Origin of the sequence: Rodentibacter sp. JRC1, assembly GCF_020521555.1 — a bacterium.
Classification (GTDB): Bacteria; Pseudomonadota; Gammaproteobacteria; order Enterobacterales; family Pasteurellaceae; genus Rodentibacter; species Rodentibacter abscessus.
On sequence record NZ_BPWA01000001.1, the window covers coordinates 1,095,759 to 1,153,429 of the forward strand.

Genomic DNA, 57,671 nt, shown 5'->3' on the forward strand with positions numbered 1-57,671 from the left:
CGCTGAGGAATAAATGATGAGTACAAAAAGTAATAAAATCGGTGTGGTACAACTTACCATTCTCACTATGGTTAATATGATGGGTTCAGGCATAATCATGTTGCCGACAAAATTAGCGGAAATCGGTACAATTTCTATCGTATCTTGGCTGGTTACAGCTGTCGGTTCTACTGCACTTGCCTACGCTTTCGCACAATGCGGTATGTTTAGCAAAAAATCCGGCGGAATGGGCGGCTATGCCGAATATTCTTTCGGTAAAGCCGGTAATTTTATGGCCAACTACACCTACGGTGTTTCTTTGGTGATTGCCAATACGGCGATTGCAATTTCTGCCGTAGGTTACGGTTCCGAATTGTTCGGTGCAACGCTTTCTCCTTTATCCATCGCATTATGGACCATCTTTACATTATGGCTTGCTACCGTCCTTAACTTTGGTGGCGCAAGAATTACAGGGAATATAAGCTCATTCACGATTTGGGGCGTTATTATTCCGGTTGTAGGGATTTGTATCGTGGGTTGGTATTGGTTTGACGGCTCACTCTATATTAACTCTTGGAATCCCCATAATGTACCGACCTTTGAAGCGATCAGCGTCTCTATTTCTATGACTTTATGGGCGTTCTTAGGATTAGAATCCGCTTGTGCCAATTCCGATGCCGTTGAAAACCCGGAGAAAAACGTACCCATTGCCGTATTGGGCGGAACAATCGGGGCTGCGGTAATTTATATCGTATCAACCAACGTCATTGCAGGTATCGTACCAAATACGGATCTTGCACAATCTACCGCACCGTTTGGTTTGGCTTTTGCCCATATGTTTAATGAAACTGTCGGTAAAATCATAATGGGATTAATGGTAATGTCTTGCTTCGGCTCTTTATTAGGCTGGCAATTTACCATTGCACAAGTGTTCAAATCTTCCGCAGAAGAAGGCTACTTCCCGGCATTCTTCAAAAAAGTGACAAGCAAAGATGCACCGATTATTGGTATGATAACTATTACAGCGATTCAAACCTTGCTATCCTTAACGACAATCAGTCCATCGCTAAATAAACAATTTAACATATTGGTCGATTTAGCTGTTGTGACCAATGTTATTCCATACCTACTTTCAATGGCAGCTTTAGCTGTTCTACTAAAAGCAGAACAAGTTCCAGCCAAAAAATACAAAACAACCGTATTCGTTGCATTTATCGGCTCAATGTACAGTGTGTATGCACTTTATGCTGCCGGTGAACAGGCTATGTTATACGGATCAATCGCCACCTTTATCGGTTGGACATTGTATGGGTTTGTTTCCTATAAGTTTGATCTTCGCAAATCCATTAAAGAATAATTTCTGTTTGCCCACATTGTTGTGGGCTTTTTTTGTTGTGGTAAAAGTATCTCAAGTGAATTCACTTGACGTAAAATGCATCACTTTTTTCCTATAAAAACCTGTACTTTAATCTGTTGGTTCGGTTGTCCAACTTTTTAGGAAGCAGCCCAAAGTGCGGTCAATTTTCACTACGTTTTTTCAACTTACTTTTTCATCCATTTGTCATAGATTTTTTGGTATTCGCCGTTTTCTTTGATGGTTTTCAATCCTTGATTTAAGCGTTCTTGTAGTGCTTTATTCGATTTATGCAGTGCTATGCCGACTCCGCTGCCGAAGTATTTTTCATTCATCACTTTTTCACCGATAAATTCAATGTTCGGTTCTTTTGCAATAAGATCTGCCAATAATGCGGTATCGCTTAGCACAATATCAATCCGACCGTTTCGTAAATCTAAAATGGCATCTTGCAAATTCACATAAGATTTCGGGGTGTATTGGGGTGTTTCGGTCACCGTATATTGCTGGAACGTTGAGCCGTTTTGCACTCCAATATTTTTCGCCGTCGCTAAATTTCCCTTACCTTTTAATGCAATGTAGCTTGCGGAGCTATCATAATAAGGCTGACTAAATAAAACCTGTTTTTCCCGTGCCGGCGTAATATCAATAGCCGACATTACCGCATCAAAACGTTTTGCTTTTAAGCTTGGAATTAAGGCATCAAAAGGCTGTGTTTTGAAATGGCAAGTCGCCTGAATTTCCTTACAAATTGCTTGTGCAATATCAATATCAAATCCTACAAGCTCGCCTTTTTCGGTTGTCGCCTCAAACGGTGGGTAGCTTGGTTCAGTACCAAAAGTTAATTCTTCGGCATTCGCAACTGCTCCTATGCCCATTAAAATACTGAGTAAAAGTTGTTTTTTCATCGTATATTCTCCTGTATTTGCATATTTAGTCTTTAATTTGCATACATATTATTTATTTTTGAATTTATATGCAATATTTATTCATAAATATTCTCTCCGTTATATCATAGTAAAGATGAACAATACACTTCAATTGATCGTTTCATTTAGAAATTTTGTGATCATTATCCCAAATTTAAAAATTCGTGATTGTTTTTCGGCGGTCATCTCTATTATGCTTTAAAGTAATCGAAACGTTTCGATAATATAAAAAAGAGATTTAGAATGAAAAAAACAACCTTATTAAATGCTCAACTTTCCTATTGTATTGCTACGTTGGGGCATACAGAAAGTTTAACTGTTTGTGATGCGGGGTTGCCAATTCCAGTCAATATGGAACGGATAGATCTCGCTCTCACTGCGGGTATCCCAAGCTTTCTCCAAACCTTAGATGGCGTTATCAGTGAAATGTTTGTGGAACGAGCCATCATTGCAGAAGAAATTAAAGAAAAAAATCCTGAAATTTTGACCGCTCTTTTGGCAAAACTTCGCAATCTTGAAGCGAGCCAAGGCAATCCTATTCAAGTGGAATTTGTACCACACGAAACCTTCAAACAATATTCTCAACAGAGCAAAGCTATTGTGCGTAGCGGTGAATGTTCACCTTATGCCAATGTGATTTTATATTCGGGTGTGCCGTTTTAATTAAAGGTGAAAAATATGGAAACTCTCCTTAAGATGAGTGGTGTGGATAAATCTTTCCCCGGCGTAAAAGCTTTGAGCAACGCTTGTTTATCCGTCTATGCCGGGCGTGTGATGGCGTTGATGGGTGAAAATGGTGCCGGCAAATCGACCTTGATGAAGGTACTCACGGGGATTTATAGCAAAGATGCCGGCACGATTGAATATCTCGGCAAAGAGGTGGCGTTCAAAGGCCCTAAAAACTCGCAAGAAGCGGGGATTAGTATCATTCACCAAGAATTAAATTTAGTGAGTAATTTGACAATCGCCGAAAACATTTTTTTAGGCCGTGAATTTAAAACGCCGTGGGGTGCAATCAACTGGCAAAAAATGTACCAAGAAGCAGATAAACTCTTAAGCCGTTTAGGTATGACCCACAGTAGCGAAACCTTGTGCGGTAAACTTTCTATCGGTGAACAACAAATGGTAGAGATCGCCAAAGCGTTAAGTTTTGAATCCAGCGTCATCATTATGGATGAGCCGACTGACGCCCTCACCGATAAAGAAACCGAGGCTTTGTTCAAAGTGATTAGAGAACTCAAGGCTGAAAATCGAGGCATTGTGTATATTTCGCACCGTTTGAAGGAGATTTTTCAAATTTGTGATGATGTAACCATTTTGCGTGACGGTCAATTTATCGGTGAACGTGCTGTGTCAAACATCACTGAAGATGATTTAATCGAAATGATGGTAGGTCGCCGTTTAGATGAACAATATCCCTATTTAAAACAACCTAAAGGTGCGTGCGTGTTGGAGGTGGAACAGGTCAGCGGCTGTGGCGTTAATGATGTTTCTTTCAAATTATATGAAGGTGAAATTGTCGGCATATCCGGTTTAATGGGGGCTGGAAGAACAGAACTCGGTAAATTACTTTACGGTGCATTGCCGAAAACAGCAGGTAAAGTGCGGTTAAAAAATCAAGAGATTGAAAATCGCAGCCCACAAGACGGATTGGATAACGGCATTGTCTATATTTCTGAAGATCGCAAAGGTGATGGGCTGATTTTAGGGATGTCGGTTAAAGAAAATATGTCTCTGACCTCCCTCGAACATTTTTCTCAAAAGGGGCATATCCGCCATCAAGCAGAAACAATGGCAGTAGATGATTTTATTTCAATGTTCAATATTAAAACGCCAAGTCGCAATCAACCGGTAGGCTTGCTCTCCGGTGGAAATCAACAAAAAGTTGCGATTGCCCGTGGTTTGATGACTCGTCCAAATGTCTTGATTTTAGATGAACCGACTCGTGGGGTGGATGTAGGGGCCCGTAAAGAAATTTATCAACTTATCAATGAATTTAAAAAAGAGGGTTTGAGTATTTTGATGATTTCCTCTGATATGCCGGAAGTTTTGGGTATGAGTGATCGTATTTTAGTGATGCGAGAAGGCAAAATCAGTGCGGAATTTTCCCGTGACGAAGCGACACAAGAAAAATTATTGGCGGCAGCCATCGGTAAACATAAGTAGGTAAATATGATGAAAACAGATTCTTCCCGTTTCCAAATAGGTCATTTTTTAATTGAACAGCGTTCGTTTATTGCACTGATTATCCTTATTGCTATCGTTTCAATAATAAATCCAGATTTTTTCAGTGTGGATAATCTCTTGAACATTTTACGTCAGACTTCCGTCAATGCCATTATTGCGGTGGGAATGACTTTCGTGATCCTCATTGCAGGAATCGACCTTTCCGTGGGCTCAATTTTGGCACTTACCGGTGCGATTGCCGCCGCTATGGTCAGCCGTGAATTGCCGATTTTATTGGTGATTCCCACCACATTGTTAATGGGTACATTACTAGGTGGAGTGAGTGGTGTGATTGTCGCAAAAGGCAAAGTTCAGGCTTTTATTGCAACCCTTGTTACGATGACATTACTGCGTGGTATAACAATGGTTTACACTGGCGGTCGTCCCATCACAACCGGTTTTTCTGATAATGCGGATACCTTTGCTGCTATAGGTACGGGCTATTTTCTCGGTATGCCTGTGCCAATTTGGATTATGGCTGCCGTATTTACTATTGCTTGGTACATTTTAAAACATACTCCAATCGGTCGTTATATTTATGCTTTAGGCGGTAATGAATCCGCAACGCAGCTTTCAGGGATCAATGTTAATAAAATTAAAGTGTTTGTATTTGCCGTAAGTGGATTCTTATCCGCCCTTGCAGGACTTATTGTAACTTCTCGTCTTTCTTCTGCCCAACCAACAGCCGGCGTATCTTATGAATTGGATGCTATCGCTGCCGTTGTCGTGGGGGGAACCAGTTTGATGGGGGGTAAAGGTCGTGTAATGGGAACGCTTATTGGGGCTCTCATTATCGGTTTCTTAAATAATGCACTGAATTTGTTGGATATCTCATCCTACTATCAAATGATAGCAAAAGCGGTCGTTATTCTGGTTGCCGTGTTAGCCGATAACTATCTTGGTACGAAAAAACCATAACTCACTTAAAGGAGAAAAAATGATGAAAAAATTAACCGCTCTTACTTCCGCCGTATTATTCGGTTTAGCGATTTCCAATACAACCGCCGCCCAAGAGACTATCGCTTTGGCAGTCTCGACTTTAGATAATCCGTTTTTTGTTACATTAAAAGACGGAGCTCAGAAAAAAGCCGATGAACTGGGCTATAAACTCGTGGTATTGGATTCTCAAAACGACCCTGCAAAAGAACTGGCTAACGTTGAAGATTTAACCGTTCGAGGGGCAAAAGTGCTTTTGATTAACCCGACCGATTCCGAAGCGGTAGGAAATGCCGTTGCAATTGCAAACCGCAATAATATTCCGGTCATAACCTTAGATCGTGGTGCGACAAAGGGTAAAGTGGTCAGTCATATTGCCTCCGACAATGTCGCTGGCGGAAAAATGGCAGGCGATTTTATCGCACAAAAATTAGGTGAGGGTGCAAAAGTCATTCAATTGGAAGGCATTGCCGGCACTTCGGCGGCACGTGAACGAGGTGAAGGTTTCAAACAAGCGATTGATGTACACAAATTCAATGTGCTTGCCAGTCAGCCGGCAGATTTTGATCGCACTAAGGGCTTAAATGTTACTGAAAACTTACTCACCAGCAAAGCCGATGTACAAGCGATTTTTGCTCAAAATGATGAAATGGCATTAGGGGCATTACGTGCCATTAAAGCAGCAAACAAAAACGTGATTGTGGTTGGTTTTGATGGCACGGAAGACGGCGTAAAAGCGGTGAAAAGTGGAAAAATGACAGCGACCATAGCACAACAACCGGATTTAATCGGTTCACTTGGTGTTGTTACTGCCGACAAAGTTTTGAAAGGCGAAAAAGTTGAAGCAAAAATTCCTGTCGATTTGAAAGTGATCAGTGAATAGTTTATTTTATATCATACCTAATGGGCGTATTATATGCGCCCTTTATAATATAAGCAGCGTGCAATATACGTTAAAAGTAGGATTTCAATATGGAAAAAAATCTCACCATTCTTGGCAGTATCAATGTTGATCATATTATTTCTGTGCCTTATTTCGCCAAGCCGGGGGAAACCTTAACCGGTGAAAATTATCGTATTGCTTATGGTGGAAAAGGGGCGAATCAAGCGGTAGCCGCCTCACGTTTAGGTGCAAATGTCGCATTTATCGGTTGTATTGGTGGCGATACTATTGGGAAAACAATGAAAAACGCTTTTGCACAGGACGGTATTGATACGACTCACATCGCCACTATCGAACAAGAAATGACAGGCATCGCCTTTATTCAAGTGGCACAATCCGGCGAAAATAGCATTGTGATAGCCCGTGGCGCAAATGCTTATTTGAATGAACAAATCGTAAAACAATGTGAAGCACAAATTGCCCAATCCGATTGCTTACTTATGCAATTGGAAACACCGATTCCTGCCGTAGAACTTGCCGCAAAAATCGCCAAGAAAAATAGCGTGAAAGTCGTCTTAAATCCTGCTCCTGCACAACCTTTATCCGATGATTTATTAAGTCAAATAGACATTATTACGCCAAATGAAACAGAAGCAGAAATTCTTACCGGTATTTGTGTAACAGATGAAAAAAGTGCAGTAAAAGCGGCACAAGTGCTTCATCAAAAAGGCATTGATTGCGTGATGATTACGCTGGGTGCAAAAGGCGTATTCTTCAGCCGAAAAGGCGAACATAAAATAATTTCAGGTTTTTGCGTACAAGCGGTGGATACTACAGCCGCCGGCGACACCTTTAACGGCGGCTTTATTACCGCATTGTTAGAAGAAAAATCTTTTGAAGAGGCGATTCGATTTGCCCAAGCCGCAGCGGCTATTAGCGTAACCCGACAAGGTGCACAACCCTCCATTCCAACCAAACAAGAAACCTTAGATTTTCTGGCAAATGCCTAAAGAGCGGTCAAAAAACGGAATTTTTTATGGCAACGATGAAAGATATCGCACGATTAGCGCAGGTTTCCACCTCCACCGTCTCCCACGTCGTAAACGGCTCACGTTTTGTGAGTGATGAAATTCGTGAAAAAGTGATGCGGGTCGTCGCAGAGCTAAATTATACCCCTTCAGCCGTAGCACGCAGTTTAAAGGTGAGAGAAACAAAAACCATCGGCTTGCTGGTTACTGCAACAAACAATCCGTTTTTTGCGGAAGTGATGGCGGGTGTGGAAAAATATTGCCAACAACATCAATACAATCTGATTATTGCCACAACAGGCGGTGATAACAAACGGCTCCAACAAAATCTACAAACACTCATCCATAAACAGGTGGACGGGTTATTGCTCATGTGTGGCGATAGCCGTTTTAATGCAGAAACAAGTATCACCACATCCATTCCTTTAGTGGTAATGGATTGGTGGTTTACGGAATTAAATGCCGATAAAATTCTTGAAAATTCAGAACTAGGCGGTTATTTAGCAACAAAAGCGTTGATTGATGCCAATCATAAAAAGATTGGCATTATTACCGGTAATTTAAAAAAATCCTTGGCGGTTAATCGTTTGGAAGGTTACAAAAAAGCCTTACTTGAAGCGAATATTCAAGCTAATCCGGCTTGGATTATTGAAAGCCATTTTGATTTTGAAGGGGGCGTTATCGGTATGAAGAAATTACTCGCAACGCCCGACCGCCCGACCGCCGTTTTCTGTTGTAGCGACACTATCGCAGTAGGTGCTTATCAGGTGATTCATCAACAAGGGCTAAAAATTCCGCAAGATATTGCCGTAATCGGTTATGATGATATTGAATTAGCACGCTATCTCTCCCCACCGCTTTCAACAGTCAGTCAGCCAAAAGCCGAACTGGGCAAACTCGCCGTAGAAATTTTATTACAACGTATAAAAGAGCCCTATAGTAATTATCAAACGATTAAACTTAACCCCAGTTTGGTTTTACGGCAATCCATTAATATATAAAAAAGTGCGATTGAAATTAACGATGAAATAGTGCGTTATGCAAAGCTCAACACTCCCTACTCCAATTAAATAACTGCTATATAATAATGAAAATTCACCATTATGTCTTTGTTGCACAAAGTGAAAAGTACATAATACTGTGAAAATTAACCGCACTTACGGGTAGTAAAAGTGTGCTAGAGTGTAACATGCAAATAATCTGATAATTATGATAAGGAAAAACCTATGTCAAACCAACCAATAGAGTATCAGTTCCAAGAAGATTGGTTCAATCATAATGTTCCAAACCTAACGGCAATTATTAATTTTATTAAACCGACTAAAATCTTAGAAGTCGGTTCTTTTGAGGGGCGTTCAACGATCTTTTTTATTGAAAACTGTTTAAAACATCATCCACAACTAGAACTACATTGTATCGATACATGGGAAGGCGCACTTGAGCATATCGGTAAATATAATATGAAAACCGTAGAACAACATTTTGATCATAATATAGCTATTGCATTAAATTGTTTTGGCGGTGTGAATATAGTTAAGCACAAAGGAACATCGCATCAAAAAATGATCGAATTACTGGCGAAGGGATACGAAAACCACTTCGATTTTATTTATATTGATGGTTCTCACGAAGCGCCTGATGTTTTGTTTGATGCATTGCTTGCACATCGTTTAGTGCGTATAGGAGGTGTTATTGCTTTTGATGATTACCTTTGGTCTCCAAAAGCAACTACGGAAGATGATCATTACTTATTAGTAAAACCCGCAGTGGATCATTATGTAAATACTTATCAACAAAAAATTAGAGTTTTACAAAACTTGCCGATTTATCAATTATATATTCAAAAATTAAAAAACTAATTATCAGCAGTTTATTCAAAAAGCTTAGATGATTAATTAATATTTGGGTACTGTATAAATCAATAAACATATTAACATTACAGTACCCAAATTAATTTAGGATAAATGAATTTCTAACTTTTCATAAGCCCGTTTTACTTTATCTAAGGCTTTTTCTACGGAAATATCACGCGCCAACAACACACCCAAACGGCGATGACCGTTTACTTCACCTTTGCCGAATAGACGGAGGTTGGTATGAGGTTCTGCAAGCACTTTTTCAATGCCGCCGAATCGAACATTCTTCGATTTCCCTTCCACCACAATAGCTTTAGAAGCAGACGGGCTGATGAGGGTAATTTCCGGAATAGGTAAACCTAAAATTGCTCGTGCATGTAAGGCAAATTCGGACAATTCTTGGGAAATAAGGGTAACCATACCGGTATCATGCGGGCGCGGCGAAACTTCGTTGAAAATCACTTCATCGCCACAAACGAACATTTCAACCCCGAAAATACCTCTACCGCCTAAGGCACCGGTAATTTTCTCTGCAATAGACTGTGCTTTTTGTAACGCTATATCCGACATTGCTTGTGGCTGCCAAGATTCACGGTAATCACCATCTTCTTGACGGTGTCCGATTGGTGCGAGGAAACTCGTTCCATCAATATGACGAACAGTGAGTAGCGTGATTTCATAATCGAATTTAACAAACCCTTCCACAATCACTCGACCCGCACCGGCACGTCCGCCCTCTTGTGCGTAATCCCAAGCTTTTTGCAAACCCTCTTTCGATTTCAAAATACTCTGACCATGACCGGAAGAAGACATTATCGGTTTTACCACGCAAGGAATTCCGATTTTTTCTACCGCACTTTGGAAATCGACAAAATTATCGACAAATCGGTAAGGCGAAGTAGGTAAACCCAATTCTTCTGAAGCTAAACGCCGAATGCCCTCACGATTCATTGTGAGTCGGGTCGCTTTTGCAGTGGGAACAACATTAAAGCCTGCTTGTTCTAATTCTACCAAAGTGTCGGTAGCAATCGCTTCCACTTCCGGCACGATATAATCCGGTTTTTCTTTTTCAACTAAAGCTTTAAGAGCCTCACTGTCTAACATAGAAATGGTGTAAGCTCTATGCGCCACTTGCTGTGCCGGTGCATTTTCATAGCGATCCACGGCGATAACTTCCACGCCCAGACGTTGTAATTCAATCACAACTTCTTTACCTAATTCGCCTGAACCGAGCAGCATCACTTTTGTCGCATTCGGGGTTAATGCCGTGCCGAGGGTTGTCATATCATCTCCTTATTTTAACAATGATTCATCAAGCGTCAGATCGGCATTCTTATTCACACCGACACCGCGAGCAATGACATTTTCAGCAATATCGTGCGCTTCCTCTAAAGAATGTTCGGTATATGTGCCGCATTGGTAAATATTCAATTCCGGAATTTCCGCTTGATCTTTTACCTTCAAAATATCCTGCATAGAAGCTAACCATGCTTGAGCCACCTGTTGCTCGTCCGGTGTGCCGATCAACGACATATAAAAACCGGTGCGACAACCCATTGGCGAGATATCGATAATTTCCACACTGTCGTTGTTTAAATGATCACGCATAAACCCGGCAAATAAATGCTCAAGGGTATGAATACCTTTCGGTGGCAAAATTTCTTTGTTCGGAATACAAAAACGCAAATCAAAAACAGTGATGTTATCCCCTTTCGGTGTGTTCATCGTTTTGGCAACGCGCACGGCGGGCGCATTCATTTTTGTGTGATCAACTTTAAAGCTATCAAGTAACGGCATAAATTTTTCCTCTTAAATCATTGTGTTATAACTTTTCTTAGGAAATTGTCAATTTCCTGTGAACTTTCCTAAAAGCGCTTTGTCCTATAAAACAAGCAACTTGCAGTTGTTTTAATAAAATTGGTTCCTTAGGTTATTCGCCCTTCACTCGTTGAAGGGCTTTTTTTATCCGTGCATTCTATAATAAGAAAGGCGAGCTGAGAAACAATAACATCACATAACGGATCAATTTCCCAAGAAAAATGAACAAACAACTCGCCATAACATTCAGCCTTAACCAACCCGCAACAGCACAAAATATATCACCGATAACAGGTAACCAGCTCAATAATAACGCCACCGCACCATAGCGTTGAAGTTTTTCCATCACCCACAAAGTGCGGTCATTTTTTCCTTCAAATTTTGGCAACCAACGCCCGATAGCGTAGGTAGTTAAACCGCCCAATCCATTTCCCAATGTGGCGATAAAGACAAGCCAAAAAATCTCTGTGCTAAATACGGAACCAAAAGCCAATTTCGGCATTGCAAGAGAAACGAATACCACTTCCGAATTACCGGGTAAGACCGTTGCGCTAAGGAAAGCACTGGCGAACATCAACCACAATGCGTGGCTTTGTAAAAAAGTCGCCCAAAACTCAAAAGAAAGCCAATCCATTTATAAATCAGGTTGATAAGTGCGAATGTAATGTGTGCGATCTTGTTCGGTAATTTCACGCACAACCCGACAAGGGTTGCCTAATGCCAACACATTTGAGGGCAGATCTTTCGTGACTACCGATCCCGCTCCCACCACCACGTTATCCCCAATGGTTACACCCGGTAAAATCACCACATTGCCGCCAATCCATACATTATTGCCAATCGTGATCGGTTTCGCTTGCTCCCAACCCTCATTACGCAAATCCGTATCAAGAGGATGTCCCACCGTATAAAGGCTTACATTCGGTGCAAACATCACATTATCCCCAATCGTAATGCCACCATTATCCAACATCACACAGTGATAATTCGCAAAGAAATTTTTCCCGACTTTAATATTCACACCGTAATCACAATGGAAAGGTTCGTTAACTGATGTAGTTTCATCAGCCTGACCGAATAATTTCCTGAGCAAGATATTTTGTTTTATATCGTCATTCGGTGAAGTGCGGTTAAATTCAAACAAAATTTCACGCGCACGTCTGCGTAAATCTTTTAGCTCTTTTTTAGCCGGCAAATGCGCTAAACCCGCCATCATTTTTTCATATTCAGTCATTATTTATGCCTTAATAATTTCGCCTGTGCGTACATCAAAAACATCCATTCCGGCACTTAATCCGGCTTGTACGCCAAGATCCGCATCTTCAAATACGATGCAGTTGGTCGGATTGACACCGGTTAATTCTGCACAGCGTAAAAAGGTTTCCGGATCAGGCTTATGGGCTTTCACATCATCAGCACTGACAATCGCATTAAAATAAGCGGCAATATCAAGTTTTGCCATTAACATATCAATCAAATGACGATGTGAACCCGAACCGAGAGCAATGGGCTTTTTCTGATAATAATGACGAACAATCTCAAAAGTCGGCAGCAATTTCGATTCCGTAGGGATAAGTTGATAGGAAAGGGCGCGTTTTGCCTCAATCACATCATTCAGATAATCTTGGGGCATTCCGGCTTTTTGCATTATCGCAGCAGCGATTGTTCGCACTGTCGCACCACCCAATTGATACATAATTTGACTGTCAAAATCGTAGCCGAATTGCTCGCCCACAATACCCCACGCTTTCGCATGAACAGGCATCGTATCAATCAACGTACCGTCCATATCGAAAATCAACCCGTCATAATCGCTAAAAAGCCTGTTATCTATCATTTTTATTCCTTACAAAAGGGATTTGTTACAAATTTGTGATCTCTGCACTGTTTTCTTCACATAAAGTACGTTAGATTATAGTGCCTATTTTAGAGGAACAGGAGTCTAAATGCGACTGCTTAATCAACTTGAGCGTTGGAAATTACGCGGACAGATTAATCAGCCAATTATTGAGATCGTATTTCAATTACGTGATCGTCTTGAACATTACTGGAAAGCGAACGTAAACTCCGCCTTAGTCGATATGTTATTATTTCACATTGCTTGTAGTCTGGGACGTATTGAACGTGGTGGTTGCGCCTCCCCGCTTTATCAGGATATGTTTGAAGAAATCCAAAGTGCGGTCGTTTTTCCGCAAGTTTTAACCATTCACGAAGATTTACTTTCCTTTATGCCTTTCGATATTCCTCAGGCAGAACAAACTTATTTTTTGGCGAATGTGTATTCGTTGTTGTTAGAGCAACCATCAATACAAAAACAAATTCCCTCTCTTATACAAAGAGGGAAAAATAAATCCTAATTAAACACCAACCCCAATTCCAACTCTTTCAATCCGTTACTTTCTTGACGAAGTTCATTCCAAACCAGCGGATTACGATCAAGATACCCCTGCTCAAATTCCAACATCCAATTTGAAGAAGAGCGGTGAATTTTAAGCGTAATTTGTTTGGTTTTCTCCGTAGCTTGGCGTGATTTATTGAGAATCACCGCAAGACGTAATAAACGAATTAATGCCACCACATCTTGTTCATCATAACGGGCAAATTTAATCAAATCACCGCTTTTCAGCACACCGATATGCGAACGAACCAGCAATGTGAGCAAGCGTTGTTGTTCACGATCAAAACCCGGCAATTCCATATTTTGCAAAATATAAGCGGAATGTTTTTGCATATTTTTATGATTGATTACAATACCCACCTCATGCAAACGCGCCGCCCAAAGCAATAAATCTTGCATTTCTTCCGCCATTTCCGGTTTTACCCATTGCGTATATTGATGTATCAATAAATTTGCACTGCCGGCAATGCGGTGCGCTTGCTCGGTATCAATATCAAATTGTTCCGTCAGCCCCCACGCCGTACGCGCGCGAATATCCGCCACTTGAAAATTTTTCTCAATACTGTAGATAACGCCTTCACGCAATGCGCCGTCCGAATAACGCATATGGTCAATATGAAAAACATCAAATACGGCACTTAAAATCGCCAACCCCGGAACAAATACATCTATACGTTCCGGATTCAAGCCCACAATATTCAATTTATCAAAATGTGAGGCGTGCAAGGTTTGCTCAATCAAATCTTCTAAACGCGATTTTGTGATGATACCGTTCGGATCTAATGTTGCGGTAATGACTTGATGCACTGTCTTGATTGTGCCGGAAGAACCCAATGCGGATTGCCATCCCAAATTACGGTATTCCCAGCTTAAATCTTCGATTTTATTGACCGCACTTTGATACGCCTTTTCAAAGTTTTCCTTAGAGATTTCACCATTTTGAAAATATTTTGCCGCAAAACTCACACATCCCATATGACGGCTTTCCGCCACGATCGGCGTGAAATCATCGCCGATAATCATTTCCGTAGAGCCACCCCCTATATCTACCACCAATTTTCGTCCTTTTTCCGGCTGGGTATGACACACGCCGGCATAGATGGTCTTAGCTTCGGTTTGCCCGCTGATGATATTAATCGGATAAGGAAAAACTTTTGCGGCTTGGCGTAAAAATTCGTCATTATTGACCGCTCTTCGCAACGTATAAGTGCCGACAACATTCACATTTTCAGGCGCAAAACCTTGTAAGCGCTCGGCAAATAACGCCAAACAATTTACACCGCGCGTTATCGCCTCCTGACTTAATATCGCATTTTCATCCAAACCTTCCGCGAGTTTTACTTTTTGTTTCAAACGTGACAGCACTTGAATTGAGCCGTTCATAATACGTGCAACAATCATATGAAAACTGTTTGAGCCAAGGTCAATGGCAGCGATTTCACGCACATTCGTTCTAGGGGGGGATAGCATATCCTCTTCGTTATTCATAAATAAGCATTCCTAAAATTCAAACTGATAAAGTAAATCAAATACTTGATTTGTGCCGGAAACCGATTGGAAATAAAGCTGTGGTAATAAACGATAACGTAAAGTCACTTCGGCTAAACCATCAAATAATCCTACGCCATATTTTACCTGTAATCGTTTGCCAATATTACCGCTCACTTGTACTTTAGAGCTATCGCCAACACCTGCCGTGCCGAGATTCAAATCCTGAATCCCAAAGGCTTCGCCGATACCGCCCACAAGTTTACCGCTTTTGGCTAATCCCATACCAAGTAGTGCAGCACCCACAGAACCACCCGAACCGGTTTGTCCGCTATTTTCTAAAGAACGTCCGGTCAGTAAATAAGAAAGTGCCTGATCTTGCGGTTTACTTGGGTTAGAAAAAACCGTCACTTCAGGATTTGTTGCTATGCCGACCACTTTCACACCGGCGGTAATATTATTATCTTCCATCGCTTCCGGATTGCGAATAGCTTCAATATTTAACATTGGTTGTGAGGCAAGCCCTGAAAAATTAATTTGCCCTTTACGAACCAATAAATCCTGCCCAAAAGAAGCATACCGACCATTTTTCAAATCAATTTGACCGTACAAGCCCAAACGCCCTTTTTCTTGTTTTACGGAAAGCAAACCCGTTAAGTTAGATTTAAAACCGTAAGCGTCAAAATGGACATCATCACCGATTTTTATTTTTAAATCGGAACGAATTTCCATACCGGATTTTGTGGTCGCCGCAAACTCACGGTTAATTAGTTCCTCCTTGCTTTTGCGCGGCCCGTTTAAAATCACTTCATCTTCACTCACAGGTTCGGCATTATCCGGCAATGAATCTACTTTAATTCGAGCCCACGGAATATCTACATTACCCGATAAATCTAGCAATTTCGGCGTAGCTTTTGCCACCACATTGGTTGAAAACTGTAATTTCCCCATTGAAGGCAAACTGAGCTTAAAGCCCTCTGTTTCCGCCCTTACTTCTGTGCTCCAATTGTCCAAATTTGCCCAATTTGCACCGCCGCTCATTGTCAAATTTCCGTCAGGTGTTTGAACCTTACCCTGCAAGGTAGAGCGAGTTCCTTCAAAACGAATGGCAACATCACCGTTTGTGACCTCAAAAGGTAAGGTTTTCAGTTTCGCTTTTGCGTTGCGAATGTCGAAATGGCCGTTTAATAAAGGTTTTTCCAAATTTCCGCCTAAGGTGAGTTTAGAAATAACTTCTCCGTTAATTGTTTCACCATTCGTCAACAGCTGATTTGCCAACGCTAAATTTAAACGATCAATACCGATACTACCGCCAAGATTACGCGCACCATTTAAATCATTCAGTTTTAAATCGGCATTAATATACCCTTGATTTTGCACGTTGATGTCGGATTTCAAGCTGAGATTATTATTCTGAATATCCGCATTTAGTGTGAGTTTAGGAATAGCAAGTTTAAAAGTGCGATAATCCAATTTTTGTGCAATACCTAAATTATCACCGGTCAAAGTCAGGTTTAGAAGAAAGGGTTTATCGCTAAACCACGCCACTTTTCCTTCACTACGAAGATTTCCCTTCAAGCTATCTTGCCCGATAAATTGATTCACCAAATCAAGATTAATACGCTTTATATTAAAAGGAATTTCGCCATTTTCCCCAGCCGTGAAAGATTTCGGGAAACACAAATCCGCATTAATATTTTGCCAACAATGTGCGCCGATTGCGGCTTGTATTTTTTTATTGTCATAGTGTACGGAAATCGCTTGGTTTGGCTTTACATCCCCTATCGGCGTGTCTATCTTCATTTGGCTTAATGACCCTTTCCATTGCTGAGAAGTGCGGTCAAAATTGCCTGAGATTTTTAAATCTGCCGCCACAGGTTTTCCTTGAGAGGCTAAAACGAGTTGATGGTTTTTTTCATCGCCCGATACGCTCAAATTGACACTTTTCATTGCCACCGCATCACCATAACGAATATTGCCGCCTTTTATATTCAGGTTGCCTTTCAAAATCGGTGAGCCGGAAATATTGCCTTTAACGGTTACATTAGCAATATCTAAAATCTGCCAATGGAGGTGTTGGCTATTAAGATCAAGCGTGACATTCGGTTCAACCAATTTTCCCTGAATTGTCGCTTTCCCCATCAAAGCTCCCGACAAATCAGCATATAAACCACGTAAGTTCGGCGCGTTAATATCAAGCGTTAAATCCGATTCATCACTCAATGTGCCTTTGGCATAAATTTTGTTATCACCATAATTAAGCGATAAATTTGAAATATCGAGTAATGTTTTATCGCTTAACGCCACATCCCCTTTCAGATTCAATGGGCGATGAGAAAGCGTACCAACTAAATCAACCGTTGGTATATCCACCTGCCAACCTTGTTCCCCCGCTTCACCGGATGTGATGAGTTTACCGAACAATACGGCAGGCATTGCCGGTACGTAAGGGCGGATATTCATTTTGTTTAAATTCGCTTCAATGTCCCACTGCGCCCCTTTTTTCCAATTTGCCGAACCGGTTAGTTTCGCTGTCCCCTCTAATGCCGACAAACTTAATTGATGAATATCGACCGCATATAATTTGCCGTCCGCATTCAGCGTTAAACGTGTTGATGGAATATGATCCATTCCTTCCACACCACCCTCAAGCTCGGCATGATAATCCAGTAAATTCCCTGTTAATTTCAAAGTAACGTCATTAATTTTCAACGGTGATAATGCCTGTGCGAAAGCGTATTGCCCTTTAGTGGCTTTAAGTGTGAAGTTTAACGGCATTTTATCTTCGGCAAGTTTTACTTCGGCGTCCAGTTCCGCATTCAATACACCCTTTGTTTTTAGAGAAAGTGCGGTCGTTTTTTTCAACGATCCTGAAAGGGATAAATCCACCTGACTTGCCGGAAATATTGCTTTACCTTGAGATGTAAAAGCATTTAGTGAAGAGGTTAAAGACAAATCCAACGGAAAATCATCGTTTAGCTGTAATGAACCATGAGAATTTAATGTACCGAGCGAACTTTCAATATCCAATTTCTGTAATTGAACAAAATGTCCTGTTGCATCCGCTTGTAATAATAAAGAAGGTAACGTAATGCGTTGTAATTCTTCACCTTGTTCATTTTGTGCGACATATTGCCAATCTTTTGCGGCAAGGTTGGTAACGTGAATATCAAAAGGTAAATTGATCTCACTGACGTTTCCTAAAAATGCGGGAGTAAGGCTTTGTTCAATCGCCGTCCAATCTACGGGTTGATTATTTTCCACTTTGATTGACTTTGTCTTTAATTCTGAAGATTGAATATGCAAAACATCAAGGTTACTTAATTCTGTCGGAGCAAGGGTTAAACCAAATTCATTGTCCAAACTGACCGCACTTTGAAAACCTTCGAGCGCAATATTGGTTTGATCAAGTTTCAGATTCAATTTATCCAGTGCAATATTTTTCACCTGAACAGAAATCGGCAAATTGATTTTTTCCATTGGAGAAGATTCGGTTTGTTTTTCTTCCGATGGTGGCAATTGTGCGGTATCAATCAAGATGACAGGTTCTTTTACGGAAAGATCTTCCACACAAATTTTGCGTGAAAGCAAACAGCCGAAATCTATCTGTAAACGAGCCTGAGCAATGCGTGTATCAATTCCCGCCGTTTGATAACGCACATTGTGCAATACTAAACCGCGCTGCAAACCGCCTTCAACCTGTTCAATAGAAAGGCTATCGAGAAATTTATCCGTCAGTTCAATTAAGCCTCGCTGACCTTGTTCAAAAGACAATGCCCCCAAAAGCGCGAAAACAGGCAAAAAAATGACCGCACTTCCCACACAAAAGGCTTTACGAACAAAGCCTTTTTTCTTTTTAGCTTTGCTTGATTTCGATGATTGCTCAGATTGGGGTTCTTCTCGTTTAATTTCTTGCTTTGTCATCATTCCGTCTAAATCTCTGTACCTAAGCCGATATAAAATTGAATGTTCTTACTGTTGTCCTTGTTTCGAATCGGTGTGGCAATATCAAATTTGATTGCGCCCACCGGTGATGCCCAACGTACGCCGACACCCGCACCATAGCGTAATTCTTCTTGGCTGAAACGATTTGCAGCAAGACCGGCATCGACAAAAGTTGCCGCCCACCATGAGGGATAAACTTGATATTGATATTCAAATGATCCCGTAACCAAACGAGAGCCACCCACTAACTTACCCTTGCGATCTTTCGGTGAGATTTTTTTGTAGCCGTACCCGCGCACACTGCGATCACCGCCGGCGAAAAAGCGAAGCGTCGGCGGAATTTTATTAATATCTTTGGTATTCAAATAACCGATTTCAGCACGGGTGATAATGCGGTGATTTTCCGCATAGGTACGAATCCATCCGGTAGAGGCCTGAACTTTGAAAAAACTCGCATCGGAAAGTAAGCCTTTATAAGCGACATCTACGGTGATTTTCTGCGCATCTCCCCAAGTCGGGAATATTCCGCCACGCAAACGGGTTCGGTTAAAACCACCGGTTGGATACACTAACAAGGTTTTATCTTCTACATCCGCTTGAGTAAATTTATCGTAACGGGCACGCACACCGGCAAAATATTGCCAACCCTCGGCATTATTCCAATAACGCAATCCCGCAAGTGTTAGTGCCGTTGTTTTGGTATCATTCTTATCTTCATTTTCCAAACCGCCGGAAAATTCATAGTAATAATTCAATGGATTTTTTAGTAACGGCACTCTGTAAGTAGCTTCAAGCGTTTGTTTGGGCGCAGAAACATAAAGATTCGTACGGAAACTATGTCCACGATCATTGATCCAAGGTTTTGTCCAACCGATTTGTAAATGCGGGCCGGTATCCGTTGCAAAACCCACACCCAATTCCATCGCATTTTTCTTACGTGGATAAAGCAGCACATCTAAATTGACGACTTTTTTTTGCTCATCGACTTGAGGTTGTAACAACACGGAACTAAACCAGTTGGTGGAAGAAAAATCGTTACTAAATTCAGAAAGTTGATTTACCAAATAAGGTTCGCCCGTATGAATCTTCAACATATTTTGCAGGTAATCTTCTCGGATTTGCGAATGATGAAATTTAATATTGCCATAGTGATAACGTACACCACTCTCAAAAAGCATACGCCACCAAGCCTGATGAGTTTCAGGGCTGATTTCTAAACGAGAGATAGTAAACTTTCCATCTAAATAGCCGCGTGCAAGGGCAAGTGTAGAAATACTATTCTTATAATCGCTATATTTTTGATGTTCAACCAATTCGCCATTTTTAGGTAAATTTTTACGCAATGCCTTAAATGCCTCATCTTGCGCGGCTTCACCTTCAATTTTCACATCCGTACCTGCAATACGTGTCGGCTCACCGGGAGTGACATTGGCGATTAATAAATCTCTACCTTTGCGTTTTTTTAATTCAAAAGTAACGGAAGAATCATAATAACCGAACACCCGCAGCCCTTTATCCACCGCCTCAGTCACCAAGCGTTTATAACGATCAGAACCGTCCATTTCTTCTTTTTCTATAAGCTCAACATTAAGTTTTGTATTACGAATTGCCCGTTCACCTTTAATTCCACGGATTTCAATATCCACGGTTTGTTCGGCAAAAGCGGAGAGCGCCGAAAGGAAAAGCAGAAGTGCGGTTAATTTGAAGGGGATTTTTTTCATTTTTTTAGCTAAACAGAGTAAAGAGATCAATTCCTAACAATGCGTTAGTTTACCTATAAAGTCAGGTTCTTTGAACGTTTTTTACAAATTTTTCGTTATTAAGAAACCCTGTATAAAAAATGCGGTTTATATTAACCGCACTTTTAATTTCTTAATGATTGGTAAATTTCACTTCTTGCACGATTCGTTTCGCTGTGGCGATAGGAAGCTGTCCGATAAACGTGATTTCTTTATCACCGATCACCTCACTATACAAAGTAAATTCGCCTTGTTTCCATGTTTTATCTTGATTAGGTTGTTGACTTTCCGCTTTTGTAACATATAAGGTGAAAGTAAATAATCCGTCACTAAACAAAGAGCTATCAATAATTTCGCCATCAAATAAATCTTGGCTACGTCGAACACTTTCAAATCCCTGTGGTAACCAACCGGGTTCCCAATCCAGAGAGAGAACCGCATTTTGTGTTTCGTTTAATAGCGGTGGCATAGAAACTTTATTTAAATAATTCGTTAAGCCTTTTAAGCTATCATCAATATAAAGCGTAACAACACGGAATTGATCCAATAATTTTCCATCACGATCAAGCATATCGCCCCGAAGTAATAAGCCGTTTTCCTCATCTACAAAAACCAAATATTGATAACGGAAATCATCTTTCGGCACAATTCGAATCGTATCGACAAAACGTCCGGCGACACGATTTTTCCCTAAAGGGATAAAATCATAATTTTCTGCCAGTTTATCAAAATGGCTACGAATAATCGCAGGAAGCGCATCGACAATATTTCCGCTGTTCAATGTGAATGCTTGAGAATTAGGTTGGAAGTAACTGACTAAATTATCCCGCTGAATAATTTCTTGTTGCTCACCATCAAGGGTAACTAATTGTGCATAGGTTTTGTTATCGCGTTTGATATGGCGATAACGAAAGGAATCCATATTATTCGGTGAAGTCTGCACAAAAGCAATTTCATAATTCAGATTATTCACTGCATACGCCATTTTCTCTAACGCCTTTTTTGCCGAACTATCTTCTGCAAAAGCGGAAACACTAAAAAGGGAAATGAGTAAAAGTGCGGTCGATTTTAGAGATATTTTTTTCATAAACGTTTTGACTATTCATAAAAAATCACCACCTCATCGAGGTTGATCAGGTGGTGAATTCATTTGTTCTTATTAGATTACTATTTTGATTGATTAGAACCGACATTTAACGCATCTGCATGCATACGGCGTTGCAATTCATAATTTTGCAACATTGCACCGATACGGCGGTTTTTTTGTTCCATTTGATCGGTGGTTGCCACATCTTTAGTCGGAGCATTGTAGCTAACTTCTTGAACCGAATTATTAAACGGTAAGGTTTGTAACACCGGTGTTTCCGGAACGTTACTTACATCACTTTTAGTATTAAAGGATTGAACGCCAATTACCGCCACTAAACACACGCTCGCTGCCACTGCAATTTGAGCCATCGGCGCAAAGAAAGATTTGAATTTACGCATAAACGGTAGTCTCTGAACTTCTTCAACGGTCGGTTGAGACTCGGAGATCGCTAATTTCTCAATGTTTTCATTCTCAATTAAACCAGCTATTTTTTCCGTAAAATCCGTACCTAATAAAATATCACTTTCTTTACGAATAACGGCACGCACCATATGATAGCTTGCCCAAGACTGTTGCAAAGCTTCATCGTTACATAATTTTTCCGTGAATGAAACATCCACTTGTTCGCCATCCATATAGGCTGAAAGTAACTCTTTTTGCATTTTTAACTCCGACTGTATTTTAACGTTGCATAAGCGGTTGTATTTTATTTTCAATAATTTCACGCGCACGGAAAATTCGAGAACGCACAGTGCCTACGGGGCAATCCATAATTCCGGCAATATCTTCGTAACTTAATCCTTCAAGTTCACGAAGTGTTATCGCTGTTTTTAAATCTTCCGGCATATTCTTAATCGTATCAAAAATAAGTTTTTCCAATTCACCGGATAACATTTCATTTTCCGGCGAATCCACATCACGAAGATGGGTTCCCACATCATAGCTTTCAGCATCTTCTGCCAATATATCTTCGCTTGGTGGACGACGCCCTTGCGCCGTTAAATAATTTTTCGCCGTATTCACGGCAATTCGATATAGCCAAGTGTAGAAAGCACTATCGCCTCGAAAAGATTCAATGGAACGATAGGCTTTAATAAAGGATTCCTGCACAACATCAGGAATATCATTACGCGAAATGTAACGGGTAAGCAACCCGGCTACTTTATTCTGATAACGCGAAACTAATAAATTAAAGGCTTTTTTATCGCCTTGCTGTACCCTTTCTACCAAAGCTTGATCCGTTAGCTGTTCAGCCATATTTCTCCTAATGCTATGTCTAACACGCCTTAATATTTAAGACAGCAAGCTCTTGTCGCTTTATCTGACATAAGTGATTTAAAAAAGTTCAAAGGTTAAAAACAATTTAGGTATTCTTAAATAGTGGAAATTTTTTGTTTTGTTTGAATATATTCCACCATATTTTGTAATTCGGCATCTTCTGCTTTGCCACGATTAAAAAACCAAGAAAATAATTGTAAATCTGTGCTGGCAAGTAAACGAATGAAAACATCTTTTTGCGCATCCGCTAATTCATCAAAATGCTGCTGATAAAACGGCATAATGATTTTATCTAACTCCAGCATTCCACGTCGGCAATCCCATTCAATACGAAGTTTGTTGTATTTTTCCATATTTCCTCCAAGCAAAAGTGCGGTTAATTTTTCTTATGTTTCAAAAACTTTAAAAAAATAACCGCACTTTTGTTGATTATTCTGCAGTCGGTTTCGGTTTAATCACTGCATAAATAACCCCGGTAATTAAAGCACCTGCCGCAATCGCCGCTAAATAACGCACCGGTTCGGAAACAAACGGAATCACGAATAATCCGCCGTGTGGGGCTTGTAAAGTAATATCCGAAGCCATTGAAATTGCACCGGCTGTCGCACCACCAATAACAGAGCTTATAATAACGCGGATCGGATCGGCTGCAACAAAAGGTAATGCACCTTCTGAAATAAAGCATAAACCCAATACGAAAGAAGCTTTACCTGCATCACGTTGATTTGCCGTAAATTTACTACGTGCAATCCAAGTAGCGATCGCCATACCGATTGGCGGCACCATACCCGCAGCCATTGCGGCTGCCATTGGCGTGTAAACTTGTGATGCAATCATTCCCACAGAGAACGTGTATGCCGCTTTATTGACCGGTCCGCCCATATCAATACACATCATTGCACCGATTAAGGTTCCCAACACCATTGCATTCACTTCACCCATGGATTTTAACCATTCGGTTAATGCATTCATTATTTGCGCAACCGGTGGATTAACCACATAAAGCATAGCCAAACCGACGATTAATGTACCTAAGAGCGGTAAAATTAAAATTGGTTTTAATGAAGTCAAACTCGCCGGTAACTTAATAATGATATTTAATCCTTTCACCACATAACCGGCAAGGAAACCCGCAACAATACCGCCTAAAATACCAGCTCCCGCAGTTGTCGCAAGCATACCGCCGATAAGCCCTACAGCAAGCCCCGGGCGATCAGCAATAGAAAATGCCACGTAACCGGCAAAAACAGCGATCATTAAGTGGAACGCAGCACCACCGCCAATATCCATCAAGGCTTTAGGAATACCGTGGAAAATGGTTTCATCCTTAAACGCTTCAATTCCAAACATAAAGGAAATTGCGATTAATAAACCACCGGCCACTACCAACGGTAACATATGAGATACACCGGTCATCAAGTGTTTATATACGCCTTTTTTCTCGCCGCTTTCTTCAGCATTTACTTTTGCATTACCGCCTTCAAACACTTTTGCTTCTTTAAAGGCTTTATCAAATTCTTGTGCGGTTTTCTTTAATGCTAATCCGGTAGAAGTGCGATACATCGGTTTACCTTTGAATTTGTCCAACGGCACATCAATATCCGCCGCAATAAACACAAGATCTGCCGCCGCCACTTCTTCAGGCGTAATTTCATTACCGGCACCCACTTGACCGCGAGTCTCCACTTTTACGTTCCAGCCTTGTTTTTTCGCATAAGCTTCAATGGCTTCGGCAGACATAAAGGTATGCGCGACTCCCGTAGGACAAGCGGTAACCGCCACAATATTTTTCACACCGGAAACAGTGGCAAAATTAACCGCACTTTCAGGTGAATAATCAACGCCATTTGCCATCGCATTTGCTAACGTAACTTCCGGTGAGGTCATGGCAATATCAACCCCCACCATAAAGATTTTTTTACCTGTTAGTGCGGCATTGTTTGGCAGTTGTGAACCGAATACAAGCGCAAGATCGGCTTCTGCGGCATTTTCTACCAGTGAAATATTTGCTTTCTGAGCCGCTTCACGAAACACTTTGCGTAATAAATAGGCCTTTGCACTGCCTACATCGTTTGATTGGGTTAAAAATAACTTCATTTTATTATCCTTCAATCACAGTGATTTTTACTTGGTCTAAAATAGGCTTAAGGAGAGTAGGATCACTTACTCCGACATTACTTTGCGATACGGCAAAAGCAGAAACCGCACTGGCAAAAGCCAAAGTCTCCGCTTTTGAGAACCCTTGGTCAAAGCCGTAAATTAAACCTGCCACCATAGAATCCCCTGCACCTACGGTGCTGACCACATTTTCACATTTTGGCGGTTGCGCTTGCAAAATGCCTTCATTATTGAGCCACAAGGATCCTTCCGCACCCATAGAAATAATCACATTTTCAATACCTTGAGCTTTTAATTGTTGTGCAGCATCAATGATTTCTTCCACCGTATTAAGTGAATGCCCAACCCAAGCCTCTAATTCACGATGATTGGGTTTCACCAACCAAGGATGTGCTTTTAAACCGGCTGTCAATGCCGCATTGCTACTATCCAGCACGACTTTCACACCGGCTTGATGCAATTGGTTTAACCAGTCGGCGAACAATTCAGGTGTAACGCCGCGCGGCAAACTCCCGCACACCGCAACAATATCGTAATCCAAACAATACGCCAAAGAATCGGCAGTAAATTGTTGCCATACCGTTGAACTGATTTCGTAACCAAGGAAATTTAAGTCGGTAACATCTGCTTCCGTTTCGGTAATTTTTACATTGATACGGGTTTTACCGGCAACACGGTGGAATTTATCTTCCAATCCCTGTTTTTTGAACATTTGCTCAAAATCGCCTACATTGTCTTCACCCAAAAAACCACCTACGGCAACATCCGAGCCTAAATCCTTCAGCACTTTTGCCACATTAATACCTTTGCCGGCTGGGAAAAGCCCAAGGGTTTCAACGGTATTTACTTCACCTAATTCAATGCGAGCCAAACGCCCAACCAAATCATAAGCCGCATTTAAGGTAATGGTTGCAATTTTTGCCATAACTATTCACCTTTCCCTTCGCCAAGACCTGATTCGATGGCGATGCGAATCCCTTCAATGGCTTCTTTCGCTTGTTCGCCGGTCGCCACAAAACGTAAGCGAGAACCTTTTACAGCACCTAAGGCTACGATTTTCATTAAACTTTTTGCACTGACTAATTGGGAATTACGATCAAGATTTTGCACCGCAATCGAAGCATTATATTTCTTTACTTCGTTTACCAGTACTGCACTCGGACGAGCGTGTAAACCATGTTCATTGTTGATCACAAACACCGCTTCAATGGCATCGGAAGGCAGACTACTATCTTCTGCTATTGTCGGCGCATAACCCTGTTCAGCCATCACTTCAATGGTATCCGGTTGGGCAGGCGGTACGGACGAAACGCTTTCGCCCAAACCTTCCGCAATCACTTTACCAAGCGCTTCAATCGCTTGTTTAGCATCTTCACCTTCTGCGACAAAACGTAAACGATGACCTTGCGTTACACCCAATGCTACAATTTTCATCAAACTTTTTGCGCTTACCGGCTCTCCACCACGGGTAAGATTTTGTACGGTAATTTTCGAAGTGAATTTTTTCACTTCATTCACTAAATTAGCACTTGGACGGGCGTGTAAACCATGCTCGTTACGAACGGTGAAGGTTCCTACAACCGCCCCGATAACACTTTCTGTTGCCGCAGTTGCAGGTTCGCCCCCTAAAAGTGCGGTCAAAATATCGGTAGAATTTCCATTTAATAATGCGTTTTGCACGTCATCTTCCAATAAACGGACTAATGTCGGATTAATCGTCTCATTTACAGCAGCTACTGTAATGACGCCTTTAACCGGTTTGCCGTTATGACTGAAAATGGTTTTCGCGCGACTAAACGCCAAAGCGTTCTTTAGATTACCGGAAACCGCATCGGTAACCCATAAGCCTTTTCCTAGCGGTAGTGCGGCATTGCCGATAACTTCAGAAACAAAACTATTTTCAACCGCACTTTGGGCTTTTAATTGACCGGCATTCATTGCCACTAAAGTAAATAAACTTTGTGTGTTTACGTCCAGATGAATATTTTCTTCAGGAATAGTAAAGGCTTCTGTGGGCTCACCCGTCAAAGTCGCACGGAATTGCTCAACATCTGTCATTACAGCTAATTTCGCGGCAGTATCTTCATCACCAAGTACATGGGTTAATTGACGCAATAATGCCAAATGTTCATCAGAGCGGGCTGCGATACCAATCACTACATAAGCCGTGTTGCCTTCGCCCCATTCAATTCCTTGGGGAAATTGAAACACTTGCACACCGGTTTTTTTCACCATTGAACGGGTTTCTAATGTGCCGTGCGGAATTGCAATACCGTTACCTAAAAAAGTAGACGTTTGCTGTTCACGATCGAGCATACCTTGTAAGTATCCGCTTTCCACATAACCCGTATTTTCCAAAGCTCCCGCAGCCATTTCAATGGCTTGTTGCTTGTTTTCTGCGCTAACATTTAAGTGAATGTTGCTTTCCGAAAGTTCTAACATTCTTACTCCTCAGTCTAAGATTTAGAAAAAGAAAAAACTGTTGATAGAATGATCCTCAACAGTTTTATATATTATTTTGCTGTACAAACCTTTAGCAGCTCATCACTGCCTTTTGCGATATATTCATCATTTTCGCCACGCTCTTTGCCCTTTTTCAAATCGCGCATCGCATCGTAGATCCCTTGAGTTATACTCGGCGAATCAAGTTTACTCCAACAGGTCGGGCTTAAACGGTTAAAATTACTTTGTAATGCTTCTCCGTGCAGTACGCCGCTGTAATAAGCATATACATCCGAATCATGCCCGCCGGTATAAAGTTTATCTTGGATTTGCTTAATCGGTACTAAAATACGACCTAAATACCAATCATTTACACCACTGGCGAAATTATCTACGTAGAAATGTTCATTTACACGGCCTTTATAGGTTGCCACTGTCGCTTCATAAGCCGCCGCATAAGATTTTTGATCGATTTTATCTTTATCCAAATCAATCACTTTTTTATCATTCCCCATAAAAGGAATATGCGATGTCATTGAAGAGATGGAAGAACAAGCCGCAAGCATAATAGAAAATAAAAATACAGATATTGTTTTTAACATAGTTATCCTATTAAATATAAAATAAACCGGCGCCATTATACTGGCTGCAGTGGATTACGCAAGAAAGTACCTAATCTATTCACTTTCTTTCACTAATGACACTAAAACTTGGTCAATTTTAAAATTTTCGGTATCAACCACTTCAAATTTGTATTTTCCATAAATCAACGAATCGGTTTTTTTCGGGATTTTACGTAGCATATACATCATAAAGCCACTGATCGTTTCATAATTTTCTTCATCGGGGAAAGATTCAATATCCAATGCACGCATTACATCTTCAAGTGGTGTCGCGCCATCAATGAGCCAAGAATTTTCATCACGGCTGACGATTTGTTCTTCTTCGTTAGATACCAGTTCGCCCATTACAATGCTCATTACATCATTAAGGGTAACTATTCCCACCACTAAAGCATATTCATTCACAATAACGGCAAAATCTTCACCGGTTGATTTAAACAATTCCAAAACTTCATAAAGGGAAAGGGTATCCGGTACAAACAAGGCTTTACGCAACAATTTCGGATCGGTTAATGAAACATCAACATTTTTTAAATACATCGTCAATAATGTATGAGACTCCACATAACCAAGAATCTTATCAAGCCCATTATCGCAAATGACAATTTTGGAATGGGAATCACGGGAAAGGGTATCCATCACATCTTGTCGGCTAAAAGTGCGGTCTAAATACACGATGTTTTCACGCGTTGTCATTGTTGAAGTGACGGTGCGTTCTTGCATATCAAAAATATTTTCAATGAGATAATGTTGCTCGGTTTTTAATACACCGGCTTCCGCCCCTGCTTCTACCACGGCAACAATATCCTCGGAAGAGATATTGTCATTACGCAACATAGAAACACCAAACAGTTTGAAAAGCATATTTGATAAGCCGTCAAATACCCAAACTATCGGTTTTAACAAGAAAATTAACACTTGCATTATACCAACTGTACGCAATGCCACAGCTTCCGGATTAATCAAGGCAAGACGTTTTGGCATTAGATCCGCCAAAAGAATAAAAGAGGAAGTCACTAAAAAGAAGGCAATCCAAGAAGAAGCGGGTTCTAGCCAAGGGGCTTGTGTGTATTTATATAAAAAATGTTGCAAATGAAGGCTGATGTCTGCCTCACCAATCATCCCTCCCAATATGGCGACCATATTTAAACCAATTTGAACAACCGTAATAAAACTCCCCGGTTGTTCTTGTAACCTTAACACCTGTGCAGCCTTTAAGTTGCCTTCATTTGCCATATTTTGCAACTTAATACGGCGCGCACCCGCTAAAGATATTTCAGCTGATGACACGATTGCACTAATAATGATTAACAAAATTAACACTAAAATAGCAACAAATAAATTCATAATATTCTCGTTAAGTTAAATGAATAAATAGATTTGTTTCTTTGATAAAGTGCGGTCAAATTTAACCGCACTTTTAGAGGGAAAAGCACCCTAGTTTTCGCTATCGAACCAGCCGCGGACAAATTGAATAGAAAGGAATAATGTGATCAACAGGAACGCATAAAATATCCAAGATAAAATCGGATGGCTTGGAGTTACATCTCCGCTGATTTCTTTTACCGAAACCGCATTACGAAATTCATCAAACATCGTTAAACGCCAGCCGTAATATTTTATTTGAACCAATTTATTTTCATTGCCCATCGCTTGGGCTTCAGCTTGTAAATTTGCCGAGCCGAACTTGAAATAGAACGGAAAACCCCAACGGGTATCTTCATTACGGTACACCATAATTTTTCCGTCATCATTTTGCGTGTTGATGTAATACACATCACGAGTAGGACCGTCTGCCGGATTGGATTTAGTAATCGGCCCGTCTTTATCGACACGTTTTACTTCCACACCGGTGACACGGGTCACATCGTAGTGAGGAAAAACATAGTTCACCACGGAAAACATAAAACCATGGAAAACAAAGATGACTAAAAATAGAAAATATTTAAAAAATTTACGCATTATTTCTCCTTTAAAAAGTTGTTCATTTATTCTACACGAATTTTAAATAAACGCTCGAAATTTTGCGTAGTAATCCGCGCAAACTCTTCGGCAGAAAATCCTTTCAAGGTTGCCACATATTCACAAACTTCCCTTGTGTAAGCCGGTTGATTTTCTTTACCGCGATAAGGTACCGGCGCAAGGTAAGGTGAATCCGTTTCAACCAACAAGCGATCTGCCGGTACATAGCGAATCGCTTCACGAATCGCTTCGGCATTTTTAAACGTAATAATACCGGAACAAGAAATATAAAATCCGAGATCCAAGGCTTTTTTGGCAAAATCTAAAGTTTCCGTAAAACAGTGGATAACGCCTCCGCACTTCTCCGCTTTATTTTCACGCAGCATCGAAATCGTATCCTCACCTGCCGCGCGTGTATGAATAATCACGGGCTTATTAAGTTGGTTTGCAATCGCTATTTGGCTAGCGAATATGCTTTGCTGTTCAATTTTATTATCCGCACTGTAATAGTAATCTAAACCAATTTCACCGATGGCAATCACTTTTTTATCCTGTGCCAAACGTAATAATCGGTCGGCTTCATAATGTTCTTCTTCAAAATCTAACGGATGAACACCACAAGCTAATGAAATATTGTCAAATCGGCTCAGAGTTTCGTAAGCTTTTTCAAAACGACTTAAGGTAACACCGATAGCAAGCAAGTGTTTTACATCTCGTGCGTAAGCTTTTTCAACGACATCTGCAATATTTTTATGCAGGTTCTCATAATCCAATGCATCTAAATGGCAATGGGAATCAACGATAAACATTTATTATTTGTTCCTTATTATTTCAGTATGTCATGGAAAATTGCCACAACGAAATCATTTTATTTTAGAGAAAGAGCGTTTTTAGGTTAATTATTTACTTCAAACACATCCGTTATTAATTTGGTTAGTCCATCTAACAGCATTAATTCTACATTTACCCCATTAATCGAACGCAAATCCGACCGCACTTTTTGCATAATGTTGATGGCTTTCAATAAACCCTGTACAGTTTGCTCATCACCGAATTGCGCCACACCACGAGCCAAATCAGCAACTTGACGATGGCTGTTAATTTCAAGTTTGTATTTTAAACTATCGGCAAGAAACGCTAAGATCCAATCTACCTGCCGTATATAATGTTCTTTATCAAATAAAGGAAGAAGTTCTAAAGGTGAACGGCGGCGATAAAAGATCCAAAATTGTCGAAGGAAATTTTTTCGCTGTTCAATTAAACTTTGTTGTAACGTTTCCAATGCAAGTAAAGGACGACCTAAATTCATTGTAAGAGCGGTAGAAATATCTTCAAAATTGACCGCACTTTCTCCCATATATTGACTTTGTAACCAATCCTGCGCCGTTTGTTCGTCCGGTATGGGTAATGTCCATACTTGGCAACGGCTATAAATAGTAGCTAATAAGCTCGCCGAGCTATCCGTTTTCAGCAAAAAATACGTATTTGGACGAGGTTCTTCCAGTGTTTTTAATAATGCGTTAGCGGCGGCTTCCGTTAAATGTTCCGCTCCCTCTATATAGATTACTTTATTGCCGTTTTGCTGCGAATGTTGAGCAACGATTTCATTAATCTCGCGCACTTGATCCACGCCAATATCTTTACCTTCAATAGAACGCAATTCATGGTAATCAGGGTGGCTATGCGCCTGCATTAAGTGACAGGAATGACATTCTCCGCAGGCTTGACTACCCTGCGGGTTAATACACATAATTCGGCGGGAAAGTGCATCAAATAACTTTTCTGCGCCCAATCCCTGATCCGATTTAATCAATACGGCGTGATGCCCTAATTTTTCCGAGAAAGTTTGAGCTATTTTTACGTAAGTAGGGTTAAGCCAAGGATAAAGTGCGGTCATTTTTCGTTATGTTTCCACCAATTTTTTACCGCACTTTCAATATCTGCACGCACTTGTTCAATATTTTGTTCAGCATTAATCGTAACGGCTTTCGGGTTATTTTTTACTAATTCCAAATAACGTGAGCGGGTGCGGTGAAAAAAATCCAAATTCATTTGTTCAATACGATCCAGCTCGCCACGTCCGCGCGCACGCGCTAATCCTAACGCAGGATCAATATCCAAATAGATGGTCAGATCCGGTTCAAAATTCCCCAAAACCGTCTCTTTTAGCGTCTGCATAAAATGCGGATTAAGCTGACGACCTCCACCTTGATAAGCCTGAGATGACATATCGTGACGATCGCCCACCACCCATTTTCCTTGGGCAAGCGCCGGTTTAATGACATTTTCTACCAATTGAATTCGAGCGGCATAAAGCATTAATAGTTCCGCTTTATCGGTTACCGGTTCTTCGGTTTCGTGCTTAATAAGTTGGCGCAATTTTTCTGCCAAAGGCGTACCGCCCGGTTCTCGGGTAACGATGACATCATTAATACCCAGCTCTTTTAAAATATCCACCACCGCTTGATGTGCCGTGCTTTTTCCCGCACCTTCCAAACCTTCAATGACAATAAATTTTCCGCTCATATTATTTTCCATTTTTCTGACTACGATACCAACGCAAATATTCTTGCACCGCTTTGTTATGTTCTTTTAAATTACGGGTAAATTTATGCCCGCCCGTGCCATCTGCGACAAAATAGTAAAAATCTGTTTTTTCAGGGTGCGAAACCGCTTGTAATGAGCTTTCACTCACCATTGCAATAGGGGTCGGCGGTAAGCCGTCAATCACATAGGTATTATAAGGCGTGGGCGTTTCTAAATCTTTTTTACGAATATTGCCGTTGTAGTCGTCTCCCATACCATAAATTACCGTTGGATCCGTTTGTAGTTTCATTTTCGCATTAAGGCGGTTAATAAATACGGAAGCAACTTTGGCTCGTTCCGCCGCAATCCCCGTTTCTTTTTCTACAATAGAAGCAAGTATTAACATTTCATAAGCATTTGCTAACGGAAGATTTTCATCACGTTCTCGCCATGCTTTATCTAGTGCTTTCTTCAAACGATCTGCCGAACGTTGAAGTAATTCCAAATCCGTGGAATTCGGTGTGTAATTATAGGTATCCGGATATAACCATCCATCTATATTTTTCCTTTCATGAATTGCTTTTACATCATTGGGAATATTTAGTAACCCAAAAATTTCTTTATCGCTTTTATCTTTTAAGGTTTGTTTCAAATGTGGTGCTTTTTCAAGATTTTTTCGCCATTCTTTAAAAGTTTTCCCTTCAATAAATCGTACGTTAAATTGAGCCTCTTTGCCAGAATTAAGCAAATTTAACACATCTCGTACGGTTTTTATGTCGGTTAAAGAATAAGTTCCCGCTTTAATTTTATTTAATTCAGGTTTTAACTTTAGCAAATATGGAAGTAACCATGCATTATCCAGTAGCTTTTCTTGCTCAAAAAGTGCGGCTAATTTTTGCCCTGTTGTACCACGTTCTACAACCAAGAGTTGATCAGGTTGGGCATTGATCGTTTCTTGCTGAAAAGTGTTCAGTTTTTGATAACCCCAAAAACCACCGCTCGCAATAATTAAAAGAAATATAATGAAGCTGATAAAAAATTTTTTCATAAAAAACAGGTGATGAAATAAAAACAACAAAAGGGGCTGTCGCCCCTCTCATACTAAATATCAATTTATTTATTAAAATATTGAATATCCGCTGTTTTACGTAGGACTTTTACCCAGTCTTTCGTCGCATCTTGTAACTGGCTATTTACAATTTTTTCATAAGCCTTTTGACGATACGCATCTTCCGTACGATCACCATCACGAATACCGATAACCTCTAAAATATGCCAGCCAAATTCTGATTTAAACGGCGCAGAAATAACACCTTGCTTTGTGGTTTGCACCGCTTTTGCGAAAGGCGCTACATAAGCCTCCGGAAATGCATAACCCAAACTACCGCCATTTGCTCCGGATAAATAATCTTTCGAATATTTTAATGCGGCATCAGCAAAAGTCATTTTACCGGAAATAATATCCGCTCGAATTTGTGTAAGTTCTGATTTCGCCTGCGCATCATTTAATAATGGATTGAGTTTTAAAAGAATATGACGAACTTCATATTCTTTACCCGTTACTTTTTTCTCTGTGCCGTTAGCTTTTGCTTCTTTCAGCATTTTTTTACCAAGTTCATCCACTTCTTCACGTGTTATTTGCACACTATTACTAATTGCGTGATCACGTACACCGGACATTATCATTTGGTTTGCAATTTGTTGGGTGAACGCTTTAAGAGAAATACCTTGATAATCTAAAGCATCTAAAAATTGTCCGTAAGTCAAACCGTTTTTCGCCGCAATATCTTCTACAATCAGATCAAGTTCTTTTGGATTTATCTTTATCCCTGATTCTTGAATGGCTTTCTGTACCAAAATATCATCAATGACTTTATCCAATGCTGCTTGATGATCACCTTTCTTACCCATTGCAGCACGTACTTGGCTTTCTAATACAGGAAAACCGTCTACGGTTGCAACCACTCGTTCTTCCGCTTGAACAGAAGAAAACACGAACATACCCAATACGGAAAATAAAAGAGATTTTAGTACAGATTTTTTCATAATTATTTATCTTAAAATAGGCTGATAACGCTCGTTAGAGTACCAATTTTAAACAAGGTTCACAATAGCTTAGGATTATTTTGATAACTATTTCGATAACAACGCAACTTCATAACAACCATCATATTTTTGGGTGCGAACCTGTACTTTTTCTTCACGGCTGGTTGGTACGTTTTTTCCTACGTAATCAGCCCGAATAGGTAATTCACGATGCCCGCGATCGACAAAAATCACCAATTCTATTTTTGCAGCCCGACCAAAATCGGTAAGTGCATCCATCGCAGCACGAATCGTCCTTCCGGTAAACAATACGTCATCAATTAAAATAACTTCTTTATCTTTCACATTAAGATACTGAGATGTACCACGATAAACCGGCATTGGATTTTCAGATTCAGTGTGTTGTAAATCATCACGATAAAATGTAATGTCTAACGCCATTGAAGGAATTTCAATTTGCGCTAAATCGACAATTTTACGCTTAATTAACTCGGCAATTTCCGCACCACGACGCTTAATTCCGACAATAATGACATTATCCAAACGCGGGTGTTTTTCAATAATTTCATGAGAAATACGGGAAATAGTCCGTTGAAACTGATTTTCATCAATAATAATTTTTTCCATAATAGATCCAATTTAACACTGTATTACATATATCAGTTGCACAAATCACTATATGCGCTATTAGGCGAAACCGTAATGCACAATTTCATCTATTGGTGCACTATGCAAAGGCAAAGCTCAACGCACTCTACCCAAATTAAATATCGTATATAAAATTCTCTTTGTGTAAATGCGACATAATGACCCAATTTTAGCCGTACTTTTTTACAAAAAACCGCACATCATTTCAAGGTGCGGTCTTTTATTCTGTTTTTTTTAGATTAAATATCTAAATTCGCTCTTAATGCGTTAAGTTCGATGAATTCTCGGCGCGGTTCAACTTCATCGCCCATCAATGTGGTGAAAAGTTGATCCGCTGCCACCGCATCTTTGATAGAGACTTTCAACATTCGGCGTGCATTCGGATCCATTGTGGTTTCCCAAAGCTGATCCGCATTCATTTCACCCAATCCTTTATAGCGTTGAACTTCTAATCCCTTGCGAGATTCTTTCACCAACCATTCCACCACCTGTTCAAAGGTACGAACCGGTTGCACCTTTTCCCCGCGGGAAACATATGCTCCTTCTTCCAACAAGCTGTTTAATTGATTGTTGAGAGAAATAATTTTTGCGTATTCATTACCATTGACGAAATCAAAATTAATGAAATAATCGCTATCAATACCATGTTTGCGTACGGTAATCACCGCTTCATACACTTGACGTTCAGCATTAAATTGGGTACGAACGGAATATTGATGTGCTTCCGTTTCTTTTTCTTCAAGTTGTTGAACGAAAGATTTACCCCAATTTTCAACCGCACTTTCTGATTTCATTAATTCAATAGAAAGCGGAGATTGATAAATCAAGCCTTGTAACAATGGCGTCGGATAATAACGACTTAAACGATCAATCAGTTTTTGTACCGCATTGTATTCCGCCATTAATTTTTCAAATACAAGGGCATTCATTGCCGGCGCATTTTCGCTGACATATAACGCAGCACCATCTAAAGCAAGGGTTAATTCGTATTGCTCCATTTCATCCGCATCTTTGATATAACGCTCTTGTTTACCTTTCTTCACTTTATAAAGCGGCGGCTGGGCGATGTACACATAACCGCGCTCAATAAGCTCCGGCATTTGACGATAGAAAAAAGTGAGCAAAAGCGTGCGAATATGCGATCCGTCCACATCCGCATCCGTCATAATGATGATATGGTGATAGCGCAATTTATCCGGATTATATTCATCACGTCCGATACCACAGCCCAGCGCTGTAATGAGCGTTCCCACTTCTTGCGAGGACAACATTTTATCAAAACGGGCTTTTTCAACATTTAGAATTTTCCCTTTTAACGGAAGAATCGCTTGAGTTTTACGATCACGCCCTACTTTGGCAGAACCGCCCGCGGAATCCCCCTCCACCAAGTAAAGCTCTGAAAGTGCAGGGTCTTTTTCTTGGCAGTCGGCAAGCTTACCCGGCAATCCGGCAATATCTAATGCGCCTTTACGGCGTGTCATTTCACGCGCTTTACGCGCCGCTTCACGGGCGCGCGCCGCCATAATAATTTGGTTTACAATGATTTTTGCATCGGTAGGGTTTTCTAATAAATATTCTTGCAATTTTTCATTCATTGCAGATTCCACCGCACTTTTCACTTCAGAAGAAACTAATTTGTCTTTAGTTTGTGATGAAAATTTCGGATCCGGTACTTTCACGGAAATAATCGCTACCAAACCTTCCCGAGCATCATCACCGGAAGTGGCGACTTTTTCTTTTTTCAACAATCCTTCGTTTTCCATATAGCTATTTAAGCTGCGGGTTAATGCACCACGGAAACCGGCTAAGTGCGTACCGCCATCACGTTGTGGAATATTATTGGTGAAGCAATACACATTTTCGTTTACCCCGTCATTCCATTGCAACGCAACCTCCACTCCGATTCCATCTTTTTCTGCAGTAAAATAAAAAGCTTTAGGATGAATTGGATTTTTATTTTTGTTTAAATATTCAACGAAAGCTTGTATCCCACCTTCATAATGAAAGTGATCTTCCGTACCATCGCGCTTATCCACTAAACGGATAGATACGCCGGAATTTAAAAATGAAAGCTCACGCAAGCGTTTTGCTAAAATTTTGTAATCAAATGTGGTGATTGCAAAAATTTCCGGACTTGGCCAAAAACGCACCGTCGTACCGGTTATTTCCGTATCACCAATAATCGTTAATGGAGATCGAGGTTCACCCAAATGATAAAACTGCTCATGCACATGACCTTGACGGCGAATAGTGAGTTGTAATTTATCGGAAAGCGCATTGACGACAGATACCCCCACACCATGCAAACCACCGGATACTTTATAAGAGTTATCGTCAAATTTACCACCTGCGTGAAGTACGGTCATAATCACTTCTGCAGCAGAAACCCCCTCTTCCGGGTGAATATCCACCGGAATACCGCGACCGTCATCTTGCACCGATACGGAATTATCATCGTGAATCGTTACGATAATATCGGAACAATGACCTGCCAACGCTTCATCAATGGCATTATCCACCACTTCAAACACCATATGGTGTAAGCCGGTGCCATCATCGGTATCGCCAATGTACATACCCGGGCGTTTACGCACGGCATCAAGTCCTTTCAATACTTTAATGCTAGACGCGCCATAGTTATCGGTCACGGTTGTTTCTGACATAATTTATCTCTATTTGTAAATGAAAATTGTGCGGGATTATAGCAAAAAATAGAAGGGTTGGCGAAAGGTTTGAAGAAAGCAAGTGCGGTTAAAATTCTTGCTGAATTTCGACCGCACTTTAGGAAAAGTCCTCAAAGGTAAAACACCGAAAATAAAGTTTCGAGGTGAGAGCAAAAATAATAGAAGTTAGTTAGTTAGTTAGTTATTTAATATTTTATAAATCTCGGTATCTTTTCGATCCAAATAGTGAGTCGATTGAATTTTACGAATCGTACGCGATTTTCCCCGAATGAGAATGGTTTCGGTAGTCGCAAGTATTCCTTTACGTGAAATACCTTTTAATAATTCACCGTGCGTAATACCTGTAGCGGCAAAAACCAAATTATCGTCTCGAACCAAATCTTCCAGTTTCAATACTTCATTGACCTTTACGCCTAACTCTTCACAACGGTGAATTTCTTCCGCTGCAATTTTCTGGTTTTCTTCCGTATCGCCTTTTACTTCATTACGTGGAATCAAACGAGCTTGCATATCACCGCCTAATGCCCGTACCGCCGCAGCGGCAGCGATACCTTCCGGCGCACCGCCGATGCCGTATACCATATCCACTTCGCCATCAGGCAAACAGCATAATACGGAAGCGGCAACATCACCATCGGGAATAGCCATAACACGGATACCCAAATTATGCATTTGTTGAATAACGGCATCGTGACGGGGTTTTGCCAACACCATTACAGTTAAATCAGACAATAATTTACCCAAACGGGAAGCTGTTCGACGAAGGTTTTGCTCAATAGGTAAATTCAGATCAATCATTCCTTTCACTTCCGGTCCTACGACAATTTTCTCCATATACATATCCGGTGCTTTTAAGAAGGTGCGTTTGCCTCCTGCGGCTAAAACGGAAATCGCATTGGATTGTCCCATGGCGGTCATACGTGTTCCATCAATAGGATCAACGGCAATCGAAACAAGCTCACCATTACCCGAACCGACTTTTTCGCCGATATAAAGCATCGGCGCTTCATCAATTTCACCTTCGCCAATGACGATTTCACCATCCATATGGATCAAATTCAGCATATATCGCATTGCTTTTACCGCCGCTTCATCCGCAGCATTTTTATTACCCCGTCCAAGCCAAGTATGTGCCGCCAATGCCGCAGCTTCCGTTACACGGGAAAATTCGATAGCCAATGCACGATTCATTCTTTTTCTCCATTTCGTTCCAAGCAAAAAATCGCACTATTTTACCACTATGCAAACGTTTGCATAATAAATTTTTACGGAAGGCTTTAAAAAGAAAAATGAAGTGGGTACAATAAGACCATTTCGGACGTTATTTTAAAAGGAAATCACTATGTCATTAGAAATTTTAAACCAGCTTGAAGATAAAATTAAACAAGCGGTAGAAACCATTCAATTACTTCAGCTTGAAGTGGAAGAATTAAAAGAACAAAATAGCCAAGCTCAGCAAACCGTTGAATCATTACAAAATGAAAACGAGCAGTTAAAAAATGAGCACCGTAACTGGCAAGAACACATTCGTTCATTACTTGGTAAATTCGACAACGTTTAATCACACTAAAAGGCTTAGAAAATCTAAGCCTTTTTCTTTAGGATTATTTATGAAAATTTGTATTCTTTCCGGCAGTACATTAGGGACTGCCGAATATGTTGCGGAGCACTTGGAAAATATTCTGGAAACACAAGGCTTTTCGACCGCTCTTTTTCATGGTGCGGATTATGATGAAGTGATCAATGAGCCGTTATGGCTTATCGTCACTTCCACTCATGGTGCCGGTGAAATCCCCGATAACTTACGGCCTCTTTTTGAAAAAATCGAAAAATTAAAAATCAATCTTTCTCAGTTACGCTTTGCTATCGTGGCTTTGGGTAATTCCGATTACGACACGTTCTGTTATGCCGCAAAACTGATAGAAGAAATCCTAATGCAAAAAAGTGCGGTCAAAATTTGTGATACTTTAAAAATTGATGTGTTAAATATTGAGGATCCGGAAAGTTACAGTGAACAATGGCTTCCTCAATTTATTCAAAACCTCCCTTAATTTCAGCTTAGAAACGATGATTTTCACGATCATCGTTTTTTTATTATCTGTGGATAACCCTACATAAACCTGTCAAAAAGTTGTATTTTTTCACTGAGTAAAATAAAATTTTTTATGCTCTGTGGATAAAAAAGCAAATTATCCACAACAAATAAACCTTCTTGATCTCACAGATCAACATTTTTTGATAAGATCTAACCTCTTCATTTACAACAAGAAAAGGATCTTACTCACAGGATCCAATGATCCTAATAGTAACAATAATAAGATCTTTATATATAAAAAAAGATCTTAGATCTATTAATCGGTGATCCCAATTCTTACTTTCAAGCAAAATCGAATTTCTGTAGAATAGCGCACAAATTTTTAGATCCGAATAAATAGAGAAAATAATGTTTTATACAGAAACTTACGATGTCATTGTCATTGGTGGTGGCCATGCCGGCACAGAAGCCGCACTAGCACCGGCACGTATGGGATTAAAAACCCTTTTACTTACACATAATGTCGATACTTTAGGGCAAATGTCCTGTAACCCTGCTATCGGTGGGATAGGTAAAGGGCACTTAGTGAAAGAAGTGGATGCTATGGGTGGTTTAATGGCGCATGCTGCGGATAAGGCAGGGATCCAATTTCGTACATTAAATAGCAGTAAAGGACCTGCTGTACGAGCGACAAGAGCACAGGCGGATCGCGTTTTATACCGCCAAGCTGTACGCACAGCCCTTGAAAATCAACCTAACCTTGATATTTTTCAACAAGAAGCTACGGACATTTTGATCGAACAAGATCATGTAACCGGTGTTTCCACTAAAATGGGGTTAACATTTCGTGCAAAATCCGTCATTTTAACGGCAGGCACGTTTTTAGCCGGTAAGATCCATATAGGATTAGAAAATTATGAAGGAGGGCGAGCTGGCGATCCGGCTTCAGTAAACCTTTCATATCGATTAAGAGATCTCGGATTGAGAGTTGATCGTTTAAAAACCGGCACACCACCGCGCATTGATGCACGTACTATTAATTTCGATGTATTGGTAAAACAGCATGGTGATACCATATTACCTGTGTTTTCCTTTATGGGATCGATTTCCGATCATCCGAAACAAATCCCTTGTTATATCACACATACTAACGATCAAACCCACGAAGTGATCCGTAATAATTTAGATCGTAGCCCGATGTACACCGGTGTGATCGAAGGGATTGGCCCGCGTTATTGTCCATCTATTGAAGATAAAGTGATGCGTTTTGCCGACCGTAATTCTCATCAAATTTATCTTGAACCGGAAGGCTTGACCAGTAATGAGGTTTATCCAAACGGTATTTCCACCAGTCTTCCTTTTGATGTGCAAATGAAGATCGTCAATTCAATGAAAGGATTGGAAAATGCGCGGATCGTCAAACCGGGTTATGCGATTGAATACGATTATTTCGATCCACGGGATCTAAAACCTACTTTAGAAACCAAATCCATATCAGGTTTATTCTTTGCAGGCCAGATCAACGGGACGACCGGTTATGAAGAAGCGGCTGCACAAGGGTTACTTGCCGGAATTAATGCCGGACTTTACGTACAGGAAAAAGAAGCCTGGTTTCCACGTCGTGATCAGGCTTATATCGGCGTGTTAGTCGATGATCTTTGCACACTTGGTACGAAGGAACCTTACCGTGTATTTACCTCCCGTGCGGAGTACCGTTTATTGCTACGTGAAGATAATGCCGATATTCGCTTAACACCGATCGCACACGATTTAGGATTAATTGATGAAGCACGTTGGGCTCGTTTTAATCAAAAAATGGAAAATATTGAACTTGAACGTCAACGTTTACGCTCTATTTGGTTACACCCTCGCTCAGAATATTTAGAAGAAGTTAATAATGTACTAAGTAGCCCGCTGGTTCGTGAAGCGAACGGAGAAGATTTATTGCGTCGTCCGGAAATTAATTACGAGATTTTAACTTCACTTACGCCTTATCAGCCGGCAATGGAAGATAAAGAAGCGGTGGAGCAAGTGGAAATTGCGATTAAGTATCAAGGCTATATCGAACATCAACAAGAAGAAATCGAGAAACAAAAACGCCATGAAAATACGGCTATTCCTCCGCACTTTGATTATGCCAAAGTCTCAGGATTATCAAATGAAGTACGTGCGAAGTTAGAACAACATCGTCCGGTATCCATCGGACAGGCAAGCCGTATTTCCGGCATCACACCGGCGGCAATTTCCATTATTTTGGTAAATTTAAAAAAACAAGGAATGTTGAAGCGTGGAGAATAAATTTTTCTAACTCTGAAACATAAAGTGCGGTCGATTTTTTGAGCGTATTTTTAAGTCAAATCAAAAAAGAGCATTAATTAATGAAAGTAAAATTAGATAATCTTCTCACGCAAGCCGGTATTAAATTAAAAGATCAGCAAAAACAGCAGTTGGTAGATCTTGTTAATTTATTAAGCAAATGGAACAAAGCCTATAATTTAACTTCCGTGCGGGATCCGCAGGAAATGTTAGTAAAGCATATTTTAGATAGCTTGGTCGTAAGTCCTTATTTGCAAGGTGAACGTTTTATTGATGTAGGTACAGGCCCCGGTTTACCGGGGTTACCTTTGGCGATAATGAACCCCAATAAACAATTTATTTTATTGGATAGCCTTGGTAAACGTATCAGTTTCATTCGTAATGCAATACGTGAGTTACGACTAACCAATGTTATTCCTGTGTTAAGTCGTGTAGAAGAATATCGGCCGGAAGAAAAATTTGATGGCGTATTAAGCCGTGCTTTTGCTTCACTTAAAGATATTACGGATTGGTGTCATCATTTACCGAAAGAAAACGGTCATTTTTATGCGCTAAAAGGGCTTTATCAAGAAGATGAAGTGCAAGAATTAGATAAAAAATATAGGATTCAACAAGTGATAAAATTAGATGTGCCTGAACTTGTGGGTGAACGACATTTGATCATTCTGCGTTAAATTATTACATTTTTGTAAATTATTTTTTAAAAGTGTGATTTAGTTAACGTTTTTTAATAGCTTTTAAGTTGAATCTGATTTTTTCAAGAGTATAATTAACGGGATTTAAGGTTATTGAAAGTGATGTCAAAAGTTATCCAACAAGCGAAAATTCAGTACCAAAAAGCTATTCAAATTGAAATAGTCATTATGTTGATATTTGCTTGTTTTTTGGCTTTTGGACAGGTAAGAAGCGCACTTGATTTTCTGTATGGGTTTCTTTCTGCGCTACTTCCTTTCAGTCTTTTTGTTTATATCGTGTTTTATCGAAATTTACCTGCAAAATTAACCGCACTTTATAAAGGTGAGGCAATAAAGTTTGCGTTCACGATTATATTGATTATCACATCGTTTAAATGGCTTTCGGTCACTAATTTTGTGGTTTTCTTTAGTGGTTTTTTTATAGCCTTAATATTGAATAATTTAGTTCCATTTTTGCTTCGTCGAATTTGATTTTTTATACTAAGGGTTCGTTATGTCTGGACAAACAACATCGGAATATATTAGTCATCATCTATCCTTTCTTAAAACGGGGGATGGATTTTGGCACGTTCATGTGGATACCTTATTCTTTTCTATTTTGTCTGCTATTATTTTTCTCTTTATCTTCTCTCGTGTAGCCAAAAAAGCCACAACCGGTGTGCCCGGCAAAATGCAATGTTTGGTTGAAATTGTAGTCGAATGGATTGATGGTATTGTTAGAGAAAATTTTCACGGGCCGCGTAATGTGATCGCACCACTGGCGTTAACTATTTTCTGCTGGGTATTTATAATGAATGCGATCGATTTGATTCCTGTTGATTTCCTACCTCAATTAGCGGCACTGTTCAATATTCATTATTTAAGAGCCGTACCGACTGCCGATATTAGTGCAACGCTTGGTATGTCTATTTGTGTTTTCTTCTTGATTCTTTTTTATACCGTTAAATCCAAAGGTTTTAAAGGGCTGGTAAAAGAATATACGCTTCATCCGTTTAATCATTGGGCGTTTATTCCCGTTAACTTTATTTTAGAAACGGTAACTTTACTGGCTAAACCTATTTCTCTCGCATTTCGTCTGTTTGGTAATATGTACGCAGGGGAATTGATTTTTATTCTTATTGCGGTGATGTATTCCGCTAATATGGCTATTGCGGCATTAGGAATTCCTTTACATCTCGCTTGGGCTATTTTCCATATATTGGTTATCACGTTACAAGCATTTATTTTTATGATGTTAACGGTCGTTTATTTAAGTATTGCTTATAATAAAGCAGATCATTAATCGTTTTTTTATTAACCGGCTCTAGGGCTAAAACTTAACTTCTATTGGAGAACATTATGGAAACTGTAATTACAGCTACAATCATCGGGGCATCGATTCTTCTTGCATTTGCTGCATTAGGTACTGCAATTGGTTTTGCTATCTTAGGCGGCAAATTTCTAGAATCTTCAGCGCGTCAACCTGAGCTTGCATCAAGTTTGCAAACTAAAATGTTTATTGTGGCAGGTCTTTTAGATGCGATTGCGATGATTGCGGTTGGTATTTCCTTACTATTCATCTTTGCTAATCCATTTATCGGTTTATTACAATAATCCCTTATTTGCTTATTAACGTAAAAAAAGCATTTTAAGGAGGACGTTGTGAATTTAAATGCAACATTAATTGGTCAACTTATTTCATTCGCACTGTTCGTTTGGTTCTGTATGAAATTCGTATGGCCGCCGATTATTAAAGCAATTGAAACACGTCAAAGCCAGATTGCTAATGCCTTAGCATCAGCGGAAGCTGCGAAAAAAGAACAAGCAGATACCAAGATGCTTGCAGAAGAAGAAATTTCAAAAGCAAAAGTTCAGGCTCAAGAGATTTTGGATGCAGCAAACAAGCGACGTAATGAAGTACTTGACGAAGTAAAAGCCGAAGCAGAGGAACTTAAAGCTAAAATTATTGAACAGGGTTATGCGGAAGTTGAAGCGGAGCGTAAACGTGTTCAAGAAGAGTTACGCCTTAAAGTAGCTTCTTTGGCGATTGCCGGTGCTGAGAAAATTGTGGGTCGCACTATTGATGAAGCGGCAAACAATGACATTATAGATAAATTAGTTGCAGAACTATAAGAGGCTTTGGCTTATGTCAGAATTAACTACAATAGCTCGCCCTTATGCTAAAGCTGCATTTGATTTTGCGATAGAACAATCTGCGAATGACAAAAGTGCGATAGAAAAATGGGCGGAAATGCTGGGTTTTTTGACCGCACTTGTTGAAAATGCAGAAATGAAGGAATTTTTAACAAGTTCGTTCTCTGCGCAAAAAATTGCGGATACTGTTATTTCAATTTGTGGTGAACAGCTAAATCAATATGGGCAAAATCTTATTCGGTTAATGGCTGAAAATAAGCGTTTGAGTGCAATTCCTATGGTATTTACCGAATTTACCCGATATGTGGAAGAGCATCAAGCTATTGCGGAAGTGAGTGTTATTTCAGCACAACCATTAAATGCAACTCAAATTGAAAAGATTGCAGCGGCAATGGAAAAAAGATTAGATCGCAAAGTGAAAGTTAATTGCAACGTGGATAATTCGTTAATTGCCGGCGTGATTATTCGTACCGAAGATTTTGTGATTGATGGTAGCAGCCGCGGGCAGCTTTCCCGTCTCGCAAATGAGTTGCAATAAAAGAGGAATAGAAAATGCAACTAAATTCAACTGAAATTAGTGAATTGATTAAAAAACGCATTGCTCAATTTGATGTAGTGAGTGAGGCTCGAAATACGGGAACTATTGTTTCCGTAAGTGATGGCATTATTCGTGTTCATGGCTTGAGTGATGTAATGCAAGGTGAAATGATTGCATTACCGGGAAATCGCTATGCAATGGCCCTTAACCTTGAGCGCGACTCTGTCGGAGCGGTTGTAATGGGACCTTACGCAGATTTAGCCGAAGGTATGGAAGTCCAATGTACCGGGCGTATTCTTGAAGTGCCGGTAGGGCGTGGTTTATTAGGTCGCGTAGTTAATACGCTCGGTCAACCGATCGATGGGAAAGGTGAAGTTGAAAATGACGGTTTCTCACCGGTAGAAGTGATTGCACCGGGCGTTATAGATCGTAAATCTGTTGATCAGCCTGTCCAAACTGGCTACAAAGCAGTGGATTCAATGGTGCCGATTGGTCGTGGCCAACGTGAATTAATCATCGGTGACCGTCAAACCGGTAAAACGGCATTAGCGATTGATGCCATCATCAACCAACGTGATTCAGGTATTAAATGTATTTACGTGGCAATTGGTCAAAAAGCATCAACAATTGCAAACGTTGTGCGTAAATTAGAAGAACACGGTGCCTTAGCAAATACTATTATTGTTGCAGCATCTGCATCTGAGTCTGCAGCGTTGCAATACCTTGCACCTTATGCAGGTTGTGCTATGGGAGAATACTTCCGCGATCGTGGTGAGGATGCCTTAATCGTTTACGATGATTTATCAAAACAAGCAGTTGCTTATCGTCAAATTTCATTATTATTACGCCGTCCACCTGGTCGTGAAGCCTATCCGGGTGATGTTTTCTACTTACACTCACGTTTGCTTGAACGAGCTGCGCGTGTAAATGAAGAGTATGTAGAAAAATTTACTAAAGGCGAAGTTAAAGGAAAAACAGGTTCTTTAACCGCACTTCCAATCATTGAAACACAAGCCGGGGACGTATCTGCGTTCGTACCAACTAACGTAATTTCTATTACCGACGGTCAGATTTTCTTAGAGTCTAACCTTTTCAACTCAGGGATTCGTCCTGCGGTGAATCCGGGGATTTCCGTTTCACGTGTAGGTGGTGCAGCTCAAACTAAAGTGGTGAAAAAATTAGCCGGTGGTATTCGTACTGCGTTGGCGCAATATCGTGAATTGGCAGCTTTTGCACAATTTGCTTCTGATCTTGATGATGCAACTCGTAAACAGCTTACTCACGGTGAAAAAGTAACCGAATTGTTGAAACAAAAACAATATGCCCCGCTTAGTGTGGCAGAACAATCCGTGTTGCTTTTTGCGGTTGAATTTGGTTATTTAGAAGATGTGGAACTACAAAAAATTGCAAATTTTGAGACCGCACTTTTAGATTACGCTCACCGTAACCATGGCGATTTTATGGCAGAATTAACCAAAACCGGTAACTATAATGATGATATTAAAAATACATTAAAAACGATTTTGGATAATTTTAAAGCCAATAGTGCGTGGTAACGTAACGGAGAAAAAAGATGGCAGGTGCAAAAGAGATAAAAACCAAAATTGCTAGTGTGCAAAGTACACAAAAAATTACTAAGGCAATGGAAATGGTGGCTACATCGAAAATGCGCAAAACGCAAGATCGCATGGCAGCTTCTCGTCCGTATTCTGAGACAATACGAAATGTTATCAGCCACGTATCTAAAGCAAGTGTCGGTTATAAGCATCCGTTTTTAATTCAGCGAGAGATTAAAAAAGTTGGGATCTTGTTGGTTTCGACTGACCGTGGAATGTGCGGTGGTTTGAACATTAACTTATTCAAAACCGTAATGACGGAAATCAAACAATGGAAGGATAAAGGTATTACCGTAGAATTGGGCTTAATTGGTTCAAAAGGTATTAATTTTTTCCGTTCATTAGGATTACCGATTCGCGCACAACTTTCCGGTTTGGGTGATAATCCGACAATGGAAGAGCTAATTGGGGTAGCAAATGGAATGTTTGATATCTATAAAAACGGTGAAGTGGATGCGATTTACATTGCTTACAATAAATTTGTAAATACGATGTCACAATCACCGGTTTATCAACAATTAGTTCCATTACCAGCATTAGAAACCGATAATTTAGAGCAAAGACAAAGTACTTGGGATTACCTTTACGAGCCGGAGCCAAAGGCTTTATTAGATAGCTTGCTTACTCGTTATTTGGAATCTCAAGTATATCAATCTGTGGTGGATAACCTTGCTTCCGAGCAAGCTGCCCGTATGGTAGCTATGAAAGCGGCAACTGATAATGCAGGTAATTTAATTAATGATTTGCAATTAGTTTATAACAAAGCCCGTCAAGCAAGTATTACAAATGAATTAAATGAAATCGTAGCCGGTGCGGCAGCGATTTAAGGAATAGAGGAACGGTAATGGCAGCAGGAAAAATTGTACAAATCATCGGTGCGGTGATTGACGTTGAATTCCCACAAGATGCAGTACCAAAAGTTTATGATGCATTAAAAGTTGAATCCGGTTTAACCCTTGAAGTTCAGCAACAATTAGGTGGCGGTATTGTTCGTTGTATCGCACTAGGTACATCTGATGGCTTAAAACGTGGTTTAAAAGTAGAAAATACAGGGAACCCAATTCAAGTACCGGTAGGGACTAAAACCCTAGGTCGTATTATGAATGTATTGGGTGAGCCTATTGATGAACGTGGTGAAATTGGTGCGGAAGAAAATTGGTCTATCCACCGTGCTGCACCAAGTTATGAAGAACAATCAAATAGTACGGAATTATTAGAAACCGGTATCAAAGTTATTGACTTGATTTGTCCATTCGCAAAAGGTGGTAAAGTAGGTCTGTTTGGTGGTGCGGGTGTAGGTAAAACCGTAAATATGATGGAATTAATCCGTAATATTGCGATTGAACACTCAGGTTATTCCGTGTTTGCAGGTGTTGGTGAACGTACTCGTGAAGGTAACGACTTTTATCATGAAATGACGGAATCTAACGTTTTAGATAAAGTATCGCTGGTTTACGGTCAAATGAATGAGCCACCGGGTAACCGTTTACGTGTTGCATTAACAGGTTTAACAATGGCGGAAAAATTCCGTGATGAAGGTCGTGATGTATTATTCTTTGTAGATAATATTTATCGTTACACACTTGCCGGTACAGAAGTGTCAGCATTGTTGGGGCGTATGCCGTCTGCTGTAGGTTATCAACCTACACTTGCCGAAGAAATGGGGGTATTGCAAGAACGTATTACTTCAACCAAAACCGGTTCTATTACCTCTGTACAAGCGGTTTATGTACCGGCAGATGACTTAACCGACCCATCTCCAGCAACGACCTTTGCTCACTTGGATTCAACCGTCGTATTAAGTCGCCAAATTGCGTCCTTAGGTATTTATCCGGCCGTTGATCCGTTAGATTCTACATCACGTCAATTAGACCCGTTAGTTGTTGGTCAAGAACATTATGATGTAGCGCGTGGCGTACAAGGTATTTTGCAACGTTATAAAGAATTAAAAGATATTATCGCAATTCTTGGTATGGATGAATTATCCGAAGAAGATAAATTAGTGGTGGCACGCGCACGTAAAATCGAACGTTTCCTATCACAGCCGTTCTTCGTTGCTGAAGTCTTTACGGGTTCACCGGGTAAATACGTATCATTAAAAGACACTATCCGTGGTTTCAAAGGTATCTTAGACGGTGAGTACGATCATATTCCTGAACAAGCGTTCTATATGGTTGGTTCTATCGAAGAAGTGCTAGAAAAAGCCAAAAATATGTAATCGCTTCAAGTCATTTGAAGGAGAACAGAAATGGCGACATTTAACCTAATAATAGTCAGTGCAGAGCGAAAAATCTTTGAAGGTGAAGTTAAGCAACTTCAAGCAACTGGTGTGGAAGGAGAATTGGGTATTTTACCTAATCATATTCCTTTGATGACGGCAATCAAACCAGGGATTGTAAAATTCACCCTTGAGGATGGTAATGAAGATGTAGTCTATGTGTCAGGCGGTTTTTTGGAAGTACAACCGAAAGTTGTCACCGTGCTTGCCGATGTAGCAATTCGTGGTAGCGAGTTGGATGCGGATCGTATTCGTGAAGCAAAACGTAAAGCTGAAGAAAATATAGTGTCTCACGCAGTAGATGCAGATCATCATTTGCTTGTAGCAAAACTCTCCAAAGAGTTAGCAAAACTTCGAGCTTACGAGCTGACGGAAAAACTTGTAAAATCAAAAAGATAGTAAAAAGTGCGGTTAATTTTAACCGCACTTTTTGTTTTGAAATTTAAATTACCATTAATAGTGGTCCCTGATAAAAAGTTTATAGTAGCGTTTTCACTTAATACGGCTTATTTCTAATAAGATACGATGAACGATAATGCTTGCATTAAAACCAATCTTATTTTCAAAATGCCCACCCTAACCTTCAGTATTAATAATGCTGGTGAAATATTATCCATTTTATTCTTTGTCGATAATTGAACTTGATAAAGAGTTTTTTCTGATAATGTATAAATTACTAGCAGTATTTGTAGAATCAAATAAGTTTTTGAATAGATAGTCTAATTTCGTATTATCTGGTTGTTTTACGTGATAAAAATTTCATTTTTGCGATCTATTTCACAAAATTAAAAGGAAATAGTTTCACAAGGAAATTATTGATGATATAAGATAAATCGACATTTTATTTGTCTTGTTCATTGAATTTTATTAGAAAGGAGGTATCTATGTCATACTTAAATATTAAAGATGAACACCTTACCGAAACTTATAATTTAGTTAATGGATTGATTGGGAATGTTTCATCAAGACACCTTTTTACCGGTTATGGATTATTCTATAAACAGGAACTTATGTTCGGTTTGTGGTTGAATGGAAAAGTTTATCTTCAAGCTAAAGATAAGCTGGCTGAGCAATTGATAAATATGGGATGTATACCATTTACAAAAAATGAGGTAGATGCCAAATTTGTTCTGTCCGATTATTATTGGCTTTCTAGTGATATACTCGGCGATAAGACCTTGTTACGTAAGTTGTTAATGATCTCTATTAAACAGATTCAGGATAGAAAAAATGAGCTTGAATTACTAAAGGCGAACCGTTTAAAGGATCTTCCTAACCTTTCTATAAAGCATGAAAGAATGTTAAAGAAGGTAGGGATTCACGATGTTAAGACTCTTCGAGCCGTTGGGGCTGAGAATGCAATTGTTAGACTAAGGAAACTAGGTATTCCGGCAACATTACAGACTTACTGGAAATTATCTTGTGCACTATTAAACAAAAATAGTGAGCAGCTAACTAAAGCGCAAAAGGAAATTTTATTGAAAAAATTAAATAAGGCCTTGCATGAAGCTGGGTTTAGAATGTATCGAAAGATTGATGATGAGTAAAATTTAATCTTTCAAATAAATTTTTACAAAAAAATGTTGCAAAGGATTGTAAAATCCCTATAATGCGCACCACACAACGACGCACTGTTGTGAAATGTTTAAAATTGCAGTGCGTCGTTTTGTTTTCGCCTTATTTTGAGTTGAGTGTTCGGCTTAAGGTTGGCGGATTGCTCTTTAACAATGTATCAGACAATCTGTGTGGGCACTTGTTGATTGACTTGTTTAAAATAAATTTTAATTTTGAAGTCTTAATAAGTGCTTAACTTGAGATTCATTTTTACTTTACTTTTAAAGGTAAATAATTTTTAGTCAGTATTTATTGAGCGATTGAACTTTTGAATTGAAGAGTTTGATCATGGCTCAGATTGAACGCTGGCGGCAGGCTTAACACATGCAAGTCGAACGGTATCGGAAGAGAGCTTGCTTTTTTTCGAGAGAGTGGCGGACGGGTGAGTAATGCTTGGGAATCTGGCCTATGGAGGGGGATAACTACTGGAAACGGTAGCTAATACCGCATAATATCGGGAGATAAAAGGGGGCGTAAAGCTCTTGCCATGGGATGAGCCCAAGTGGGATTAGGTAGTTGGTGGGGTAAAGGCCTACCAAGCCGTCGATCTCTAGCTGGTCTGAGAGGATGGCCAGCCACACCGGGACTGAGACACGGCCCGGACTCCTACGGGAGGCAGCAGTGGGGAATATTGCGCAATGGGGGGAACCCTGACGCAGCCATGCCGCGTGAATGAAGAAGGCCTTCGGGTTGTAAAGTTCTTTCGGTGATGAGGAAGGTAATGAGGTTAATACCCTTATTAATTGACGTTATTCACAGAAGAAGCACCGGCTAACTCCGTGCCAGCAGCCGCGGTAATACGGGGGGTGCGAGCGTTAATCGGAATAACTGGGCGTAAAGGGCACGCAGGCGGCTATTTAAGTGAGGTGTGAAATCCCCGGGCTTAACCTGGGAATTGCATTTCATACTGGGTAGCTAGAGTACTTTAGGGAGGGGTAGAATTCCACGTGTAGCGGTGAAATGCGTAGAGATGTGGAGGAATACCGAAGGCGAAGGCAGCCCCTTGGGGATGTACTGACGCTCATGTGCGAAAGCGTGGGGAGCAAACAGGATTAGATACCCTGGTAGTCCACGCTGTAAACGCTGTCGATTTGGGGGTTGGGGTTTAACTCTGGCGCCCGTAGCTAACGTGATAAATCGACCGCCTGGGGAGTACGGCCGCAAGGTTAAAACTCAAATGAATTGACGGGGGCCCGCACAAGCGGTGGAGCATGTGGTTTAATTCGATGCAACGCGAAGAACCTTACCTACTCTTGACATCCTCAGAATCCGATAGAGATATTGGAGTGCCTTAGGGAACTGAGAGACAGGTGCTGCATGGCTGTCGTCAGCTCGTGTTGTGAAATGTTGGGTTAAGTCCCGCAACGAGCGCAACCCTTATCCTTTGTTGCCAGCGTTTTGGACGGGAACTCAAAGGAGACTGCCGGTGATAAACCGGAGGAAGGTGGGGATGACGTCAAGTCATCATGGCCCTTACGAGTAGGGCTACACACGTGCTACAATGGCGTATACAGAGGGAAGCGAAGCAGCGATGTGGAGCGAATCTCAGAAAGTACGTCTAAGTCCGGATTGGAGTCTGCAACTCGACTCCATGAAGTCGGAATCGCTAGTAATCGCAAATCAGAATGTTGCGGTGAATACGTTCCCGGGCCTTGTACACACCGCCCGTCACACCATGGGAGTGGGTTGTACCAGAAGTAGATAGCTTAACCGCGAGGGGGGCGTTTACCACGGTATGATTCATGACTGGGGTGAAGTCGTAACAAGGTAACCGTAGGGGAACCTGCGGTTGGATCACCTCCTTAGTTAGAGACGAGCGATAACAAGTGTTCACACAGATTGGCTGATAGATTGTAGAGAAGAGAGAAAGGATTGAAGCGTAGAGTATCTTTAATTGATGTCCCCATCGTCTAGAGGCCTAGGACATCGCCCTTTCACGGCGGTAACCGGGGTTCGAATCCCCGTGGGGACGCCAATTAAAGATAACTTTAATTGGAAATCTTATTGTTCTTTAACAAATTGGAAACAAGCTGAAAACTGAGAGATTTTTTTAAGTCTGCGAAAGCGGATAGAAGAAAGTCTGAGTAATAAAAATCTTGATTGAGCAAAAGCAATCGAGTGTTTAGTTAGATTAAATAACAGCTAAAGTGTTTGGTATTGAAAACACTTGAGGTTGTATAGTTAAGTGACTAAGCGTACAAGGTGGATGCCTTGGCAATCAGAGGCGAAGAAGGACGTGCAAATCTGCGAAAAGCTTGGGTGAGTTGATAAGAAGCGTTTAACCCGAGATATCCGAATGGGGAAACCCAGTAGATGAAGAATCTACTATTGCTTAATGAATCCATAGTTAAGCAAGGCAAACCGGGAGAACTGAAACATCTAAGTACCCCGAGGAAAAGAAATCAACCGAGATTCCGTGAGTAGCGGCGAGCGAAAGCGGAGTAGCCGTCAGTGATAGCAGTGTATTAAGAAGAATCGACTGGGAAGTTGAACGAAACAGGGTGATAGTCCCGTATTCGAATGGTGCATTGTGGTACTAGGCTGACAATAAGTAGGGCGGGACACGTGATATCCTGTCTGAAGAAGGGGGGACCATCCTCCAAGGCTAAATACTCCTGATTGACCGATAGTGAACCAGTACTGTGAAGGAAAGGCGAAAAGAACCCCGGCGAGGGGAGTGAAATAGAACCTGAAACCTTGTACGTACAAGCAGTGGGAGCCTGAAAGGGTGACTGCGTACCTTTTGTATAATGGGTCAGCGACTTATATTTTGTAGCGAGGTTAACCGCATAGGGGAGCCGAAGGGAAACCGAGTCTTAACTGGGCGTTTTAGTTGCAAGGTATAGACCCGAAACCCGGTGATCTAGCCATGGGCAGGTTGAAGGTTGGGTAACACTAACTGGAGGACCGAACCGACTAATGTTGAAAAATTAGCGGATGACTTGTGGCTGGGGGTGAAAGGCCAATCAAACCGGGAGATAGCTGGTTCTCCCCGAAATCTATTTAGGTAGAGCCTTGAGCGGACACCTTCGGGGGTAGAGCACTGTTTCGGCTAGGGGGCCATCCCGGCTTACCAACCCGATGCAAACTACGAATACCGAAGAGTGATACTCAGGAGACACACGGCGGGTGCTAACGTCCGTCGTGGAGAGGGAAACAACCCAGACCGCCAGCTAAGGTCCCAAAGTTTATATTAAGTGGGAAACGAAGTGGGAAGGCTTAGACAGCTAGGATGTTGGCTTAGAAGCAGCCATCATTTAAAGAAAGCGTAATAGCTCACTAGTCGAGTCGGCCTGCGCGGAAGATGTAACGGGGCTCAAATATAGCACCGAAGCTGCGGCATCAGGATTAATTCTGTTGGGTAGGGGAGCGTTGTGTAAGCGGATGAAGGTGAATCGAGAGGTTTGCTGGACGTATCACAAGTGCGAATGCTGACATAAGTAACGATAAAACGGGTGAAAAACCCGTTCGCCGGAAGACCAAGGTTTCCTGTCCAACGTTAATCGGGGCAGGGTGAGTCGGCCCCTAAGGCGAGGCTGAAAAGCGTAGTCGATGGGAAACGGGTTAATATTCCCGTACTTGGTAAAGCTGCGATGTGGGGACGGAGCAGGTTAGGCAAGCAAGGTGTTGGAAATCCTTGTTTAAGGTGGTAGGTGGGAAGATTAGGCAAATCCGGTCTTCTTTAAACACCGAGAGCTGATGACGATTGTCTACGGACAAGAAGTTGCCGATACCACACTTCCAGGAAAAGCCACTAAGCTTCAGGCTTTACTAAACCGTACTGAAAACCGACACAGGTGGTCAGGTAGAGAATACTCAGGCGCTTGAGAGAACTCGGGTGAAGGAACTAGGCAAAATAGCACCGTAACTTCGGGAGAAGGTGCGCCGGCGTAGCTTGTAGTGATTAACTCACGAAGGGTGAACCGGTCGAAGATACCAGCTGGCTGCAACTGTTTATTAAAAACACAGCACTCTGCAAACACGAAAGTGGACGTATAGGGTGTGATGCCTGCCCGGTGCTGGAAGGTTAATTGATGGTGTAATCATTTGAGAAGCACCTGATCGAAGCCCCAGTAAACGGCGGCCGTAACTATAACGGTCCTAAGGTAGCGAAATTCCTTGTCGGGTAAGTTCCGACCTGCACGAATGGCATAATGATGGCCAGGCTGTCTCCACCCGAGACTCAGTGAAATTGAAATCGCCGTGAAGATGCGGTGTACCCGCGGCTAGACGGAAAGACCCCGTGAACCTTTACTATAGCTTGACACTGAACCTTGAATTTTGATGTGTAGGATAGGTGGGAGGCTTTGAAGCGGTAACGCCAGTTATCGTGGAGCCATCCTTGAAATACCACCCTTTAACGTTTGATGTTCTAACGAAGTGCCTGTAACGGGTACTCGGACAGTGTCTGGTGGGTAGTTTGACTGGGGCGGTCTCCTCCCAAAGAGTAACGGAGGAGCACGAAGGTTTGCTAATGACGGTCGGACATCGTCAGGTTAGTGCAATGGTATAAGCAAGCTTAACTGCGAGACGGACAAGTCGAGCAGGTACGAAAGTAGGTCATAGTGATCCGGTGGTTCTGCATGGAAGGGCCATCGCTCAACGGATAAAAGGTACTCCGGGGATAACAGGCTGATACCGCCCAAGAGTTCATATCGACGGCGGTGTTTGGCACCTCGATGTCGGCTCATCACATCCTGGGGCTGAAGTAGGTCCCAAGGGTATGGCTGTTCGCCATTTAAAGTGGTACGCGAGCTGGGTTTAGAACGTCGTGAGACAGTTCGGTCCCTATCTGCCGTGGGCGTAGGAGAATTGAGAGGGGCTGCTCCTAGTACGAGAGGACCGGAGTGGACGCACCACTGGTGTTTCGGTTGTATCGCCAGATGCATTGCCGAGTAGCTAAGTGCGGAAGAGATAAGTGCTGAAAGCATCTAAGCACGAAACTTGCCTTAAGATGAGTTCTCCCACTCTATAAGAGAGTAAGGGTTGTTTAAGACTAAGACGTAGATAGGTGGGGTGTGTAAGTATTGTGAGATATTGAGCTAACCCATACTAATTGCCCGAGAGGCTTAACTATACAACGCTCAAGTGTTTTTGTAGCGAACTGACTGAATGAGAAAGATAAGAGAGATTTTGGAGAAGATTTTTCGGCTTGTGACCAATTGTTTAAAGAGAAAGAAGCAGTTATCGAAGGATTATCCCGGCGGCGATAGTGCGGAGGTTCCACCTGACCCCATACCGAACTCAGAAGTGAAAAGCCGTAATGCCGATGGTAGTGTGGGGTTTCCCCATGTGAGAGTAGGGCACCGCCGGGTTTTTATTTCTTTAGTTCATTTGTAAATTTGAGTGGATTAAAGAAATAAGAATTTTTTGGCAGATATAGTGCAACAGGCCCACCTGATTCCATACCGAACTCAGAAGTGAAATGTTGTAACGCTGATGGTAGTGTGGGGTTTCCCCATGTGAGAGTAAGACACTGCCAATTATCAAATTAAGCGGAGTGGTAGTTCAGCTGGTTAGAATACCTGCCTGTCACGCAGGGGGTCGCGGGTTCGAGTCCCGTCCATTCCGCCAATCTTTCCATACCAATAGGGGCGTAGTTCAATTGGTAGAGCACCGGTCTCCAAAACCGGGTGTTGGGAGTTCGAGCCTCTCCGCCCCTGCCATTTTAAGCCTTTATTTTCAATAGTTTACGGCATTATAAAAATTCTCATTTGAAAAATCGTCTTCCGACTGTGTCGTAAATGTGACATTGTTGGCAAATTCAAGCATATAATCAGCGTTTAAGTGCGCATATTTTTTTACCATTTCTAGCGTTTCCCAACCACCCATTTCTTTTAACGTATAAAGCGGCGTACCGGCTTGAACGTGCCAGCTCGCCCAAGTGTGGCGTAAATCGTGAAACCGGAAATTGCTAATATTGCTTTTCTCTAAGGCTTGATGAAAATCGTGCCAATCAATACGCCCGATTTGCTTGTCTGTACCACGATGAAAAACAAATTCACTACGGCGTGTTTTGTATAATTTTTGCAACAAATCTAATGCCGTCTTATTCAATGGCAATGCACGGGCTTTACCCGATTTTGCAACATCATTTGAAACAATCGCAATGCTGCGTTCAAAATCCACCTTATCCCACGTCATAGATAAAATTTCCGTCATTCTTGCACCGGTGAACAATGCAAAAGAACAAACGTGTTTCATCCAAGCCAAGTTCAAATTCGCAATTAATGTGACGGCTTGTGCTTTAGTAATCCAACGTACACGCACCTTAGGTTCAACATATTTCTTCACATAAGGAACACGATCAATCCAACCGTTTTTATACGCCAGCGAAAGCACCCTTAGAATCGAAGTGCGATAGCGATTTTTAGTTGATGGCGACAAGGCTTTTTTATGTTTCACAGAATAGGTTGGCAAATTGTTTACAATATCCTCACCGGTAATATC

General features: G+C 40.9%; 51 protein-coding genes, 3 tRNA genes and 4 rRNA genes (1 of these 58 only partly in view). 30 read left to right on the plus strand and 28 right to left on the minus strand.

The window, feature by feature from the left end:
- Positions 1 to 16 precede the first annotated feature (16 nt).
- On the plus strand, positions 17 to 1,336 hold the full coding sequence (potE, locus tag HEMROJRC1_RS04850) for a putrescine-ornithine antiporter (RefSeq protein ID WP_226692931.1): 1,320 nt from the start codon (positions 17 to 19) through the stop codon (positions 1,334 to 1,336).
- 185 nt (positions 1,337 to 1,521) lie between these two features.
- Here the strand turns inward: potE and HEMROJRC1_RS04855 are convergent, their stop codons facing one another.
- Positions 1,522 to 2,241, minus strand: a complete 720-nt coding sequence (locus HEMROJRC1_RS04855; RefSeq protein WP_226691884.1) for a lysine/arginine/ornithine ABC transporter substrate-binding protein — start codon at positions 2,239 to 2,241, stop codon at positions 1,522 to 1,524.
- 264 nt (positions 2,242 to 2,505) lie between these two features.
- Between HEMROJRC1_RS04855 and rbsD the strand changes: the two genes are divergently transcribed.
- The 7 genes from rbsD to HEMROJRC1_RS04890 all read left to right on the plus strand — a co-directional run bounded on the left by rbsD (position 2,506) and on the right by HEMROJRC1_RS04890 (position 9,194).
- Entirely contained in the window at positions 2,506 to 2,925 is a 420-nt protein-coding gene (gene rbsD, locus HEMROJRC1_RS04860) for a D-ribose pyranase (RefSeq protein WP_226691885.1), read from the plus strand.
- A 15-nt stretch (positions 2,926 to 2,940) separates the two neighbouring features.
- Entirely contained in the window at positions 2,941 to 4,428 is a 1,488-nt protein-coding gene (gene rbsA / locus HEMROJRC1_RS04865; protein WP_226691886.1) for a ribose ABC transporter ATP-binding protein RbsA, read from the plus strand.
- Between the two features lie 9 nt (positions 4,429 to 4,437).
- On the plus strand, positions 4,438 to 5,406 hold the full coding sequence (rbsC, locus tag HEMROJRC1_RS04870; RefSeq protein WP_226692932.1) for a ribose ABC transporter permease: 969 nt from the start codon (positions 4,438 to 4,440) through the stop codon (positions 5,404 to 5,406).
- Between the two features lie 22 nt (positions 5,407 to 5,428).
- Positions 5,429 to 6,307 carry a ribose ABC transporter substrate-binding protein RbsB gene (rbsB, locus tag HEMROJRC1_RS04875; RefSeq protein WP_226692933.1) on the plus strand — a complete coding sequence of 293 codons (879 nt, stop codon included), beginning with the start codon at positions 5,429 to 5,431 and terminating at the stop codon, positions 6,305 to 6,307.
- Positions 6,308 to 6,396: 89 nt separating this feature from the next.
- Positions 6,397 to 7,317, plus strand: coding sequence for a ribokinase (gene rbsK / locus HEMROJRC1_RS04880; RefSeq protein WP_226691887.1), 921 nt, complete (start codon positions 6,397 to 6,399; stop codon positions 7,315 to 7,317).
- 26 nt (positions 7,318 to 7,343) lie between these two features.
- Positions 7,344 to 8,336 carry a substrate-binding domain-containing protein gene (locus tag HEMROJRC1_RS04885; protein WP_226691888.1) on the plus strand — a complete coding sequence of 331 codons (993 nt, stop codon included), beginning with the start codon at positions 7,344 to 7,346 and terminating at the stop codon, positions 8,334 to 8,336.
- A 225-nt stretch (positions 8,337 to 8,561) separates the two neighbouring features.
- Positions 8,562 to 9,194 (plus strand): class I SAM-dependent methyltransferase, encoded by a 633-nt coding sequence (locus tag HEMROJRC1_RS04890; RefSeq protein ID WP_226691889.1) that lies wholly within the window; start codon positions 8,562 to 8,564, stop codon positions 9,192 to 9,194.
- A gap of 96 nt (positions 9,195 to 9,290) precedes the next feature.
- Here HEMROJRC1_RS04890 and purT read toward each other — a convergent pair whose 3' ends face one another.
- The 5 genes from purT to HEMROJRC1_RS04915 form a co-directional block, all read right to left on the minus strand.
- Positions 9,291 to 10,475 carry a formate-dependent phosphoribosylglycinamide formyltransferase gene (purT, locus tag HEMROJRC1_RS04895; protein WP_226691890.1) on the minus strand — a complete coding sequence of 395 codons (1,185 nt, stop codon included), beginning with the start codon at positions 10,473 to 10,475 and terminating at the stop codon, positions 9,291 to 9,293.
- 9 nt (positions 10,476 to 10,484) lie between these two features.
- A complete protein-coding gene (gene luxS, locus HEMROJRC1_RS04900; protein ID WP_226691891.1) occupies positions 10,485 to 10,988 on the minus strand; it encodes an S-ribosylhomocysteine lyase in 504 nt (167 codons plus the stop codon).
- Between the two features lie 178 nt (positions 10,989 to 11,166).
- The gene (locus HEMROJRC1_RS04905) at positions 11,167 to 11,643 is read right to left on the minus strand and encodes a YqaA family protein (RefSeq protein ID WP_226691892.1); all 477 of its coding nucleotides are present in this window, start codon (positions 11,641 to 11,643) and stop codon (positions 11,167 to 11,169) included.
- The gene (locus HEMROJRC1_RS04910) at positions 11,644 to 12,246 is read right to left on the minus strand and encodes a sugar O-acetyltransferase (RefSeq protein WP_226692934.1); all 603 of its coding nucleotides are present in this window, start codon (positions 12,244 to 12,246) and stop codon (positions 11,644 to 11,646) included.
- Positions 12,247 to 12,846, minus strand: a complete 600-nt coding sequence (locus tag HEMROJRC1_RS04915; protein ID WP_226691893.1) for a beta-phosphoglucomutase family hydrolase — start codon at positions 12,844 to 12,846, stop codon at positions 12,247 to 12,249.
- Between the two features lie 109 nt (positions 12,847 to 12,955).
- On the opposite strand from HEMROJRC1_RS04915, the gene HEMROJRC1_RS04920 reads away from it, so the two are divergent.
- Complete coding sequence (locus HEMROJRC1_RS04920; RefSeq protein WP_226691894.1) at positions 12,956 to 13,366, plus strand: PRD domain-containing protein; 411 nt, start codon at positions 12,956 to 12,958, stop codon at positions 13,364 to 13,366.
- Here HEMROJRC1_RS04920 and ppx read toward each other — a convergent pair.
- The 21 genes from ppx to glpX all read right to left on the minus strand — a co-directional run bounded on the left by ppx (position 13,363) and on the right by glpX (position 39,187).
- Positions 13,363 to 14,895 (minus strand): exopolyphosphatase, encoded by a 1,533-nt coding sequence (ppx, locus tag HEMROJRC1_RS04925; RefSeq protein ID WP_226691895.1) that lies wholly within the window; start codon positions 14,893 to 14,895, stop codon positions 13,363 to 13,365. The genes HEMROJRC1_RS04920 and ppx overlap by 4 nt on opposite strands.
- Before the next feature lie 12 nt (positions 14,896 to 14,907).
- Entirely contained in the window at positions 14,908 to 18,819 is a 3,912-nt protein-coding gene (locus HEMROJRC1_RS04930; RefSeq protein WP_226692935.1) for a translocation/assembly module TamB domain-containing protein, read from the minus strand.
- Positions 18,820 to 18,827: 8 nt separating this feature from the next.
- Positions 18,828 to 20,561: an autotransporter assembly complex family protein gene (locus HEMROJRC1_RS04935; protein ID WP_226691896.1), complete on the minus strand. Its 1,734-nt coding sequence runs from the start codon at positions 20,559 to 20,561 to the stop codon at positions 18,828 to 18,830.
- Positions 20,562 to 20,712: 151 nt separating this feature from the next.
- Positions 20,713 to 21,666 (minus strand): sigma-E factor regulatory protein RseB, encoded by a 954-nt coding sequence (rseB, locus tag HEMROJRC1_RS04940; protein WP_226691897.1) that lies wholly within the window; start codon positions 21,664 to 21,666, stop codon positions 20,713 to 20,715.
- Between the two features lie 80 nt (positions 21,667 to 21,746).
- Positions 21,747 to 22,331 (minus strand): sigma-E factor negative regulatory protein, encoded by a 585-nt coding sequence (locus HEMROJRC1_RS04945; RefSeq protein WP_226691898.1) that lies wholly within the window; start codon positions 22,329 to 22,331, stop codon positions 21,747 to 21,749.
- A gap of 19 nt (positions 22,332 to 22,350) precedes the next feature.
- The gene (gene rpoE, locus HEMROJRC1_RS04950; protein WP_226691899.1) at positions 22,351 to 22,926 is read right to left on the minus strand and encodes an RNA polymerase sigma factor RpoE; all 576 of its coding nucleotides are present in this window, start codon (positions 22,924 to 22,926) and stop codon (positions 22,351 to 22,353) included.
- Between the two features lie 116 nt (positions 22,927 to 23,042).
- A complete protein-coding gene (locus HEMROJRC1_RS04955) occupies positions 23,043 to 23,300 on the minus strand; it encodes a succinate dehydrogenase assembly factor 2 (RefSeq protein WP_226691900.1) in 258 nt (85 codons plus the stop codon).
- A 76-nt stretch (positions 23,301 to 23,376) separates the two neighbouring features.
- The gene (locus tag HEMROJRC1_RS04960) at positions 23,377 to 25,044 is read right to left on the minus strand and encodes a fructose-specific PTS transporter subunit EIIC (protein WP_226691901.1); all 1,668 of its coding nucleotides are present in this window, start codon (positions 25,042 to 25,044) and stop codon (positions 23,377 to 23,379) included.
- 4 nt (positions 25,045 to 25,048) lie between these two features.
- Positions 25,049 to 25,990, minus strand: coding sequence for a 1-phosphofructokinase (gene fruK / locus HEMROJRC1_RS04965; RefSeq protein WP_226691902.1), 942 nt, complete (start codon positions 25,988 to 25,990; stop codon positions 25,049 to 25,051).
- Between the two features lie 2 nt (positions 25,991 to 25,992).
- Positions 25,993 to 27,507: a fused PTS fructose transporter subunit IIA/HPr protein gene (gene fruB / locus HEMROJRC1_RS04970; protein WP_226691903.1), complete on the minus strand. Its 1,515-nt coding sequence runs from the start codon at positions 27,505 to 27,507 to the stop codon at positions 25,993 to 25,995.
- A 71-nt stretch (positions 27,508 to 27,578) separates the two neighbouring features.
- Positions 27,579 to 28,109, minus strand: a complete 531-nt coding sequence (locus tag HEMROJRC1_RS04975) for a hypothetical protein (RefSeq protein ID WP_226691904.1) — start codon at positions 28,107 to 28,109, stop codon at positions 27,579 to 27,581.
- Between the two features lie 75 nt (positions 28,110 to 28,184).
- On the minus strand, positions 28,185 to 29,477 hold the full coding sequence (locus tag HEMROJRC1_RS04980) for a hemolysin family protein (RefSeq protein WP_226691905.1): 1,293 nt from the start codon (positions 29,475 to 29,477) through the stop codon (positions 28,185 to 28,187).
- Positions 29,478 to 29,567: 90 nt separating this feature from the next.
- Positions 29,568 to 30,092 carry a DUF1523 family protein gene (locus HEMROJRC1_RS04985; RefSeq protein WP_226691906.1) on the minus strand — a complete coding sequence of 175 codons (525 nt, stop codon included), beginning with the start codon at positions 30,090 to 30,092 and terminating at the stop codon, positions 29,568 to 29,570.
- A gap of 26 nt (positions 30,093 to 30,118) precedes the next feature.
- The gene (locus HEMROJRC1_RS04990; protein ID WP_226691907.1) at positions 30,119 to 30,901 is read right to left on the minus strand and encodes a YchF/TatD family DNA exonuclease; all 783 of its coding nucleotides are present in this window, start codon (positions 30,899 to 30,901) and stop codon (positions 30,119 to 30,121) included.
- An 86-nt stretch (positions 30,902 to 30,987) separates the two neighbouring features.
- Positions 30,988 to 31,989, minus strand: a complete 1,002-nt coding sequence (locus HEMROJRC1_RS04995) for a DNA polymerase III subunit delta' (RefSeq protein ID WP_226691908.1) — start codon at positions 31,987 to 31,989, stop codon at positions 30,988 to 30,990.
- Entirely contained in the window at positions 31,986 to 32,618 is a 633-nt protein-coding gene (tmk, locus tag HEMROJRC1_RS05000) for a dTMP kinase (protein WP_226691909.1), read from the minus strand. The genes HEMROJRC1_RS04995 and tmk overlap by 4 nt, the downstream gene beginning before the upstream one ends.
- 1 nt (position 32,619) lies before the next feature.
- Entirely contained in the window at positions 32,620 to 33,666 is a 1,047-nt protein-coding gene (mltG, locus tag HEMROJRC1_RS05005; protein WP_226691910.1) for an endolytic transglycosylase MltG, read from the minus strand.
- A gap of 65 nt (positions 33,667 to 33,731) precedes the next feature.
- On the minus strand, positions 33,732 to 34,664 hold the full coding sequence (locus tag HEMROJRC1_RS05010; RefSeq protein ID WP_226691911.1) for a peptidylprolyl isomerase: 933 nt from the start codon (positions 34,662 to 34,664) through the stop codon (positions 33,732 to 33,734).
- A gap of 87 nt (positions 34,665 to 34,751) precedes the next feature.
- Positions 34,752 to 35,291: a bifunctional pyr operon transcriptional regulator/uracil phosphoribosyltransferase PyrR gene (pyrR, locus tag HEMROJRC1_RS05015; protein ID WP_226691912.1), complete on the minus strand. Its 540-nt coding sequence runs from the start codon at positions 35,289 to 35,291 to the stop codon at positions 34,752 to 34,754.
- 260 nt (positions 35,292 to 35,551) lie between these two features.
- On the minus strand, positions 35,552 to 37,975 hold the full coding sequence (gene gyrB / locus HEMROJRC1_RS05020; protein ID WP_226691913.1) for a DNA topoisomerase (ATP-hydrolyzing) subunit B: 2,424 nt from the start codon (positions 37,973 to 37,975) through the stop codon (positions 35,552 to 35,554).
- A 198-nt stretch (positions 37,976 to 38,173) separates the two neighbouring features.
- The gene (gene glpX, locus HEMROJRC1_RS05025; protein ID WP_226691914.1) at positions 38,174 to 39,187 is read right to left on the minus strand and encodes a class II fructose-bisphosphatase; all 1,014 of its coding nucleotides are present in this window, start codon (positions 39,185 to 39,187) and stop codon (positions 38,174 to 38,176) included.
- Between the two features lie 151 nt (positions 39,188 to 39,338).
- Here glpX and zapB point away from each other — a divergent pair, with 151 nt between their 5' ends.
- From zapB to HEMROJRC1_RS05130, 21 genes are all read left to right on the plus strand, one after another.
- Complete coding sequence (gene zapB / locus HEMROJRC1_RS05030) at positions 39,339 to 39,557, plus strand: cell division protein ZapB (RefSeq protein WP_194811152.1); 219 nt, start codon at positions 39,339 to 39,341, stop codon at positions 39,555 to 39,557.
- A 49-nt stretch (positions 39,558 to 39,606) separates the two neighbouring features.
- Positions 39,607 to 40,047 (plus strand): FMN-binding protein MioC, encoded by a 441-nt coding sequence (mioC, locus tag HEMROJRC1_RS05035; protein WP_226691915.1) that lies wholly within the window; start codon positions 39,607 to 39,609, stop codon positions 40,045 to 40,047.
- A gap of 392 nt (positions 40,048 to 40,439) precedes the next feature.
- The gene (gene mnmG, locus HEMROJRC1_RS05040) at positions 40,440 to 42,329 is read left to right on the plus strand and encodes a tRNA uridine-5-carboxymethylaminomethyl(34) synthesis enzyme MnmG (RefSeq protein WP_226691916.1); all 1,890 of its coding nucleotides are present in this window, start codon (positions 40,440 to 40,442) and stop codon (positions 42,327 to 42,329) included.
- An 80-nt stretch (positions 42,330 to 42,409) separates the two neighbouring features.
- The gene (gene rsmG / locus HEMROJRC1_RS05045) at positions 42,410 to 43,021 is read left to right on the plus strand and encodes a 16S rRNA (guanine(527)-N(7))-methyltransferase RsmG (protein WP_226691917.1); all 612 of its coding nucleotides are present in this window, start codon (positions 42,410 to 42,412) and stop codon (positions 43,019 to 43,021) included.
- A 123-nt stretch (positions 43,022 to 43,144) separates the two neighbouring features.
- Positions 43,145 to 43,513, plus strand: a complete 369-nt coding sequence (locus tag HEMROJRC1_RS05050; protein ID WP_226691918.1) for an ATP synthase subunit I — start codon at positions 43,145 to 43,147, stop codon at positions 43,511 to 43,513.
- Positions 43,514 to 43,535: 22 nt separating this feature from the next.
- The gene (gene atpB / locus HEMROJRC1_RS05055; RefSeq protein WP_226691919.1) at positions 43,536 to 44,324 is read left to right on the plus strand and encodes a F0F1 ATP synthase subunit A; all 789 of its coding nucleotides are present in this window, start codon (positions 43,536 to 43,538) and stop codon (positions 44,322 to 44,324) included.
- 56 nt (positions 44,325 to 44,380) lie between these two features.
- Entirely contained in the window at positions 44,381 to 44,635 is a 255-nt protein-coding gene (gene atpE, locus HEMROJRC1_RS05060; protein WP_005539567.1) for a F0F1 ATP synthase subunit C, read from the plus strand.
- Between the two features lie 48 nt (positions 44,636 to 44,683).
- Positions 44,684 to 45,154 carry a F0F1 ATP synthase subunit B gene (gene atpF, locus HEMROJRC1_RS05065; RefSeq protein WP_194811144.1) on the plus strand — a complete coding sequence of 157 codons (471 nt, stop codon included), beginning with the start codon at positions 44,684 to 44,686 and terminating at the stop codon, positions 45,152 to 45,154.
- 13 nt (positions 45,155 to 45,167) lie between these two features.
- Positions 45,168 to 45,713 carry a F0F1 ATP synthase subunit delta gene (gene atpH, locus HEMROJRC1_RS05070; protein WP_226691920.1) on the plus strand — a complete coding sequence of 182 codons (546 nt, stop codon included), beginning with the start codon at positions 45,168 to 45,170 and terminating at the stop codon, positions 45,711 to 45,713.
- 14 nt (positions 45,714 to 45,727) lie between these two features.
- Positions 45,728 to 47,269, plus strand: a complete 1,542-nt coding sequence (gene atpA / locus HEMROJRC1_RS05075) for a F0F1 ATP synthase subunit alpha (protein ID WP_226691921.1) — start codon at positions 45,728 to 45,730, stop codon at positions 47,267 to 47,269.
- Between the two features lie 17 nt (positions 47,270 to 47,286).
- Positions 47,287 to 48,156 carry a F0F1 ATP synthase subunit gamma gene (gene atpG, locus HEMROJRC1_RS05080; protein ID WP_226691922.1) on the plus strand — a complete coding sequence of 290 codons (870 nt, stop codon included), beginning with the start codon at positions 47,287 to 47,289 and terminating at the stop codon, positions 48,154 to 48,156.
- Between the two features lie 17 nt (positions 48,157 to 48,173).
- Complete coding sequence (gene atpD / locus HEMROJRC1_RS05085) at positions 48,174 to 49,547, plus strand: F0F1 ATP synthase subunit beta (RefSeq protein ID WP_226691923.1); 1,374 nt, start codon at positions 48,174 to 48,176, stop codon at positions 49,545 to 49,547.
- Positions 49,548 to 49,577: 30 nt separating this feature from the next.
- Entirely contained in the window at positions 49,578 to 50,006 is a 429-nt protein-coding gene (locus HEMROJRC1_RS05090; protein ID WP_226691924.1) for a F0F1 ATP synthase subunit epsilon, read from the plus strand.
- A 485-nt stretch (positions 50,007 to 50,491) separates the two neighbouring features.
- The gene (locus tag HEMROJRC1_RS05095) at positions 50,492 to 51,154 is read left to right on the plus strand and encodes a TfoX/Sxy family DNA transformation protein (RefSeq protein WP_226691925.1); all 663 of its coding nucleotides are present in this window, start codon (positions 50,492 to 50,494) and stop codon (positions 51,152 to 51,154) included.
- A gap of 337 nt (positions 51,155 to 51,491) precedes the next feature.
- A 16S ribosomal RNA gene (locus tag HEMROJRC1_RS05100) occupies positions 51,492 to 53,026 on the plus strand.
- Positions 53,027 to 53,120: 94 nt separating this feature from the next.
- Positions 53,121 to 53,196, plus strand: a tRNA-Glu gene (locus HEMROJRC1_RS05105).
- A gap of 204 nt (positions 53,197 to 53,400) precedes the next feature.
- Positions 53,401 to 56,298 (plus strand): 23S ribosomal RNA (locus HEMROJRC1_RS05110).
- A 122-nt stretch (positions 56,299 to 56,420) separates the two neighbouring features.
- Positions 56,421 to 56,536, plus strand: a 5S ribosomal RNA gene (gene rrf, locus HEMROJRC1_RS05115).
- Positions 56,537 to 56,590: 54 nt separating this feature from the next.
- A 5S ribosomal RNA gene (rrf, locus tag HEMROJRC1_RS05120) occupies positions 56,591 to 56,706 on the plus strand.
- Together the 16S, 23S and 5S rRNA genes with 3 tRNA genes alongside form the textbook arrangement of a ribosomal RNA operon.
- A 12-nt stretch (positions 56,707 to 56,718) precedes the next feature.
- A tRNA-Asp gene (locus HEMROJRC1_RS05125) sits at positions 56,719 to 56,795 on the plus strand.
- Positions 56,796 to 56,811: 16 nt separating this feature from the next.
- A tRNA-Trp gene (locus tag HEMROJRC1_RS05130) sits at positions 56,812 to 56,887 on the plus strand.
- A gap of 16 nt (positions 56,888 to 56,903) precedes the next feature.
- On the opposite strand, the gene HEMROJRC1_RS05135 is transcribed toward HEMROJRC1_RS05130, so the two are convergent.
- On the minus strand, positions 56,904 to 57,671 hold the 3' portion of the coding sequence (locus HEMROJRC1_RS05135; protein WP_226691926.1) for a site-specific integrase. It continues 288 nt past the right edge of the window; the window shows 768 of its 1,056 coding nt (coding positions 289-1,056); the start codon falls outside the window, past its right edge — the gene reads right to left on this strand; the stop codon is at positions 56,904 to 56,906.

Excerpts from the sequence above, each read along its gene's own strand:
- HEMROJRC1_RS05095 (WP_226691925.1), top strand. The coding sequence starts at position 50,492 with ATGTCATACTTAAATATTAAAGATGAACACCTTACCGAAACTTATAAT.
- HEMROJRC1_RS04985 (WP_226691906.1), bottom strand. The coding sequence starts at position 30,092 with ATGCGTAAATTTTTTAAATATTTTCTATTTTTAGTCATCTTTGTTTTC.
- rseB (WP_226691897.1), bottom strand. The coding sequence starts at position 21,666 with ATGAAAAAAATATCTCTAAAATCGACCGCACTTTTACTCATTTCCCTT.
- rbsK (WP_226691887.1), top strand. The coding sequence starts at position 6,397 with ATGGAAAAAAATCTCACCATTCTTGGCAGTATCAATGTTGATCATATT.
- glpX (WP_226691914.1), bottom strand. The coding sequence starts at position 39,187 with ATGAATCGTGCATTGGCTATCGAATTTTCCCGTGTAACGGAAGCTGCG.
- atpA (WP_226691921.1), top strand. The coding sequence starts at position 45,728 with ATGCAACTAAATTCAACTGAAATTAGTGAATTGATTAAAAAACGCATT.
- HEMROJRC1_RS04960 (WP_226691901.1), bottom strand. The coding sequence starts at position 25,044 with ATGAAGTTATTTTTAACCCAATCAAACGATGTAGGCAGTGCAAAGGCC.
- atpB (WP_226691919.1), top strand. The coding sequence starts at position 43,536 with ATGTCTGGACAAACAACATCGGAATATATTAGTCATCATCTATCCTTT.
- atpG (WP_226691922.1), top strand. The coding sequence starts at position 47,287 with ATGGCAGGTGCAAAAGAGATAAAAACCAAAATTGCTAGTGTGCAAAGT.
- rsmG (WP_226691917.1), top strand. The coding sequence starts at position 42,410 with ATGAAAGTAAAATTAGATAATCTTCTCACGCAAGCCGGTATTAAATTA.
- atpD (WP_226691923.1), top strand. The coding sequence starts at position 48,174 with ATGGCAGCAGGAAAAATTGTACAAATCATCGGTGCGGTGATTGACGTT.
- atpE (WP_005539567.1), top strand. The coding sequence starts at position 44,381 with ATGGAAACTGTAATTACAGCTACAATCATCGGGGCATCGATTCTTCTT.
- HEMROJRC1_RS04975 (WP_226691904.1), bottom strand. The coding sequence starts at position 28,109 with ATGTTAAAAACAATATCTGTATTTTTATTTTCTATTATGCTTGCGGCT.
- tmk (WP_226691909.1), bottom strand. The coding sequence starts at position 32,618 with ATGAGCGGAAAATTTATTGTCATTGAAGGTTTGGAAGGTGCGGGAAAA.
- HEMROJRC1_RS05090 (WP_226691924.1), top strand. The coding sequence starts at position 49,578 with ATGGCGACATTTAACCTAATAATAGTCAGTGCAGAGCGAAAAATCTTT.
- HEMROJRC1_RS04890 (WP_226691889.1), top strand. The coding sequence starts at position 8,562 with ATGTCAAACCAACCAATAGAGTATCAGTTCCAAGAAGATTGGTTCAAT.
- zapB (WP_194811152.1), top strand. The coding sequence starts at position 39,339 with ATGTCATTAGAAATTTTAAACCAGCTTGAAGATAAAATTAAACAAGCG.
- potE (WP_226692931.1), top strand. The coding sequence starts at position 17 with ATGAGTACAAAAAGTAATAAAATCGGTGTGGTACAACTTACCATTCTC.
- HEMROJRC1_RS04915 (WP_226691893.1), bottom strand. The coding sequence starts at position 12,846 with ATGATAGATAACAGGCTTTTTAGCGATTATGACGGGTTGATTTTCGAT.
- HEMROJRC1_RS05010 (WP_226691911.1), bottom strand. The coding sequence starts at position 34,664 with ATGAAAAAATCTGTACTAAAATCTCTTTTATTTTCCGTATTGGGTATG.
- rpoE (WP_226691899.1), bottom strand. The coding sequence starts at position 22,926 with ATGGCTGAACAGCTAACGGATCAAGCTTTGGTAGAAAGGGTACAGCAA.
- fruB (WP_226691903.1), bottom strand. The coding sequence starts at position 27,507 with ATGTTAGAACTTTCGGAAAGCAACATTCACTTAAATGTTAGCGCAGAA.
- rbsA (WP_226691886.1), top strand. The coding sequence starts at position 2,941 with ATGGAAACTCTCCTTAAGATGAGTGGTGTGGATAAATCTTTCCCCGGC.
- rbsD (WP_226691885.1), top strand. The coding sequence starts at position 2,506 with ATGAAAAAAACAACCTTATTAAATGCTCAACTTTCCTATTGTATTGCT.
- luxS (WP_226691891.1), bottom strand. The coding sequence starts at position 10,988 with ATGCCGTTACTTGATAGCTTTAAAGTTGATCACACAAAAATGAATGCG.
- fruK (WP_226691902.1), bottom strand. The coding sequence starts at position 25,990 with ATGGCAAAAATTGCAACCATTACCTTAAATGCGGCTTATGATTTGGTT.
- HEMROJRC1_RS04935 (WP_226691896.1), bottom strand. The coding sequence starts at position 20,561 with ATGAAAAAAATCCCCTTCAAATTAACCGCACTTCTGCTTTTCCTTTCG.
- HEMROJRC1_RS04920 (WP_226691894.1), top strand. The coding sequence starts at position 12,956 with ATGCGACTGCTTAATCAACTTGAGCGTTGGAAATTACGCGGACAGATT.
- mioC (WP_226691915.1), top strand. The coding sequence starts at position 39,607 with ATGAAAATTTGTATTCTTTCCGGCAGTACATTAGGGACTGCCGAATAT.
- atpH (WP_226691920.1), top strand. The coding sequence starts at position 45,168 with ATGTCAGAATTAACTACAATAGCTCGCCCTTATGCTAAAGCTGCATTT.
- HEMROJRC1_RS05050 (WP_226691918.1), top strand. The coding sequence starts at position 43,145 with ATGTCAAAAGTTATCCAACAAGCGAAAATTCAGTACCAAAAAGCTATT.
- purT (WP_226691890.1), bottom strand. The coding sequence starts at position 10,475 with ATGACAACCCTCGGCACGGCATTAACCCCGAATGCGACAAAAGTGATG.
- HEMROJRC1_RS04980 (WP_226691905.1), bottom strand. The coding sequence starts at position 29,477 with ATGAATTTATTTGTTGCTATTTTAGTGTTAATTTTGTTAATCATTATT.
- HEMROJRC1_RS04905 (WP_226691892.1), bottom strand. The coding sequence starts at position 11,643 with ATGGATTGGCTTTCTTTTGAGTTTTGGGCGACTTTTTTACAAAGCCAC.
- rbsB (WP_226692933.1), top strand. The coding sequence starts at position 5,429 with ATGAAAAAATTAACCGCTCTTACTTCCGCCGTATTATTCGGTTTAGCG.
- HEMROJRC1_RS04885 (WP_226691888.1), top strand. The coding sequence starts at position 7,344 with ATGGCAACGATGAAAGATATCGCACGATTAGCGCAGGTTTCCACCTCC.
- HEMROJRC1_RS04955 (WP_226691900.1), bottom strand. The coding sequence starts at position 23,300 with ATGGAAAAATACAACAAACTTCGTATTGAATGGGATTGCCGACGTGGA.
- ppx (WP_226691895.1), bottom strand. The coding sequence starts at position 14,895 with ATGAATAACGAAGAGGATATGCTATCCCCCCCTAGAACGAATGTGCGT.
- HEMROJRC1_RS04990 (WP_226691907.1), bottom strand. The coding sequence starts at position 30,901 with ATGTTTATCGTTGATTCCCATTGCCATTTAGATGCATTGGATTATGAG.
- mltG (WP_226691910.1), bottom strand. The coding sequence starts at position 33,666 with ATGAAAAAATTTTTTATCAGCTTCATTATATTTCTTTTAATTATTGCG.
- rbsC (WP_226692932.1), top strand. The coding sequence starts at position 4,438 with ATGAAAACAGATTCTTCCCGTTTCCAAATAGGTCATTTTTTAATTGAA.
- gyrB (WP_226691913.1), bottom strand. The coding sequence starts at position 37,975 with ATGTCAGAAACAACCGTGACCGATAACTATGGCGCGTCTAGCATTAAA.
- mnmG (WP_226691916.1), top strand. The coding sequence starts at position 40,440 with ATGTTTTATACAGAAACTTACGATGTCATTGTCATTGGTGGTGGCCAT.
- HEMROJRC1_RS04930 (WP_226692935.1), bottom strand. The coding sequence starts at position 18,819 with ATGACAAAGCAAGAAATTAAACGAGAAGAACCCCAATCTGAGCAATCA.
- HEMROJRC1_RS04995 (WP_226691908.1), bottom strand. The coding sequence starts at position 31,989 with ATGACCGCACTTTATCCTTGGCTTAACCCTACTTACGTAAAAATAGCT.
- HEMROJRC1_RS04855 (WP_226691884.1), bottom strand. The coding sequence starts at position 2,241 with ATGAAAAAACAACTTTTACTCAGTATTTTAATGGGCATAGGAGCAGTT.
- pyrR (WP_226691912.1), bottom strand. The coding sequence starts at position 35,291 with ATGGAAAAAATTATTATTGATGAAAATCAGTTTCAACGGACTATTTCC.
- HEMROJRC1_RS04945 (WP_226691898.1), bottom strand. The coding sequence starts at position 22,331 with ATGCAAAAAGAGTTACTTTCAGCCTATATGGATGGCGAACAAGTGGAT.